This is a genomic window from uncultured Stenotrophomonas sp. (assembly GCF_963519125.1).
Lineage (GTDB): Bacteria > Pseudomonadota > Gammaproteobacteria > Xanthomonadales > Xanthomonadaceae > Stenotrophomonas.
This window is the reverse complement of sequence record NZ_CAUQLJ010000022.1, coordinates 1-57348: the sequence shown is the minus strand read 5'-3', so window position 1 is coordinate 57348 and position 57348 is coordinate 1. Positions and strand designations below refer to the sequence as shown.

Below are 57348 nucleotides of genomic sequence, written 5' to 3'. Positions count from 1 at the left end.
ATGGGGGCTGCTAGAAAACATCCATGTTTTCTAGCGTCTCTCCGGGGGCTACCCGACGGCCGCCCCCGATAAATGGTCCCGATGCGGAAGAAAAAAGCTGCTGTGTGACCTTTGGCCGGTCCGTCGGCTTCGCATCGCACGCTACGCTGCAAGATTGCCCGCTCTGCGGGTAATGCCTTCCCGCAGCTGGAGTGATGAATGACCCTTTCCAAGCTGGCCCCGCTGGGCCTGACCCTTGCCATTGCCGCCTCGCTGGCCGCCTGTGGCAAGACCGACACCGCTCCGGCGGCCACCGCTGATGCCGCCAAGCCGGCCTTCGACCTGTCGCAGATCAAGACCCCGCTGATCTCGCTCAACAGCGCCGACCTCGACCCGGCCATTGCCGCGTGTACCGACCTCAACGGGTTCGTCAACAGCAAGTGGCTCAAAGCCAACCCGGTGCCGAACGACCAGACCACCTGGGGCAGCTTCGAAATCCTGCGCGAGCGCTCGCTGGAAGTGCAGCACGCGCTGGTCCAGCAGGCCGCCGCCAGCCAGGCCAAGGCCGGCTCGGTGGAAGCCAAGATCGGTGACATCTGGAAGACCGGCAACGATGAGGCCAAGATCGAAGCGGCCGGCCTGGCACCGCTGCAGCCCCAGCTGGACAAGATCACCGCGCTGAACGACACCGCCGCCATCACCCAGTACCTGCGCGACAGCCAGGCCGAGGGCAAGGGCGTGCTGTTCTCGCTGTTTGCCAATGCCGACTACAAGGATTCGGCCAACGTCATCGCCTACGTCGGCCAGGGCGGCCTGGGCCTGCCGGAGAAGGGCTATTACTTTGACGACGCGCAGGCCAAGATCCGCGATGCCTACGTGGCCTACATCGCCCAGGTGTTGACGCTGTCCGGTGTGGACGCCGCGCAGGCCGCCGAGCAGGCCAAGGCCGTGATGGCCTTTGAAACCCGTTTGGCCAAGGCCTCGATGTCGCGCATCGAAATGCGTGACCCGGCCAAGCGCTACAACCCGCTCAGCGCCGCCGACGCCGACAAGCTGACCCCGAACTTCAGCTGGACCGCGCTGTTCGACACCCTGAAGGTGCCGGCCGCGCAGAAGTTCTCGCTGGCGCAGCCGGGTTTCTTCGGTGAAATGGACAAGATGCTGGCCGACGTGCCGGCCAGCACCTGGCAGGCCTACCTGCGCTTCCACACCATCGATGACGCCTCGCCGTACCTGAGCAGCCAGTTCGAGAAGGCCAACTTCGATTTCTATGGCACCACCCTGCGTGGCCAGAAGGAAATGCAGCCGCGCTGGAAGCGCGTGCTGGAATCGGTGAACGCCTCCATCGGCGAAGGCCTCGGCCAGCTGTACGTCGACGCCGTGTTCCCAGCCGAATCCAAGGAGCAGATGCAGCACCTGGTGGAAAACCTCTCGGTGGCGCTGAAGGCGCGCCTGGAGAAGCTGGAGTGGATGGGCGAAGACACCCGCAAGAAGGCGCTGGAGAAGTGGGCCAGCTTCACCCCGAAGATCGGTTACCCGGACAAGTGGCGCGACTGGTCGGGCTTTGAAACCAACGCCGACAGCTACCTGGGCAACATGCAGGCCGCGCGCGCCTTCAACTACCGCTACATGCTGGACAAGGTCGGCAAGCCGGTCGACAAGACCGAGTGGGGCATGACCCCGCAGACCGTGAACGCCTACTACAACGCGACCAAGAACGAGATCGTGTTCCCGGCGGCGATCCTGCAGGCGCCGTTCTTCGACGCCAAGGCCGACCCAGCGCTGAACTACGGCGGCATTGGCGCGGTGATCGGCCACGAAATGATGCACGGCTACGACGACTCGGGCAGCCAGTTCGCCGCCAACGGCAACTTCGACAACTGGTGGACCGACAGCGACCGCAAGGCCTTCACCGGCCGTACCGACCAGCTGGTCGCGCAGTTCGACGGCTACGAGTCGCTGCCGGGCGTGAACGTGAAGGGCAAGCTGACCCTCGGCGAGAACATCGGCGACCTGGGTGGCCTGACCGTGGCCTATGACGCGCTGCAGATGGCGTTGAAGGAGAACCCGAAGGCGAATGTCGAGGTCGACGGCCACAGCCAGGACCAGCGCTTCTTCATGAACTGGGCCACCGTGTGGCGTCGCAACTTTACCGACGGTGAGCTGCGCGTGCGCCTGAACACCGACCCGCACGCCCCGGCAAACTTCCGCGCCAACGGCGCGCCGTCGAACATGCCGGCGTTCGCGCAGGCGTTCGAGTGCAAGAGCGGCGATGCGATGGTGCGCGCCGACGACAAGCGCGTGGTGATCTGGTAAAGCAAAAAGAGGCCCGGCAATGCCGGGCCTCTTTTTTTCACCCCGGCGTCAACGTGGTCAACAACGCCTTCGCCGCATTGAACCGGTCTTCCGGCAGTGGCAGCGGCACCTTGATGCGCAGCTTGTCCGGGCCTTCCATGGTGTACAGCTTGGGCTGCTTCTGGATCATCTGGATCACCGCCATCGGGTCGATGCGCGGCTGCGCCTCGAACACGATGCGGCCGCCGTTCTCGCCCAGCTCCAGCTTGCGGATGCCCAGCGCATTGCACTGCAGTTTCAGCTCGGCCACCGCGAACAGATGCTTGGCCGCGTCCGGCAACAGCCCGAAGCGGTCGATCATCTCCACCTGCAGCTCGCGCAGTTCGGCGCTGTCGCGTGCGCTGCTGATCCGCTTGTACAGGGTCAGGCGGGTGTGCACGTCGGGCAGGTAATCGTCCGGAATCAACGCCGGTACATGCAGCTCCACTTCCGCACCGCGCACTTCCTCGCCTGAATCCAGGTCGGGCAGCTTGCCCAGCCGGATGCTGCGTACCGCACGCTCCAGCAACTCGGTGTACAAACTGAAGCCGACCTCGGCCATCTGCCCGCTCTGGTCTTCGCCCAGCAGCTCGCCCGCACCACGGATTTCCAGGTCGTGGGTGGCCAACGTGAAACCGGCGCCCAGCGAATCCATCGAGGCGATGGCTTCCAGCCGCTTCTCTGCATCGGGCGTCATCGAACGCTTGTCCGGCACCACCAGGTACGCATAAGCGCGGTGGTGCGAACGGCCGACACGGCCGCGCAGCTGGTGCAGCTGGGCCAGGCCGAAGCGGTCGGCGCGGTTGATGATGATGGTGTTGGCGTTGGGGATGTCGATGCCCGACTCGATGATCGTGGTCGACAGCAGCACGTTGTAGCGCTGCTTCTGGAAGTCCAGCATCACCCGTTCCAGCTCGCGCTCGGGCATCTGCCCGTGGGCGATGCCGATGCGCGCTTCGGGAACCAGCTCGGCCAGGTCGCGTTGCATGCGGCCGATGCTTTCCACGTCGTTGTGCAGGAAATACAGCTGGCCGCCGCGCGACAACTCGCGCTGGAAGGCTTCGCGCAGCAGCGCGTTGTCCCAGGCGGTGATGATGGTCTGCACCGCCAGCCGGTTCGGCGGCGGGGTGGCGATGATCGAGAGGTCGCGCAGCCCGGCCATGGCCATGTTGAGCGTGCGCGGGATCGGCGTGGCGGTCAGGGTCAGCAGGTGCACGTTGGCGCGCATCGCCTTCAGCGCTTCCTTCTGGCGCACGCCAAAGCGCTGCTCTTCGTCCACCACCACCAGGCCCAGGTCCTTGAACTTCACGTCCGGCTGCAGCAGTCGATGGGTGCCGATGATCACATCGATGGTGCCGGCCGCAACCTTCTCCAGCTCGGCCTTGATTTCCTTGGCGGTCTTGAAGCGCGAAAGCACCTCCACACGCAGCGGCCAGTCGGCGAAGCGGTCGCGGAAGTTGCGGTAATGCTGTTCGGCCAGCAGCGTGGTTGGCACCAGTACCGCCACCTGCTTGCCGGCGCTGGCGGCGGCGAAGGCGGCGCGCACGGCCACTTCGGTCTTGCCGAAGCCGACGTCGCCGCAGACCACGCGGTCCATGGGCTGGCTGCTGGCGAGGTCGCGCAGGGTCGCTTCAATGGCGGCGATCTGGTCCGAGGTTTCCTCGAACGGGAAGCCGGCCGCGAACGGCTCGTACATCGCGCGGTCCACGTGCAGTGCCAGTCCGGCGCGCGCCCGGCGGCGGGCCTGGATCTCCAGCAGCTCGGCGGCGACGTCGCGGACCTTTTCGGCTGCGCGGCGCTTGGCCTTGCTCCATTGTTCGCCACCCAGCGAATGCAGCGGCGCGGTTTCCGGCGAAGCGCCCGAGTAGCGGCTGATCAGGTGCAGCTGGGCCACCGGCACGTACAACCGGTCGCCCTTGGCATATTCGATCTCCAGGAACTCGCCCGGCATGCCGCCGGCGTCGAGCACGATCAGCCCGCGGTAACGACCGACACCATGGTCTTCATGGACGATGGGTGCGCCTTCGGTCAGCTCACCGAGGTCGCGGATGATCGCTTCGGGCTCGCGCCCGGCGCGACGGCTGCGCCGGGTCTGGCCAGCACGCTCGGGGAACAGCTGGCGCTCGGTCAGCACCGCCAGCGGTGGCGTGTCGAGCGCAAAGCCGTCTTCCAGCGGCGCCACGGTGATCGCGAAGCGCTGGCTGTCGTCGGCCAGGAAAGTGGGCAGGTCGGCCACCACCGGCGGCTTCAGCTCGGCTGCCTGCAGGACCTCGAGCAGCGCTTCGCGACGGCCCGGCGAGTCGGCGGCGATCAGCACCCGGCCCGGGTAGTGGCCGATGAAGGACTTCAATGCCTCGCCGGCCGGCGCGTCGCGCGCGGCCACCGGCAACGGCGGCAGCGGCTGGTCGCCCAGCGCCGAGGCCTCCTCGATGCGCGCATGGTCCGCGCCCCACACTTCGATGCGGGGCAGGGTGTTCAGGTGTGCGTTGAGCGCCTCTGGGCTGAGGTACAGCTCGCTCGGCGCCAGCAGCGGGCGTTCGACGTCGTGCCGGCGCTGTTCGTAGCGGTTCTGGGTCTGTGCCCAGAACGAGGCCGCCGCTTCGCCCACGCCGGGCGCGATCACCGGCAGCGCGTTCGGCTGCAGGTAGTCGAACAGCGTGGCGGTCTGGTCGAAGAACAGCGGCAGGTAGTACTCCACGCCCGCCGGCGCCAGACCCGCCTTGAGATCCTGGTACAGCGCACTGCGCCGTGTATCCACGTCGAAGCGTTCGCGCAGGGTGGCCAGCACCCGAGATACGCTCAACTCGTCCAGCGGCACTTCGCGACCCGGCAGCATGCGCACCGCGTCGACCTTGTCCAGCGAACGCTGGCTTTCCGGGTCGAAGGCGCGGATGGAATCGATGTCCTCGTCGAGCAGCTCGACCCGCAACGGCGCGTCGGCGCCCATGGGGAACACGTCAAGCAGGCCACCGCGCACCGCGAAATCGCCCGGGTCCATCACCTGCGGCACGTTGCGGTAGGCCGCTGCCTCAAGCCGACGCTTCTCTGCGTCCAGGTCGAGGCGCTGCCCGACCTTCAGGTCGAAGCTGCCGCCGATGATGTACTTGAGCGGGGCCAGCTGCTGCAGCAGCGTCTGCACCGGCACCACCACGATGCCACGGCGCAGCGTCGGCAACTGATGCAGCGCGGCGAGGCGCTGGGAAATGATGTCGGGGTGCGGGCTGAAGGCGTCGTACGGCAGCGTCTCCCAGTCCGGGAACGCCACCACCGGCAGGTCCGACGCGCTGCCCAGCAGAGTGCGCAGATCGGACTCGATCTGGTTGGCGCCGTGGTTGTCGCGTGCGATGACCAGCAGCGGCCCGGCATGGGCATCGGCGGCGCGCGCGATGTACCACGCCAGCGCCGTCGGTGATGCAGGAGCGCGCCACCAGGCGCGGAGCTGCCCGGAACGGGGCAGCGGCGGTGCGGGATAGGAAGTGCGTGACATGAGCTGCCGATTTTAGCAGACGCCCACGTGATGACTTCCTATTGACCCGGGTCGAGCTCCAGCACCATCCGCACCAGGCCGGAGCCTTCATTTGGATGCGGCACCTGCTTGAAGCCCAGCGAGGCGGCCAGCTGCTTCATCGGCACGTTCGCTTCCAGAACGTCGCCATACAGGCGGTCCAGGTACTTGCCACGCGCCCATTTGACCAGCTTGCGCATCAGCTGCCGGCCCAGGCCCTGGCCGATCAGGAAGCGGCTGATCAGGATGGCGTACTCGGCCTCGCGGGTGCCGGGCACGATGGAAGCGCGCGCCAATGCACCGACCACGGCATCGCCGGGCGTTTCGTTCTCGGCAGCCACCAGGGTGATCTCACCCTTGGGGTTGGGATGGGTCAGGCGCTGCATCGACTCGTCGGACAGCTCGGTGACCGACTGCAGCAGTCGGTCGCGGATTTCCTCCGGCCCGAACAGGCTGAAGGCGGCCTTCAACGGTGCGCCGTCTTCTGGACGGATCGGGCGGATCAGCAGTTCGTGGCCGCTGGGAGCCTTGAAGATTTCGTGCCAGGGCGGCATGCGGTTACGGGTAGCCATACCGGTGATTCCTTGGTGGTCTTCGGATTCTCGCATCCCCGGGGGCGCGTTCCGTGAACGGAACGCTCACGCCGGTCATTCGGCCTGCTTGAGCCACTGCAGCCGGGTACTCGCACCGGCTTCGCCCAGATGCTGCTTGAGCGCGGGCATGGCCGGAGCCAATACCTGGTCGAACTGCCAGGGCGGGTTGAGCAGCAGCATGCCACTGCCGTTTAGCCTGAGGGGAGAGTCGTCGGGCCGCACCAGTAGTTCTACTGTAAGCACCGACTTCACCGGCAGGGCGCAGGCCTTGCGCAGAAAATGCAGGATGGTGCGGCGCTGCTTGATCGGGAACCAGATCGCGAAGCTGGCCTGCGGCCACCGGCCCAGGATCTCGCTCACCGAGGCGAGGATGCGCTGGTACTCGGCGTCCTGGCCCTCGTAGGGCGGGTCGATCAGGACCAGGCCGCGGCCGATCTTGGCCCCGTTGGCCTTGGGCGGCAGCAGCGCCTTGTTCTGTGCGTAGCCGTCGGCGTGCAGCACCGCGACCCGGCTGTCGTGCGCGAACAGGGCCTTCAGCGAAGCCGCTTCGGCGTCCTGCAGTTCGCACACCGCCATGCGGTCCTGCTCGCGCATGGCCTGCGCGCTGAGCAGCGGCGAGCCCGGGTAGCTGACCATCGCGCCGACCGGGTTGTCGGCCTGCACCGCCTTGAGATAGCGCTCCACCACGGCCGGCAGGGTGGGCTGCGCCATCAGCCGCATCACGCCGTCTTCGGCCTCCAGGGTCTTGCGGCTCTCCTCGCTGGCCAGCAGGTAGCGGCCGGCGCCGCCATGGGTGTCCAGCACGAAGAACGGGCTGTCCTTGCGCTTGAAGCTGTCGAGCAGGGCAAGCTGCACGATGTGCTTGAGCACATCGGCGTGGTTGCCGGCATGGAAGGCGTGGTGGTAATTCATCGGCGCAGTGTACGGGGCGGCGGCCCCAGCGGCTATGCTGCGCGCATGAACCGCCCCCTGCATACCGTTCTGGTCGTCGAAGACGAGGCCGCCATCGCCGATACCGTGCTCTACGCGCTGCGCAGCGAGGGCTACGCGGCCGAACACTGCCTGCTTGGCGCGCAGGCCCTGCAGCGCCTGCGCCAGGGGCCGGTGGACGTGGTGGTGCTGGACGTGGGCCTGCCGGACATGAGCGGATTCGAGGTGTGCCGCGCGCTGCGTACCTTCAGCCAGGTACCGGTGATCTTCCTGACGGCCCGCAACGACGAGTTCGACCGGGTGCTGGGCCTGGAACTGGGCGCCGACGACTACATGGCCAAGCCGTTTTCGCCGCGCGAGCTGGTGGCGCGGGTGCGCGCCCGGCTGCGCCGCAGCGCGCCGGTGGTGGAGGCCGAGGGGTCGGGCTGGCAGCCGCACGGCCGCTTCGCGATCGACCGCGAGGGCCGCCGTATCCGCTTCGACGGCCAGGCACTGGAGCTGACCCGCTACGAGTACGCGCTGCTGGCCGCGCTGCTTCAACGCCCCGGTGCCATCCTCAGCCGCGCCCAGCTGATGGACCGGGGCTGGGACAGCGACGCCGACAGCGCCGACCGCACCGTGGACACCCACGTGAAGACCCTGCGCATCAAGCTGCGCGCGGCCGGGGCGGACCCGGACCCGATCCGCACCCACCGCGGCGTGGGTTACGCCCTGGAGGTGTAGCGTGCGGCTGGGCCTGAAACTGTTCCTCGGCTTTTTCCTGATCGTGGGCATCGCCGCGTTCTTCGTGATGCGCGTGTTCGTCAACGAAGTGAAGCCCGGGGTGCGCCAGGCGATGGAGGCGACCCTGGTGGACGCGGCCAACGTGCTGGCGGAGATGGCGGCTGCGGACCTCAAGTCCGGGAACATCAACAACGGCGCGTTCGTCGCCAACCTGGCGCGCGCGCAACGCCGCGATCCCAAGGCGATGGTGTGGCGTTTCCCCAAGCGCAGTCTCGACTACCGTGTGACCATCACCGACGCGCGTGGCATCGTGGTCTACGACTCCACCGGGCAGGATATCGGCCGCGACAACTCGCGCTGGAACGATGTCTACCGCACCCTGCGCGGCGAGTACGGCGCGCGCTCCAGCCCGGAAACCCCGGGCGACGAAGTGCATTCGGTGATGCACGTGGCTGCGCCGATCCACGACCCTGCAGATGCCACCCGGCTCATCGGCGTGCTCAGCCTGGCCCAGCCCAACCGCAGCATCGACCCGTTCATTGCCGCCAGCCAGCGCGCCATCCTGCAGCGTGGTGCCTGGCTGATCGGGATTTCCGCGTTGATCGGCCTGTTGATGACCGCCTGGCTGATGCACGGCGTGAACCGTCTCAACCGCTACGCCAAGGCGGTCAGCGCCGGCGAACCGGTGCCGCCCCCGCAGGCCCGCCGCGACGAGATCGGCGACCTGGGCCGGGCGCTGGAAACCATGCGTCGCAAGCTGGAGGGCAAGGCGTACGTGGAGCAGTACGTGCAGTCGCTGACCCACGAGATGAAAAGCCCGCTGGCGGCGATCCGCGGTGCGGCCGAGCTGCTGCAGGAGCCGCTGCCGGAGGCGGACCGCATGCATTTCGCACGCAGCATCCAGGGCCAGGAACAGCGGCTGACCGAAACCATCGACAAGCTGCTGGCGCTGGCCGAAGTTGAGCAGCATGGCTGGCTGCAGACGCGCGAGCGGATTGCCGTGGCGCCGCTGCTGCAGGCGGCCGCCGATGCGGTGGCGGTGCGTGCGCAGGCGGCCGGGGTAGGCGTGGAGGTTGAGGCCGCTGCGGAACTGGAAGTGCAGGGCGACGCTTACCTGCTGCGGCAGGCGCTGAACAACCTGCTGGAGAACGCGCTCGCGTTTTCGGCCGCTGGAAGCCGTATCGCGTTGAGCGCAACCCGAGACGGCGATGCAGTGGTGCTGCGCGTGGCCGACCGCGGCAGTGGAGTGCCGGACTTTGCGCTGGAGCGCGTGTTCGAACGGTTCTATTCGTTGGCGCGGCCGACGACGGGTCTGCGTAGCTCAGGATTGGGGTTGTCGTTCGTGCAGGAGGTGGCGCGACTGCACGGCGGGCGGGTGGCGCTGGTGAATCGCGAGGGTGGCGGAGCGGTCGCGTCAGTCTGGCTGCGGTGAGTCTGCAGCCACGCAGGACGTGGCTCTACCAGAGACTTCACATTCGCTTCTTATTCGCTGCAAACCTGACACACCGTCGGTTGAGACGCTGGCACCCTTCCCAACCGAGGACGGGTGATGAAATCCCTGAAAATGCTGTTGCGGTTCGCCATCGTGGGCGGGCTGATCCTGTTGCTGCTTATTCCGTTGATGATGATCCGCGGGGTGATCAGCGAGCGCGAGGCGTATCGCGACGAGGCCTACCTGCGGGTGTCGCAGAGTCGGGCCGGGGCGCAGACCCTGACCGGCCCGATCCGGGTGGTGCCGTGGACCGACACCCGCCAGGTCGAAGTGGTGGATGCCACCGGCACCAAAAAGATTGAAACCCAGGTCGAACAGAGCTACTGGCTGCAGATGCCGTCGAAGCTGGTGGTCGATGGCGGCATGGTGCCGGACGAACGCCGGATCGGCCTGTTCCGTGTGCCGGTGTACACCTGGAAGGCGAAGGTCAGCGCGGTCTTCAGCGATGACGACTATCCGATCAAGGCCGGGCGTGTATACGGCACGCCGTACCTGGCGGTCGGCATAGCAGACGTGCGTGGCCTGGTCGGCTCGCCCGATCTGAAGGTCGACGGCGAGGCGCTGACCCTGCAACCGGGCATCGGCGATGTCAGTGGCATCGGCAAGGGCCTGCACGTGCCGCTGCAGGGCTTCACCGACACGGCCGGTGGCCTGCTCAAGGCCAGCAAGGTGGAGCTGTCGGTGGTGCTCGACGGCACCCGTTCGCTGGCGGTGGTGCCTGTGGGCGACGACAGCCGCATCGCGATCCGCTCGCCGTGGCCGCATCCGTCGTTCGGCGGCAGTTTCCTGCCCAATGAGCGGCAGGTAGGCGAGAAGGGCTTTGAGGCGCAGTGGGCGGTGTCGTCGCTGGCTTCCGAAGCACAACGCCAGCTGCGCAGCGCCCGTGATGTGGAGCCGGAAACGGTGAGCGTGGAGCTGGTCAACCCGGTCGACATCTACACCCAGGCCGACCGCGCCAGCAAGTACGGCATCCTCTTCATCGTGCTGACTTTTGTGGGCTTCATCCTGTTCGAGCTGATCAAGCGCCTGCGCATCCACCCGCTGCAATACCTGATGGTCGGGCTGGCGCTGGCGATCTTCTTCCTGCTGCTGTTGAGCCTCTCCGAACACATTCCGTTCTGGGTGGCCTACGTGGTCTCGGCGGTGGCCTGCATCGGGCTGCAGGCGGTGTACTTGTCCGGGGTGCTGGGCAGCTGGCTGCGTGGACTGGGGTTTGCCGGCATGCTCACTGTGTTGTACGGCGCGCTGTATGGACTGCTGGTGTCGGAGAACAATGCGCTGCTGATGGGCTCGCTGCTGCTGTTCGGCGTGCTGGCTACCGCGATGTGGATCACCCGCCGGATCGACTGGTACGAACTTGGCGCGAGCCTGAAGTAAGGCGATGGCGATGAACGTGCAGCATCGTCTGCAGGCGCGTGCCAGCCGGGCCTTGCCGGCCCGGCTGGGGCGTTGCGCGCTGGTGACGGATGCGGAGGCGACACGCCTGTGGCCGTCGCCGCTGCAGGCTCTGCCGGGGGCGCGCGTTGCGCCCGGCGTGTTGCGGTTTGCACTCGCCGCCGAAACCCGTGCTGCCGTACTTGCACAGGGACTGGCCTTCCTGCGCGACGCCCGGAACGCACGCGGACCGTGTCACGCGGGGCAGGACGGTGATCGTTATGGACCCTGGTGCGAAGGCCCTGGCGCCAGGGTCATTGTTGCCATGTGCGGCCTGCCGCGGACATGGCCGGCGGACGTGCCGATCTACGCCAGCGCATCCAGCGACGCAGCGCGGTGGTTGGTGTTGTTGCCGACACAGGGTGAACTCTGGTTCGGCTGGCGGCGTTGACGCTTCCGGCTCCGGGGAACGTGGCGCGACGCTGCTGGCTCAAGGATGGGCTGGAAATATTATGGGATCGCGCTAGGTTCCAGCCCCTCGTCACCTCACTTCGCACCCATGGCGAACCTGACCCTGTCCCCAGCGGGACGCGCTTACGGTCCAGCGACCCCGCTGGCGCCCGCGCCGATGTCGCAACGTCCGACGTCCGCTGTCTCGGTATCGAATCGCAGCGTGCATCCCATGCCCCCCGCACGCCGCCTATGGTTGGACGGAGTACCGCAGAACGCGTTGGACGCGCTCGCCGCCGCCCTGCGCATGGGGCCGCTGGATGCCCATTTCTTCCTGACCCTGGAGTCGGGTTTCCATCGCACTGCGCTGTCCGCTCTAATGGCGCAGGGGCTGGTGGACGACGCACTTCCCGCGATGCTTCCTGCGGTGTTGCCCAAGGACCAGCGAGCTGCATGGCGGATCTGCCTGACCGCGTTGCTTACGCTGCCCCGGGTGGACTGGGAGGTGCACTGCGTGGCGCTGCGTTCACTGCTGACCGAAGACGTGGCGAGCCGGAATTCATTGTTCGGCGCAATGCGTGATGCGCTGTACCGGCCGTTGGACCAATCGCGCGATACGTGGAATGGCATCCTCGACGCGCAGCGGGCACAGGGCGTGGACGATGCGCGCGCGGTAGCCTTGGGCCTGCAGGTGCATCCACCGGCGTGGCAACGCGGGATCGCACGACAGCAGTTGCATCAGTGGCTGCCGGCACTGCCCGCTGCCCAGATCGAACGGGCGGTGGCACAGGTGGCCGCAAGCGCGGCGGCTACCGGTGACATCATGGATAGCCGCGCGGCGCTGCCAGCCCTGTTCGACCTGTTGGATCTCGACCAATGCCCGCTGATCAACGACGAACAACGCGTCGTAGTGCTCGCTACGCTGGACCAGCTGGCCGGTGGTAGTGCCGCGCCGCTGCTGCTCACGCGGGGAGGTCGCGGTGACCAGCTGGGCCAGTGGTTGCTGGCGGTGGCGCAGCGTGCAGACCCAGCGCCGCATCCATCCACCGGCCTGCGCCGCGCCATGGTGGATGCGCTGCTGTACGTTGCGTCGCTGGCGCCGGTGCGGCCGTCAGTGGTACCGGGCGGTGCGGCTGCGTCGCAGGTGTCTTCCAACGCGCCTGCGGTCATTCCCGGCGCCGTGCCGTCGTTGATTCGCGCACCGGGCGCAGCGTGTGCGAGCGGTGCCGCCCGGCATGGCGGACGCAGCATGCTGGCGACCGCCGCAGGGCTGGTCGGCAGCGGGCTCGGCCTGGCTGCACTGGGGTGGCGCTGGGCATTCCGGGATACGCCGACGACCGCATCCGCACCGGAGCAGGTGGCGCACGTCGTGGCACTGCTGGACGAGGTCATCGACCACGACGGCGCGGGCTCGATCTGGCAGGCACTGTGGCACCGGGTGCACGACGCACCGAACCCGGACAGGGCGGCGCTCAGCGTGGAGGTCGCCGAACTGCTTCAAGCCAATCACGTGGCGCGCGAAGTGATCGCCGCGCTGGCATCGCCTGCCCCAGTGCCTGCTGCAGGCGAAGCCCACCGCGTGCGCCGGTCGATTGCCACCCCGTCCCTGGTGGGCCACGGCGAAACGGTATTGGGTGCCGGCGAACGCAGCCAGCTTGATGACGTCAGCCGGATCCTGGTCGACGCGGCATGGCAGGCGCCGCCTCCGGATGTCGAGCAGGCGCCGCAGCCCCCCGTTTCACCGCCCGGACTGGACCTGGCGCTGGTCCGCTCGCGGATGCTGACCTGGGTGCAGTCGATGGGGCGCAATGCCAGCGAGCAGCATCAGCGTTTGAACACCGCCTGGCGCCAGGTGGTGGCCTCCGAACACAGCCTGGTCCTGGCCTTTGCCGAGTTGCCCCATCTGGACCGGGATCTGACCCAACTGGTGACAGCGGACCTGCGCAGGGTCACCGGCAAGGAGGTCGATCCCACCCAGATCTACCTCAACACCTTCCAGACCAGCGAGACCTGGCCGCAATGGGAAGCCCGCCAGTTGCGCCCGCCGGGAGCGACGTTCCGCAACCAGCATCGCCTGGTGCCGCCCGACCGCCGTGTGCGCAGCGGGCTGGTCAGCGCCCACACCCTGGTGGGCGCGGCGCTGCTGCCGGTCGAGACCGACAGCCTGTACGCCGGGTTGTACTACCGGGGGGTGCCGGAAACCTACTTCCCGGTGCAGGAATGCCGGGAACTGACCTATCGGCAGTTCGCCGTTGCGGTGCAGGGCCGCGATTACCTCGGCGCCTTCCGCCGCCGCCATGACGCATGCCTGGAAGAGGCCTGGCACGGTCGGCCTGTTGCCGGTTCGTCGCGCTTCGTCACCGCCATCGGCCGGCGCCTGGCAGGCACGGCGGTACTGCTGAATGCCGCAGGGCAGCTCAGCGACCCGGCGGCCGCAGTGGTCAAGGCGCTGGTCGATTTTCCCACCCGGTTCAATCCTGCCGAGGCTGGCGACGGCCGCGCGTTGGCACAGCCGGGCTGGCAGGTCGATGTGCACGCCGTGTCCGCCGATGCCGATGGCCAAGTCGTGCCCTTGCACGGCGTGCTGCTGGTCACCGCCGTGGCCGGCCCGCACCCGTCGGCGCCGATCACGCTGTTGGTGAGTACCACGCGCACGCCGTTGATCCAGGCCTTCGACTCAACTGAAGCCGCCATGCAGCAGCTCGCCGACGAAGTGCCGCACCAGCTGTCCCTGCGGGTCGCAGTGAACCACCACGCGCGTTGGCAGAACGGGGTTCTGCCGGTCAGGCCGGCGTATGTGATCGAAGGCGACTTCCGCTGGGCATTGTTCCTGCAGATGCTTGAGCTGCGGCATGCGCAGCTGCGCGCTACGGGCTTGCGGTCGTCCGCACAGCTGCGCCAGGCGTTCAATTCCCTGGATGCCGGGCTGGCCTCGCCGTACCTGCCGATCCCGGTGCCGGTTCTGGCCGCCGCCGGTGAGCTGGCCGCACTGGACAGCGCCGGTCTGTCCGCGCGCAGCACGGCGCATTGGCTGGCGCGGTTCCCGCCCGACACGCCCGGCGCGCTGCAGAACGCCGGCATCGACGGCGCACGCTGGCTGCATGCGTTGAGCGTGGGGCGCAGCCTGGTCGAGCATGCCTACCCCTTGCTGGTGCCCTTCGTGCAGCGGCGCCTGGACGATGAAATCATGCGCCGCTACCGGACCGCGTTCGACAGCAGCTGCTGCTACATCGTGTCGTTCAAGGACGGGCGTGCCAGCGACCAGACCCAGAGCGGATGGGTGCACAACCGGGCGCAGAAAGTGTCGGTGGCCAGCTTCGCCGACTGCGTGATGACCCGCGCGGCGGGGTTCGACGAATCGCCGGGGCGTCTGCTGGGCCTGTACACCAGCGGCGACAGCGCGCTGTTCGACGAGAACAACGAAGTGGTGGGCCTGGAGGCGTCCCAGCTGCTCGCGATCGCACGCGAACTGGACGTGCAGGGCGACTATATGCGGGCCCTGGAGCAGTTCTGGCAGGCGCATGCAACCGATGTCCTGACGACCCTGCGCGGTGGCTTCCTGTATGGCTGCGCGCAGCAGCATGCCGACGGTTCGCTGTCCTCACGCGGCGCGCAGCTGGCGCTGGGGCCATTCGGCACCATGACGGCGGCCCAGTCGCAGGACCCGGGCTACACGCCGGTGCCACGCAGTGGCATGCGCAGCGGCTGGCTGCAGATCCACGGCATCGCCTCGACCGTGCTGCATATCGGCGACGCGCAGGGGCCGGAGGCGCTGCTGTATTTCCCCAACGACCGCCACCGCTTCCACGAATTCGCCAGCGATGCGGACATGATGGGCTGGGTCGAGCGTGCCGCAGCCACCGACATCGGACGGAAATGGCTGGAGACCGCGTTCGACCTTGCCGACCTGCAGGACGGCTGGATCTCCAATGGCGTGCATACCGCGCTGGGCGACGGCGCCCAGGCGATGTTCGCGCATGGCGGCGCGGTGCTGCCGATCGTTGGCGAAACCTCGCGCGCGCTGGTGGCGCGACTGCAGCAGCGGGCACGCCGCGACGCGCAGACGGTGATGACCTCGCCTTGGGAGGCCTTCCGCCGGACCTGGATGCCGCGCATGGCGCGGTGCCAGGAAGCGATGGGCCTGATTTCGCTGGTGCTGCCCGAGATCCTGCCGGTGGTGGCGCTGGTGTCGGCCGCAGAGCTGGCCGTGGGCGTGCAGCAGGCCGTTGGCGGGGATACCCCCGGCCAGCGCCGTGACGGGGCGGGTACTGCGCTGTCCGGGGCGTTCGGCCTGGCGTTGTCGGCGCCGCTGGGCACCGCGCGGTTGGCTGGGTTGGCCGCGCGCAACGGGGCGCGACTGCAACCGGCGATACAGGCGCCGTCGTGGGAGCGGGTGGTCGACCCGCTCGACCACCTGGCGGAGCGCTACGCGCGGCCGGTGACGCTGTCCGGCTCGCGCGCGGCCGACAACGGCGTGCACGACTACCTGGGGCGGCAGTACATCGAGCAGGGCGGGCACGCCTACGAAGTGGCCTTCGACCGTGCGCACGGCACCTGGCGCCTGCAGAACCCGGCGCCGGGCAACTTCTACCATCAGCCGGTGCGCCTCAACGCGGACGGCGCGTGGGAACCGCACAGCGACGTCGGCCTCCGCGGCGGCGCGCCGAACAGCGGCTCGCGCAGGCGCCAACAGTGGCTGGAGCGCAGCTACCGCGGGTCGTTGAACTCGCTGGTCGAACGCTCGGTGACGCGCTCGGTGGACAGCAGCTCGCAGGATTTCGCCTGGGGGCAGGAGAACTGGGGGCGGGTGAAGACGCCGGACGAGGCCGACACCATCTCCCTGCAGCGCATGAAGGAGCTGTTCGTGTCTGGCAACCTCGACCCGGTGCAGCAGGGCGCCCTGTCGGTGATCATCGAGCGGCTGGACAACACGCTGCGCGCCGAGCGTTACATCGTGGTCAACGAAGTGGTCCACGACTCGGTGTACATTGCCGGCGGCCAGTTCATTCCAGCGTCGCAGACCCTCCTGGGCGAGGGCATGGGCATGGCGTCATCCGGCATGTGCACCGGGTTGTCGCGGATCATGGCCACGGCCATGGGGCAGGGTGAAGAGGTCCACGTGCTGGATCAGCTGCGCCGGGCGATCCGCGAACCCGGCAGCGCGCACGCCGGGGTGGTGCGCGCGCTGGTCCGCGACGCGCAGGGCGTTGCATTGCTGCCGGGTTCGACCTCGGCGTCTTCGCTGATCGCCATCGACGACCTGGCCGACTTCCTGTCCAAGGTGACCCGCAGCAGCCAGTTCATCCTCAGCGGTTCCACCCACAGCATGGCCTGCGCGATCAACGTGCTGGCCAACGGGCAGCGCGAGTACCTGCTGTACGACCCCAATTTCGGCCTGATGGTGTTCAAGAAGCTGTCCAAGTTCAACCAGTGGACGAACAACCTGTTCGGCTCGCGCTACTTCAGCAGGCTCTCGGCCCGGACCGGGCGCGACAAGGCCGATGAGACCCTGGCCGAAATGTACGGGGCGGTGCCTGCGGCCGGCGGCGGGCGCATGCAGTTCCACCTGCGCCAGGTCGACACCGCGAGGATGAAGGACCAGGCTGCCGCGCGCGGCTGGACCGCCCTGTTCGAGCATGTCCGCTAGCCCCGGCCCCCATTGCCGCCCGGGGCAGGTAAAATTGCCCGGAATCCTGTACCCCCGAGCCGTCCATGACCTGCCGCACCCGCTTTGCCCCCAGTCCCACCGGTTACCTGCACATCGGCGGCGCCCGCACCGCCCTGTACTGCTGGCTGGAAGCGCGCCACCGCGGCGGCGAGTTCGTGCTGCGCATCGAAGACACCGACCGCGAGCGCAGCACCCAGGGCGCGATCGACGCGATCCTGGAGGCGATGGACTGGCTGGGCCTGGGCTATGACGAAGGTCCGATCTACCAGACCCAGCGCGTGGCCCGTTACAAGGAAGTTGCCGAACAGCTGGTGGCCGACGGCAAGGCCTACTACGCCTACGAAACCCGCGAAGAGCTCGACGCGATGCGCGAGGCCGCGATGGCGCGCCAGGAAAAGCCGCGTTACAACGGCGCCGCGCGCGACCTGGGCCTGCCGTACCGCGATGACCCGAACCGGGTGATCCGCTTCAAGAACCCGCAGGAAGGCACGGTCGTGTTCGACGACCTGATCAAGGGCCGCATCGAGATCGCCAACAGCGAGCTCGACGACATGGTGATCTTCCGCCCGGACGGCTTCCCCACCTACAACTTCGCGGTGGTGGTGGACGACTGGGACATGCGCATTTCCGAAGTGATCCGCGGCGATGACCACATCAACAACACCCCGCGCCAGATCAACCTGTACGAAGGCATCGGCGCGCCGGTGCCGAAGTTCGGCCACATGCCGATGATCCTGGACGAGCAGGGCGCCAAGCTGTCCAAGCGCACCGGCGCGGCCGACGTGATGCAGTACAAGGACGCAGGCTACCTGCCCGACGCGCTGCTCAGCTACCTGGCCCGCCTGGGCTGGTCGCATGGCGACCAGGAGCTGTTCAGCCGCCAGGAGCTGATCGACCTGTTCGACGTGACCAACTGCAACTCCAAGGCCTCGCGCCTGGACATGGCCAAGCTGGGCTGGGTCAACCAGCACTTCCTGAAGACCGAAGACCCGGCCGGCATTGCCCCGCACCTGGTCTACCAGCTGAACAAGCTGGGCCTGGACCTGGCCGCCGGCCCGGCCCCGGCCGACGTGGTAGTGGCGCTGCGCGACCGCGTGCAGACCCTGAAGGAAATGGCCGAAAAGGCCGTGGTCTGGTACCAGCCGCTGGTCGAATACGACGAAGCGGCAGTGGCCAAGCACTTCAAGCCGGGCGCCGAACTGGCCTTGGGCAAGACCCGCGAGCTGCTGGCGGGCCTGGGCGAGTGGACCCTGGACGGCGTGGCTGCAGCCCTGCATGACGTCGCAACGGCGCTGGAGATCGGCATGGGCAAGGTGGCGCAGCCGCTGCGCGTGGCCATCACCGGCACCCAGGTCAGCCCGGACATCTCGCAGACCGTGTTCCTGGCCGGGCGTGAAGAAGCCTTGAAACGCATCGACGTCGCACTTACTAAAGTACCGACGGCCTGACCACTGGAGACCGCGCATGTCCGCCAAGACCGCTTGTACCGCCCCGCACCATCACGTTCACGACGCCTCGGACTTCGTGAAGGTAGTGGAGCGCGTGTGCACGGAGCGCGGACTGCGGCTGACGCCGATCCGCGCCAACGTACTGCGCCTGATCGCCGAAGCCGGCAAGCCGGTCAAGGCCTATGAGCTGCTGGAGTGGGTGCGCAGTGGCAAGGGCGTGGGCGCCGACGCCCCGCCCACCGTGTATCGCGCGCTGGATTTCCTGATGGCCAATGGGTTCGTGCACAAACTCGAGTCGGTGAACGCCTTCGTGGCCTGCCACCACCCGAGCAGCGCCCAGCATTCGGTGCCGTTCCTGATCTGCAACAGCTGCCATAGCGCGGTCGAGCTGGAAGACCGCGACATCGTCAGCCAGCTGGAAGAGCGTGCGAAGGAGCTGGGATTCCAGCCGCAGGCGCAGACCCTGGAAGTGCATGGTCTGTGCGCCCGCTGCGCGGGATGAGGCAGCCACGCAATAAATCACGTCCCGTGCGGGTGCGGCATATCCGTTGGCGCGTGGCGACGCGTTCATGAAAATGGCGCACGTCGGTCAAGGGGCGCGGCGTGGCTCTACCGACTTTCTGCCGTGTTTACTCGTACAACTACTGACATGCCCGGCCGCAGCCGCCCCGCCAGTTCCTGATCCGGATCGATCGCAATCCGGATCGGCAAGCGCTGCACCACCTTGGTGAAATTGCCGCTGGCATTGTCCGGCCGTAATACGCTGAACTCCGAACCTGTCGCCGGCGCGATCTGCTCCACATGCCCGGTCATGCGCTCACCGTCGAACGCATCCACCGAGAACGACGCCGGCTGCCCGATCCGCATCCGCCAGGTCTGGCCTTCCTTGAAATTGGCCACCACCCACAGCGTGTCCGGCACCAGGAACAACAGCTGCGAACCGGCGGTGACGTACTGTCCCAGCCGCACCGACGCCTCGCTGACCTGACCATCGCGCGGCGCATGGATCACCGTGTTGGCCAGGTCGATACGCGCCAGTTCCAGCTGTGCCTTCGCGGTTTCCACGCCCGCTTCCAGCCCCTTGCGCGCCACCTGGGTAGAGGTCAGGGTCTCTTCGGCAATCCGGATCTGCGCCTGTGACTGCTGCACCGACGACTGCGCCGCCTGGGCACTGGTGCGGAACTTGTCGCGGTCATTCAATGCCACCAACTGCTGGTCGGCCAGTTGTTCGTAACGTTTGAGTTCACTACGCGAACGCGAAAGCTCGGATTGACCGGCGGAGAGGTTGGCCTTGGCCGCCCCGATCTGCGCCCGGTTCTGCGCCTGGGCCTGGTCGGAGTTGGCCAGCGCCGCCTGCGCGCTGTCGAGATTGGCCTGCGCCTGCGCCACCTTTTCCTTGTAGATGCGGTCGTCGATGCGGACCAGTGCCTCGCCTTGTTTCACATGCTGGAAGTCCCTGACCAGCACGTCGGTCACATAGCCGTTGACCTGTGGCGCCAACACCGTGATCTGTCCACGCACGTAGGCATTGTCGGTGCTCACCCAGCTGCTGTTGAACGGCCACAGCGACCACGCGCGCAGGATCAGGGCGATGCCGATCAGCGCGACCACGATCATCACCACCACGGCGCGCCGACCCGGTTTGAGGTACTTCGGCGCGCCGCTGGGCGCGGGCGCAGCGGCCGGCGCTGCGTCCGTGGGCGGTGGTGGGTTGACGTCGTCGGGTGCGTCGTCGCGCGGAGGCGTGCTGGACATGGGGAAACTCAGGGCGAAGGGGAGAGGGCAGGACGCGGGTGGCGCTTGCGCCACTGCTTGAGCACGGCGGTGCGCACCGACAGCAGCAGCAACCAGCCAAGGAAGCCGAGCGCAATGCGCCCGCTGAGCGAGAACACGTCATTGAACGCGCGCACGTTGGCTTCGCGGCGGGTCACCTGGGCCAGCTGCGCGGTGCCCTGCGCGCTGCGCTGGACCGGGTCGGTGATCTGCGCGGTGTACACCTGCTGCTGCAGTTTCAGCCGCTGCGCGACGACCCCGTCGGACGGGTCGAGCTGGCTGACCAGCGCACTGGAATAGACCTGCTCGCGGTGGACCTGGTAAGTGCCCAGCAGTGCCGAACCGGCCAGCCCGCCCAACGTCTGGGTGATCGAGACCGTGACCAGGAAGGTGATCATGTGGTCGGTGCCCTGTTTCAGGGCCTGGGTGATGCCGAGCATGATCAGCGGGCCCATGAACATGCCCGAGCCCATGGCCGCCAGGAACTGGCTCAGGAAGAAATCATGCGGCCGGTCCTGGCTGGTGCGGCTCTGGTCGAGCAGGGCCGCACTGCCCAGCAGCAGGATCGCCATCAGCAGCTGGGCGATGATGCGCTTGGGGCCGAAGGTCAGTGAACTGGTAGCGATGCCGGTGATCACCCCGGCCAGGATCACGGCGAACAGCGGCCGCATCTGATCCGGCCCCATGCCCAGCTGGCGCATCAACCCGATCACCCCGAACGACTGTTCGGTGGTGAGGAAACGCAGCAGGAACGCGCCGGCGATGAAGTGCAGCATTGGCAGGGTGGCCAGCCAGCGGATCTGCAGCAGCGGATTGCGCCGGTAGTGTTCGACCACGAGCCCGGCGGTGCCCAGCGTGATCGAAGCGATCAGCGCCCAGCCCAGCCACGGGGTGTCCAGCCACCAGCGCAGGGTGCCTTGGGCCAGCACCACCACCAGCAGCGCCACCGCCGGGGCGAGCAGGGCGAAGCTGACGAAGTCCATCGGCTCGAACACCCTGATCTGCGCGCCGGGCGGCAGCTTGAGCATCACCACTGCGGCGAACGCGCACAGCGCCAGCCCCGCTTCGAAGAGGTAGAGGTTGTGCCACTGGCCAGTGTCGATCAGGCCGGGCGAGACCAGCCAGGCGATCGGCACCGCCATCTGCGAGATGCCCACGCCGATCACCAGCAGGTTGCCGGTGAAGCGCCGCGGCAGCGACTGCAGCATGTACAGCGTGCCGAGCGTGCTGCAGGCCGCGCCGGCAAAGCCGCTGGCCGCCCGCATCATCATGGTGGTCTCGAAGCTGCCCACGAACAGGTGCAGCACTGCCAGCGCGGCGTACAGGCCGAGGCCGATCTCGGCAAACAGGCGGATGCCGTACTGCTGGCGGAACTTGAAGGCGAGCAGATTGGCGGTGACGTTGACCATCGCATAGGCCGAGACCAACCAGCTGCCCTGGGTCGGGGTCAGCCCCAGCTGGCCCTGCAGGAACGGCAGGTTGGCGGTGACCAGCGCGCTGCCGAGTCCGCCGGTGATGCCGACCAGCAGTGCGACCAGCGCATAGGCCAGGCGGCGATGCGGCGGGTGCCAGGGCATCGAGGCCGAGCCGGGCAGGGTCGGCTTTTCGTGTTCCTCCCAGTCGGGGATGGGCTTGAGGTACTCGGGCATCAGCCGCTCCCGTCGACCTGCCCGCCCAGCCCTCCACGCAGCAGCTGCAGGGCGCGCGTTGCCAGCCGTGCACGCTCGTCCTTGGTTTTGCCACGCAGCGCGGCGCCGAGCATGCTGGAGATCAGCGAGATGTCGGCCGCCTGCAGGTCCGGACGGCACAGCCCGGCATCGATCGCGCGCTGGATCGGCACCTTGAGCAGCGCGTGCACGGTCTGCCGCGCAGCCTTGATGCTGGGTTCGTCAGGGTCCACCGCGCGCCAGTAATCTGCCAGCGCGGGCGAATGCACCAGGCGCGAGGCCATGCCCTGCAGTACTTCGAACAGCACGTCGTCGCGGTCGCCGAGGGTTTCGACCTGTCGCGCGATCCTGGCCACGGTGCGATCCAGCAGCGCTTCGATCAGCGCCGTGCGGTCGGGGAAGTTGCGGTACAGCGTGGCGCGCCCGACCTGCGCCTTTTCAACCACCAGGTCGAGTGGGGCGGTAACCCCGTGCTGCCCGAACACCGCATCGGCGGCATCCAGGATCAGGGCGCGGCGGGCAGCCGCATCGGCACGTTGACTTTGCATGGGCTATTTTCGGACAGGAATGTCCGTAATGGAAGCCGGGCAGGCGTTAGCGGTATAAGGCGGCTCGGCATGGTCAACGACGCGTGAATTCAGCGCGCAAAAAAACGGGGGCCTTGCGGCCCCCGAAGCTCAGACATTACCCCAGTGGGGATCAGAAATACGCGCGGATGCCAAAGGCGACACCACGGCCCGGCAGGGGCGAGTAGTCGCGCAGCAGCGAGGTGTGCGCACGGGCCTCGCGGTTGGTCAGGTTGTTGCCGTCCAGGAACACCTCGTAGCTGTTGCTGTCGCTGCGGTCCCAGCGGTAGGCGAAGTGCGCGTCGACCAGGGTGTAGCCGGCGCTCGGATCCTCATTCTGCGCGGTGTCCTTCTGGCTGCTGTAACGCACCGCGCCCACCGAAGCACGCCAGCCGTCGCGCGACCAGCGCAGGTCGGCGCCGACGCGGGCCGGGGAGATGCGCGGCAGGTAACCGCTGTTGGCCAGGTCCACGGTGTAGTTGTGGTTGTGGTCGCCATGCGGCACGGCGATGTCGACCGTGCGGCTGCCGCTGCCATCCAGTTCGGCCTTCACGTAGTCGCCGAACACGCGCAGGTCCCAGTCGCCACTGTTGCCTTCGAACAGGTGCACCAAGGCTTCGGCTTCCGCGCCCTTGAAGGTGGCATCCTGCTGCGTCCACAGGCGCACCGGCAGGCTTTCGACCACACCGGTGTCGGCCAGGTAGATGAAGTCCTTGAACTTCGTCTGGTAGATCGAGGCGGAGAAGTCGAGGCGGTCGCTGTGGGTGTGGATGCCCAGCTCGACGCGCTGGCCGCGTTCGGTCTTCAGGTTGGCGTCGCCGATTTCCAGCGACCGGGTGGCGATGTGCGCGCCGGCGGCGTAGAGCTCTTCGTTGGTAGGTGCACGCTCGGAGCCGTCCACGCCAAAGCGCAGATCGACGGCGTCATTGAGCTTCCAGATGCCCGCGGCGGACAGGTTGGTGGCGTCGAAGGTGCGCGCGCGGTAGTCGCCGGTCGGGTCCAGCTTGACCTGGTCGTGGCGGCCGCCGAGTTCCAGCTTGAACGGACCGAACTGCTTTTCCTGCAGGACGAACACACCGAGGTTACGGGTGCCGGTGTCCGGCACGAACGCTTCTTCGCCCTTGGCACCGAAGTCGCTGTTGCCGAACTGCAGGCCGAAGGCGCCGTCCCAGCCGCCGATCTGCTGCTGCACCGCTTCCAGGCGGCCTTCGACGCCGCGATTGGTGAAGCGGGTGGACGGCGTGCCGGCTTCGAGTTCGACGTGTTCGTAATCGGTGTAGGCGGTGCGCAGGTTGATGTTCTTCAGGAACGAGACCGGGTTGTAGATACCGCCCTTGGCTTCGAAGCGGTTCTGAACCATGTCGATGCGCACGTCGTGCTCGTCGCCTTCTTCCTCTTCGTCGCCATGGTCGTGATCGTGGTCATGGTCGTCGTCGGCATGCACGTGGGCGCCGTTGGGGATGCCGTAGTTCGTGCGGTACGTGCTGGCCGAGGCGCCGAAGTAACCGCCTTCGCCGAGCCAGGTCGCGCCGACGCCGCCGGCGCGGGTGCGGATGGAGCTGTTGTCCAGCGTGCCGCGACGCGGTTCATCGGTGTCGCCTTCTTCGTGGTCGTGGCCGCTGTGGTCTTCGAGGCCGTCCACTACGGCATAGCCGGGAATGCGGTAGTCGTCGCCGTTGCGGACCAAGCCGTCGACATGCAGCACCCAGTTGCCGTTGACGCCGTCGAGCCGGAACATGCCGCTGCGCTCGTCATTGACCGAGTTGCCGCGCAGTTCGGCGCGGCCGCTGAGCGGGCGGTCGGGCAGGTCGCGGGCGATGCGGCCATCCACCACGTTCACGGCACCGCCGATGGCGCCGCTGCCGAACAGGAGGGTGGCCGGGCCCTTGAGCACTTCGATCTGGTCGGCCAGGAACGGTTCGATGCTGGTGGCGTGGTCGGCGCTGACGGTGGAGGCGTCCATGTTGCCCATGCCGTTGGAGAGCACGGCAACGCGCGGGCCTTCCTGGCCGCGGATGATCGGGCGGCCGACGCCGGGACCGAAGAAAGTGCTCTGCACGCCGGGCAGCTTGGCCACGGTGTCACCGAGGGTGCCGGCCTTCTGTTCGTCCAGGCGTTCGCCGGCGAGCACGTCGACCGGACGCGCGAGCGATTCGGCGTCGCCCTGCAGCGGGGTGGCGGTGACCTTGACCGCAGACAGTTCGGTCAGGTGGTGGTCACGTTCGCCGGCATCGTCGGCGGCGGTGGCCAGGGAGGGAACCAGGGCCACGGCCAAGGCCAGGGACAAGGCGTGCGGCGTGAGGGAGCGGGAAGAACGCATGGTCGAAGGGTCCGTCAGTCAAATGTTATAACGTATCAAGCATGGGGCGCGCCGATCCCCGGGCAGGTGGGGGTGGAGGCAGGAAGCGACAGGGGAGGGAGTGCGCGTCGGGATTGATGTTATATTATTCCATATCGTTTCGCCGACCCTGCTGGAAGTCATGCCCCTGCTCCCGCGTCTTCGTCATCTGCTTGATCGCTTCGGTTCCACTGCGTCGCTGCTGTGTGCAGTGCACTGCGCGGTGCTGCCCGTCCTGCTCGCGGCCGCGCCGTCGTTGGGGCTGTCGGTGTGGCTGGGCGACGGGGTGGAGCTGGCGCTGGTCAGCTTCGTGACCCTGCTGGGTCTGTTCAGCCTGGTCTGGGGCTACCGCCGGCACGGCGCGCTGCGTGCGCTGGGCTTCCTGGTACCTGGCCTCACCGCGCTGTGGGCGGGCCTGCTGTACGGGCCGCTGCACCACGCGCCGGTGCCGCACGCGGTGGTGATGACGCTGGGTGGGGTGCTGGTGGGCGTTGCCCACCTGGTCAACCTGCGTTTGAACCACGGCCATGTACATGACGCGAGCTGTGCGCACTGAGGGGCTGTGGTAGGCTTCCTGATCGTGCGCGGGCGCGTCCGCTGGACGGGCTCGCCGAACCCGTGTCAGCACGGGGTAATCAGAATTCAGAACTTGAGGAGTTGACGACATGGGTAAGGGTGACCGCAAGACCGCCAAGGGCAAGCGCTACAACGCCAGCTACGGCAATTCGCGCTCGCATGTGGTGAGCAAGGTGGCCGTGGGCGCAGCTGCGCCGGTCGCCAAGAAGACCGTGGCCAAGGCCCCGGCGAAGAAGGCCGTGGCCAAGAAGGCTGTTGCCAAGGCTGGCTGAGTTTCGCCAACAGCCTGAAGAAAAAACGCGGCGCATTGCGCCGCGTTTTTTTTTGGAGCTTTGTGCGTAGAGCCGGGCTCTGCCCGGCTGCTGATGGATTGAGGCGAACAGCCTTGGGGTGCGCGATGTCCCTGGCTTGGGCCGCCCCTGAACGTATGAATTGAGGCGCTGCTGTTTGCGCGGGCCCCGGTATCACCAGAGTCAGCGCAGCGCAGGCAGCAACGTTTCCGCGTTTCCGTCGTTCGGTGCCGCAGGAATGCCCAGCAGGCGCGTCGTCAGCGGGTAAACGTCGACGTTGTCGAACGCGGGCAGCGTGACGCCCTGCTTGAACGAAGGGCCGTGCGCGATGAACACCGCGCGCATCGAGGGCAGGGCGTTGTCGTAACCGTGCGAACCGCGATCACCCGGTTCGCGCTTGGCCAGGCGCTCGCGCTTCAGCGCGTTCCAGCCTTCGTGCATCTGGCAGATGATCGGCGGGATGCGCGGGTTGGAGCCGTATTCCCAACGCGCCGGCAGCGTCTGCCGGGTCCAGCATTCGTAGGTGGCGTGCTTGCCCAGCAGGATCTTTTCAGCAGCGGCCTGCTTGCCCGGCATTGGCGCAAACCCTATCGACTGGCCGGTGGAAATGTTCGTGGCGATCTTCGGATCCACCATGTCTTCCACCGCGATGGTCTGGCCATCGGGCACCTGCGCCATGCCGTGGTCGGACAGCACGATCACGTTGGTGTCCGCGTCCAGGCCACGCGTGTCCAATCCGTCCAGCAGGCGGCCGATGGCCGCGTCCACCGCCACGATGGCGGCCGCATACTCCGGCGAGTCCGGACCGTAGTGATGACCGGCCTTGTCCACCTGTTCCATGTACAGCGTGACCAGGCGCGGTGCGTCCGTGTCGGTCTGCGACAGCCAGCCCAGTACCTGGTCGACGCGGTCGGCCAGCGGCACGTCCGCGTCGTACACCCGCCACTGGCTCGGACGCACGCCCTGGATCGCGGCTTCACTGCCCGGCCACGACCACGTTGCGCTGCGCACCCCGGCCTTCTCCGCGCCCACCCAGATCGGTTCGCCGCCCCACCAGCGCGAATCGGTCACGGCTGCGGGCATGTTGACCTGGAACCGGCCCAGGCCTTCTTCCTGCATGCTGTTGTGGATGATGCCGTGGTGGTTCGGGCGCAGCCCGGTCACCAGGGTGTAGTGGTTCGGAAAAGTCAGCGACGGGTAGGACGGGGTCATCCACTGCGCGCGCACCCCGTCCTTCGCGATGCGTGCAAGATTCGGCGTGATACCGCGGTCCAGCATGTCCGCGCGCATGCCGTCGATCGACACCAGCAGCAGTTTCGGCGCATGCGCGGCGACCGGGGTGCCTGCACCGGCAACGGCGGCCGGCGGGGTGGGCGGGGCGCTGGCACAGCTGGTCAACGCGAGGGCGGCGGCAAGCGCCAGCGAAAGGCGGACGGAAATCATCCGCCCATCATAGTGGCCCGCAGTGACGCAGCGAAGACAACCAATGGCACGGTCAGGCGAACAGCGGCTGCGTGCGCGACTCCAGTTCCAGCAGCGCCGCCTTGGTTTCCAGCCCGCCGCCGAACCCGGTGAGCGCGCCACTGCTGCCGATCACCCGATGACAAGGCAGCACGATCGGCAAAGGATTGCGCCCGTTGGCCGCGCCCACCGCGCGGCTGGCGGTGGGGTGGCCGATATGGCGCGCCAGCTGCACGTAGCTCCAGGTCTCGCCGAAGGGGATGTCGGCCAGCGCCTTCCATACCCGCAGCTGGAACGCGGTGCCGTGCGGCGCCAGCGGCAACGCGAAGCCGTTGCGCTCGCCGCGCAGGTACTGCAGCAGCTGCGTACGCGCTTCGCGCATCGCGTGCGCGTCGCGTTGCCACTGCGCGCGACCCTTCGCGTCGTAGCGGTTGTTCTCGAACAGGATGTGGTGGATGCCCTGGCTGTCGCCGGCCACGGTGAGCGCGCCGATCGGGCTGTCGAAGGTGTCGTAGAGCAGGTTCATGCGGTTACTCCGAAGCGGACGTGGCCAGATGCCACAGGTGCAGCACGGCGTAGGCACGCCAGGGTCGCCAGGCCTGCGAACGGGCCTCGGTGGCGCGTTCGCTCAGGCGCGTGTCGCCGCCGAGTACCTGTTGCAGCACCAGGTCGCCGGCGGGGAAGGCATCGGGCAGCGCAAGTGCGCGCAGCGCGATGTAGTGCGCGGTCCACGGCCCGATCCCGGGCAGCGCCACGCAGCGGTCGATGAAACTGTCCAGGCGCTGGCCGGCGTGGAAATCCAGGCGGCCTTCGGCGACTGCGGTGGCCACCGCGCGCACCGTGGCCGCGCGCGTGCGCGGCAGGCCGATGCCTTCCAGCGGGGCCTCGGCCAGCTGCGCCGGGCTCGGGAACTGACGGTCCAGGCCTTCGGGCATGCCCTCCAGCGGGGTGCCGAAGCGCTCGACCACGCGGCGCGCCAGGGTGATCGCAGCGGCAACGCTGACCTGCTGGCCGAGCACCGCGCGCACCGCCACTTCGAAGCCGTCCCAGCCACCCGGCACGCGCAGCCCCGGGCGCTGCGCGATGCCGCGCGCCAGCAGCGGGTCCTGTGCCAGCGTGGCGTGCACGATGCGCAGGTCCGCGTCCAGATCGAAGATGCGCCGCACCTTGCGCACGATGCCCGGGATCGCGCGCGGGTCGACCTGGCCCAGCTGCAGCAGCAGCTCTGGCCGGCGCGGGTCGGCGCTCACCCGGATCACCGAGGGGCGTTCGGCCGGGCCGATCACGCGCTGGTAGCTGGTGTCATCGATCTGTTCGATGCCCGGAATGCAGCGCCGGCGCAGGAAGCCCAGCATCGCGGTGAAATCCAGCGGCGGCCGATAGCCCAGCCGCAGGGTGAGCGCGCCGTCGGCCAGGGTGCCGCGCTGGCGGCGGATCGCGGTGGGCGGCATGCCGCAGCCTTCCACGAAGGCCGCGTTGAAACGGCGCAGGCTGTTGTAGCCGGCGGCCATCGCCACATCAGTCACCGGCAGCGCGGTTTCGGTCAGCAGCTGCTTGGCCAGCAGCAGACGGCGGGTGGCATGGATCTGCGCCGGCGCCGCGCCCAGACGGGCCACGAACAGGCGCTGCAGCTGGCGCGCGCTCAGGTGCAGCCGCGCGGCCAGATCACCGACTGCGGCGTCCTGCAGGTAGCCGTCGTGGATCAATGCCAGGGCGCGCTGCAGGGTTTCGTTGCTCAGTGCGTCCTGCGCTTCCGGGGCCAGCTCCGGGCGGCAGCGCAGGCAGGGGCGGAAGCCGGCGGCTGCTGCGGCGGCGGCGGTGGGGTAATAGTCCACGTTGGCCGGTTTCGGCGCCGGCGCGGGGCAGACCGGCCGGCAGTAGATTCCGGTGCTGCGCACCGCGGTGAAGAACACCCCGTCGAAGCGCGCATCGCGGGCCAGGCGGGCGCTTTCGCAGGCGGCGTAGTCCAGGGGCAGGGCGGCGTTCATGGGGCCAGTCTAGGCCTTGGCGGTCGGTCGCGCTCGCCACTTTCGGACATGGATGCCGGGACTGGCCCCGCCGTGTTCAGGACACGTTCCCGCGCGGCGCGCGGGCGGAACTAGACTGTGGGTCTACGTGCCGCCTTCGGCACGCCAGTGATCGGGATCCGGGGATTCATGGTGTTCAAGTCGTGCGCGGTGCCACTGCTCTTGTGCCTGGGGCTGGCTGGCTGCAGCCAGCTGGAAAACCCGGGCAACGTCACTGCGGCCGACAAGGCCGTGCGTGCGCAGACCGCCGATGGCGACCACATGGTGTCTTTCAACGCCGCCGACGCACCGCCTGCGCCGGCGCCGCCACCGAAGCGCGGCGAACAGGGCTGGCCGGACGTGGCGCTGGACAATGGCAAGGCGTGGATCAGCTGCGACACCGAATATGCCGACGCGGCCGGCGATGGCACGCCACTGGAAGCGCTGGATCGCGCCAGCCTGGAGACCGCCATCGGCCCCTGCGTCGAACGCGGCCTGGTGCGCCTGCGCTACGCCGGCAAGATCAATCCCGGCTTCACCGAACTGGTGGCGCGGGTGGCGCTGGTGGCCGATGCGCAGCATGTGTCGCGGCGCATCCTCGACCTGGATTCCAGCGGCGGGCAGGTGGAAGCGGCGATCGTGGCCGGCGACCGCATCGGCGAGTCGAACTGGACCATCTGGGTTCGCGAGGGCTCGGTCTGCCACAGCGCCTGCGTCTTCGTGCTGGCGGCGGGCGACAACCGGCTGGTCTCGGGCAAGGTCGGCATCCACCGCATGATGCGGATCAGTTCCAAGGCCACCTCGCGCGCGGAGCTCAACCTCGAGCTCCACGAGGTCTACGACAACGTCAAGGATTACCTGCAGCGCAATGGCGTGGCGGTGGGCGTGGCCGACCTGATGATGACCGTCCCCAACCGCAGCCTGCGCCTGCTCAGCAGCGACGAGCTGCGCCAGTTCGGGCTGGACGGCACCAACGCAGTGCAGGACGACCTGGAACGGATCAAGCAGATGCGCAAGTGCGGCGACGACTTCGTGCGCCGCAAGGACGCCTTCCTGGTGGCGTTCGACCAGGACTGCAAGCACGAGGGCAGCGAACTGGAGGCGATCACCCGCTGTGGCCAGACCCTCAAGCAGCGCTATGGCTTCCCGGATGCGACCTGCCCGGATGAAAGCCCGTTGTCGGAGATCGATGTATCGATCCTGCTGCCGCCGAGCGACAAACCGCGTGACCCGCTCGCCGAGCGCACCGCCAGCGATGCCGAACAGCCGGCTGCGGAGGCGGCCGAACGCAACTGACGGACCGCTCACGGGATTCCCTTACACTGGCCCGTAGTCCACTGCCACTGACGGTGTCCCGATGCGCGTTCCGCTGCTGCTGTCGCTGTTGCTTCCGGCCGTTGCCCTGGCCCAGACCCCGCCGCCGGCCACCCCGGCTCCGGCGCCCGCACGGCCTGCACCGACCGCGCCGGCTGCACCTGCCACGCCGGCGCGTCCTGCGTTGACGCCGCAGCAGCAGGCCCAGGTGCAGAAGCAGGACGCTGAAATGGCGGCCGCCGGCCTGAAGGTCGCCCAGCTGGTCGACACCAACCGCGCTGCGGAAGCCTGGAAGAGCGCCTCGGCCATTGCCCGCAAGTCGGTCACCGAGCAGGCCTTCGTGAGCCAGCTCGCGGCCGACCGCACCCGCCTCGGCGCGCTGCAGTCGCGCGGTACGCCGGTCGTCACCCGGGTCAAGTACGCGCCCGGCGCCACCGTGCCCGAGGGCCTCTACATCAACGTCAGCTTCCCGACCCGTTTCGCCAACAACGCGCAGCCGGTACGTGAGCTGGTTTCGTTCCGCCTGGACGAAGACAAGGTCTGGCGCCTGGCCGGTTACAGCGTGCGCGCCGCCGCCCCCTGACAACACGAGGAAGACCCCATGGGTATCGAAATCCAGATGTTGGGCTGGGCCATCGTGCTGGGCCTGGTACAGGTGATGCTGGCCGCTGCGGCGGTCACCCGCGAACGCGGCACGGCATGGAACGCGTCGGCACGCGATGGCACCCCGCCGCCGCCGGGGCTGCTGACCGGGCGCCTGCAGCGCGCCCAGTCCAATTTCCTGGAAACCTTTCCGTTCTTCGCCGCAGCGGTGCTCGCCGTGGTGCTGACCCAGCGCCAGGACGCCACCACCGCGCTGGCGGTGCAGCTGTATTTCTGGGCGCGGCTGGTCTACGTGCCGCTGTATGCCGCCGGCATTCCGTACGTACGCAGTCTGGTCTGGCTGGTCTCGATGGCGGGGATCGTGCTGTTGCTGTGGCGTCTGCTGCACGGACTGGCGTGAACCGTTGCCGACGCGGCTGATCCAGATCAAGGGTGGCCGCGCCGTGCAGCGGTAAGCTTGATCGCGGACCCACATCGGAAACGGATCACGGCGGACACGCCCGGAAAGGATGCGCAGTCAGTGGATGTGCTGGTGGTCGGCGCCGGACCGGCCGGGCTGTGTTTCGCCCGTGCGCTGGCTGGCAGTGGCCTGAAGGTGACGGTGGTCGAACAGCAGCCGCGAGCGGCGTTGGCCGAGGCCGCGTTCGATGGGCGCGAGATCGCGTTGACCCATGCCTCGCGGCAGATCCTGGAGCAACTGGGCCTGTGGGCGCGACTCGATCCGGATGACATTTCACCGTTGCGCGATGCGCGGGTGATGGATGGCGGCTCGCCGTTCGCGTTGACCTTCGCTGCCGGGGAAAAGCACGGCGGTGACCTCGGGTGGCTGGTGCCCAATCACCTGATCCGGCGCGCGGCGTGGGACAGCGTGCAGGGCCAGGCGGATCTGGAGATCCTGGACCAGTGCAGCGTGCGCGGCATCCTGCCTGGCGCCAGCCACAGCACAGTGGCCCTGGCCGACGGCCGCGAACTGCACGCGAAGCTCGTGGTCGCGGCCGACAGCCGGTTCTCCTCGACCCGGCGCATGCTGGGGATCGGCGCGCGCATGCGCGACTTCGGCAAGTCGATGCTGGTCTGCCGCATGCAGATCGAAGTGCCGCACCAGCACACCGCGTGGGAGTGGTTCGGCTACGGCCGTACCATGGCGCTGCTGCCGCTCAATGGCGACCAGGCGTCGGCGGTGATCACGCTGCCACCGCGCGAGATCGAGGCGCTGCTGGCGCAGGACGACACCTGCTTCGGGCAGCGCGTCAGCGAATGTTTCGAGCACCGCCTGGGCGCGATGACGCCGGTGGCCAAACCAATCGCCTATCCGCTGGTGGGGGTGTATGCCAACGCGTTCGTGGGCGAGCGCTGCGCACTGATCGGCGACGCGGCGGTGGGCATGCATCCGGTCACCGCGCACGGCTTCAACCTGGGCCTGCAGAGCCAGCAGCGGCTCGCCGACGTACTGCGGCGAGCGGCGCAGCGGGGTACCGACATCGCCGCGCCGGCCGGTCTGGCCCGCTACGAGCGCGGCCACCGGCTGGCGTCACGGCCGCTGTACGAGGCGACCAATGCGATCGCCACGCTGTACACCGACGACCGCCTGCCGGCGCGCCTGCTGCGCCGGGCCGGACTGCGGCTGGCGCAGGGGGTCACCCCGTTCCGGCAGCTGATCGCCGCGCACCTGACCCAGCGTTAGGGGGCGTCCGAGTCGGCGATGACGTTGATCACGGTGTCGCCGAACTGGACCTGCTGGCCCGCGCGGATCTTGCAGGCCTTGCGCAGCTCCACCTCGCCGTCGACGGTGACCTGGCCGTCGCCGATCACGGTCTTGGCTTCGCCGCCGCTGGTGACCAGGTCGGCCAGTTTGAGCAGCTGCTTCAGTTCCACGTAGTCGCGGTCGAGTTCGAATTCCAGGGTCTGCATCGAAGGAGTATCCTGAGGGGCCGGGGAGGGCGCGTATTGTGCGCCAGGACGGCATCCCTGCGGGTATCTGTACACGTTGTTCAGGAACCATGCGGTATCATTCCGCCCTGAGCGAGTGAATTCTCCTCCAGACCGAGCAGCGCCAGGGCACGCGATAAGAAAGGGCGCCCAAAGCGCGGACCATCCTTTTTTTTATCGCACTGCCATGTAAATGGTAGTGCCCTCGGAGTTCCCCATGTCCCAAGAATCCCCCGCGCCGCTGCTGTTCGCAGACCTCGGCCTGTCCGACGCTGTGATGCAGGCCGTGGCCGCCGTCGGCTATGAAACCCCCTCGCCGATCCAGGCCGCCACCATTCCAGCCATGCTGGAAGGGCGCGACGTGCTCGGCCAGGCCCAGACCGGTACCGGCAAGACCGCCGCGTTCGCGCTGCCGGTGCTGTCCAACCTCGATTTCAACCAGAGCAAGCCGCAGGTGCTGGTGCTGGCGCCGACCCGTGAACTGGCCATCCAGGTCGCCGAGGCGTTCCAGACCTATTCCTCGAAGATCCCCGGCTTCCGCGTGCTGCCGGTTTACGGCGGCCAGCCCTACGGCCAGCAGCTGCAGGCCCTGCGCCGTGGCGTGCACGTCATCGTGGGCACCCCGGGCCGGGTCATCGACCACCTGGACCGCGGCACCCTGGACCTGTCCGAGCTGAAGACGCTGGTGCTGGACGAAGCCGATGAAATGCTGCGCATGGGCTTCATCGACGACGTCGAAGCCGTGCTCAAGAAGCTGCCGGAAAGCCGCCAGGTTGCGCTGTTCTCGGCGACCATGCCGCCGCAGATCCGCCGCATCGCGCAGACCTACCTGCAGAACCCGGCCGAAGTCACCATCGCGGCCAAGACCACCACCTCGGCCAACATCCGCCAGCGTTACTGGTGGGTGAGCGGCATGCACAAGCTGGACGCGCTGACCCGCATCCTGGAAGTGGAGCCGTTCGACGCGATGATCATCTTCGCGCGCACCAAGGCCGGCACCGAGGAACTGGCCAGCAAGCTGCAGGCCCGTGGCCTGGCCGCTGCCGCCATCAACGGTGACATGCAACAGGCCCAGCGTGAGCGCACCATCGCCATGCTGAAGGAAGGCAAGCTGGACATCCTGGTGGCCACCGACGTGGCCGCGCGCGGCCTGGACGTGGAGCGCATCAGCCACGTGCTGAACTACGACATCCCGTACGACACCGAAAGCTACGTGCACCGCATCGGCCGTACCGGTCGTGCCGGCCGCACCGGTGACGCGATCCTGTTCGCCACCCCGCGCGAGAAGGGCATGCTGCGTGCGATCGAGCGCGCCACCCGCCAGCCGATCGAAGAAATGCAGCTGCCGAGCGTGGACGCGGTCAACGACACCCGCATCACCAAGTTCATGAGCCGCATCAGCGACGTGCTCGATGCCGGCGGCACCGAGTTCTACCGCGACCTGCTGCAGCGCCTGGAAGGCGAGAAGAACGTGCCGGCGATTGAAATCGCCGCCGCGCTGGCCAAGCTGCTGCAGGGCGATGCCCCGTTCCTGCTGACCCCGCCGGTGCGTGGCGCGCGTGAAGAGCGTGCCCCGCGCAGCAACGACCGCAACGACCGTGGCGAGCGCCCGGCCCGTTTCGAACCGCGCTTCGAGCGTGGCCCGCGCCGTGAAGACGACCGCGGCCCGCGCCCGCCGCGTCCGGAAGGTGATTTCGGCAACAACGATGGTGGCTTCGAACGCGCTCCGCGCCGCGACATCGCACCGCGTGGTCCGGCCGAGCAGGGCATGGAAACCTTCCGCATCGAAGTGGGCCACGTGCACGGCGTCAAGCCGGGCAACATCGTCGGCGCGATCGCCAACGAAGCCGGTCTGGAAAGCCGTTTCATCGGCCGCATCGACATCCATGACGATTTCTCGATCCTGGACCTGCCGGCCGAAATGCCGGGCGACCTGCTCACCCACCTGAAGAAGGTGTGGGTGTCGGGCCAGCAGCTCCAGATGCGCAAGGTCGAGCCGGGTGAAGACCTGACCCCGTCGGCACGTCCGCCGTTCAAGCCGAAGTTCGGCCGTGGCGGCAAGCCGGGCGGCCCGGGTGGCCACCGTGGCGGTCCGGGCGGCAACGACCGCCCGCCGCGCCGCGACGGCTTCAAGCCGCGCGGTCCGCGCAACGGCTGATCGCTCACGCGATCACCCCCACAACGCCAGCCTTCGGGCTGGCGTTGTCGTTTGCGCCAGCCTCACGGTGCGGGGTTATGCTCTGATCACCATGGCGCCGGAGGGATCTGATGCTGGGACGCAGCAGTGACATGGGCAGTACCCCCGTACCGCATGTCACGCGGGGCTTGACCCTGCGCTTCGTGCTGCTTACCGGGATGGCGATCGGGCTGGTGGGATTGTCGGCGCTGGTCCAGGAACTGCAGGCCGCATCCACCGCGTGGATCGTCGGCCAGAGCCACTGGTCGCGCAGCCAGCAGCACGCCACCTTCGCGCTGGAGCGTTACATCACCTCCGGCAACCCCTCGGCACTGGCCGAAGCGCGCGCCGCCTTGCAGGTGCCGTTGGGCGATCTCGATGCGCGTCGCGCGCTGGAACAGAATCCACCCGATCTTGCGCGGGCCCACCAGGGATTCCTGCAGGGTGGCAACGCCTCCAGCGACATCAACCGCCTGATCCTCTCGTTCCAGTATCTCGGCCGGCTGGGGTACTTCCAGGACGCCGTGGACGTGTGGCGCCAGACCGACCTCGGCCTGTCCCAGATGGAGGAGATTGCGCGGACTGCCGAAGCCAACAAGGCCGACGGCAGTCCCGAGCCCGCCGTGCGCGACGCGCTGCTGGTGCAGCTGCAGGCGCTGGACCGCAGCCTGCAGGCGCAGGCGCGTGCATTCTCGCTGGCGCTGCTCAATACCGCGTCGATCGTGCGCATTGCGACGCTGGTCGTGGCCGGCCTGTCGGTGCTGTTGATCACACTGGTGGCCGTGCTGCTTGCGCGCCGCGTCCGCCATGACCTGATCGAGCAGGAAAGCCGCTTCCGTGCCGCGTTCTACCAGGCCACGGTGGGGATGCTGAAGCTGGATCATGCCGGTGGCATCGTCGAGGCCAACCAGGCCGTGGCCGACATCCTCGGCTACCGGCGCGACGAGCTGCTCGGGATGGAGCTGCCGGAACTGCTGGTGGACGGTGAGCTGGTACTCGACGATGCCGAGGGCATCGACTGGGTCCGCCAGCTGAGGCCGGGTGAGCTGCGCTTCCTGCGAGCCGACGGTGGCCTGCTCTGGGGGCGCTGGAGCGGCACCCTGGTCCGCAGCCCCGGCCGCGAGCCCACCGTGTTTGCGATCATCGAGGACGTGTCGCAGAACCACGCACTCGCGCGTGAAGTGGAACACCACGCGAGCCACGACCCACTCACTGGCCTGATCAATCGCCGCGAAATCGAGCGAAGGCTGGAGCAGGCCCTGCTTGACGTGCGCAGCCAAGGCGGCACCCACAGCCTGTGCTACCTGGACCTGGATTACTTCAAGCTGGTCAATGATGGCCTGGGCCATGCCGCGGGCGATCAGCTGCTGCGCGGGTTTGCCGATTACCTGGAAGGTGCGGTGCGCGAAGGCGATTGGGTCGGCCGCATGGGCGGCGACGAATTCGCCCTGTTCCTGCGCGGTGCCCGCCAGGAAGAGGCCAAGCAGGTGCTGCAGCGGATCGCGCGCAACCTGGGCCAGGCCGGCTTCCAGCGCGACGATGGAACGCCCAAGGTCAGCTGCAGCATCGGCGTGGTCGAAATCGACGCCGAGGCCGCTGATGTCAACTGGCTGATGAGCGCGGCCGACAGTGCCTGTTACGCAGCCAAGCAGGCCGGCCGCAACCGTGTGCACTGTTTCAACGAGAACCGGATGGCGCTGGAGGAACGGCTGGCCGAGGCCGACCGGCTGGCCCACGTGTCCAACGCGATCGCGGAGAACCGCATGCTGCTGTACGCGCAGCGGATCGAGCAGGTGGGCGACCCCGGCTTCCTGCACTACGAAGTGCTGGTGCGGATGCGCGGCAGCGACGGCCAGCTGCACGGGCCGGGCGACTTCATGCCGGCGGTGGAACGGTACGGCATGGGCATGGCGCTGGACCGGCACGTCCTGGGCCTGCTGTTCCGGCACCTGCAGCTGTGCCCGGCGCATGTGCAGCGGCTGGGGCTGTGCAACGTGAACGTGTCTGCGCAGTCCATTGCCGAACAGAGCTTCCTGGCTTTCGTCTGCGACCTGCTGGAACGCAACCGCGGCCTGGCCCGCAGGCTGTGCTTCGAGATCACCGAAACCGCCGCGATCAGCAACCTGGAGCAGGCGCGCAGCTTCGTCGAAGGGGTCAAGGCGCGCGGTTGCCGGGTGGCGCTGGACGATTTCGGCTCCGGGCTGTCCTCGTTCGGCTATCTGCGCCAGCTGCCCGCGGACATGCTCAAGATCGACGGTGTGTTCGTGCGCGACATGGACATCGACCCGGTCAGCCGCGCCACCGTGCGTGCCATCACCGAGATCGGTCGCGAACTGCACATGAGCGTGGTCGCGGAATGGGTGGAGTCCGAAGAAGTGGCGCGGCAGCTGCAGGCGCTGGGCGTGGAAGGCCTGCAGGGGTATGCGATCGAGCGGCCGATGCCGCTGGAGAAGCTGACCCAGCCGTCGCTGTGGCGCGAGGCGTCGAGCGCGTCCGGGCCGTTGTCCTGAACGGTCACGCGCGCGGCCGGGCTTCTTGCGATAATGCCGCCGGGGACGCGACGCGATGTGCGTAGCGGTGCAAGGCAACAGGGTGGTGGAGTGAGGCATAGCTTCGGCAGGTCGCGGGGAACCGGAACAGGGATCGGCTGGCTGGTCGGGCTGCTGTGCCTGCTGCTGTCGGCAACCGCGCTGGCCAGTACCGCCCAGGTCGGTCGCGACGTGCTGTTGCTGGGCGCGGCCACCGCCGACCAGACCCCGCAGCGTGCCTGCCCGCCGGAGGTGCTGGCCCGGCACCAGGACATCCTGTCGATCCCGGCCCCGGCCGAAGGCTGGTCCGGCGCACCGCAGGCGGTGGACGTGTTCGGCGTGCTGACTGGCGAGGTCCGCATCAGCCACGGCGACCGCGTCATCTGCGGCAACATGCACGACGCGCGCACCCGCGACTCGCGCTTCCGCGCTGGCGTGGGCATGGTGGTGGTGCCCAAGGCCGGCGAACGCGAACCGATCGTGGTGTCGTGGGCGACCCCGCTCAAACCGCGCTGGATTCCCACGGTCCGGCTGGGCGCGCCCAGCCCGGTGCAGCAGAACGACACCGCGCGCCTGCTGGTGCGCGCGGCCTGCATCGCAGTGGCGATCGCCCTGGCGCTGTCGGCGTTGATGGGCTTTGCCACCGCGCGCGACCGCACCTTCCTGTACTACGTGGCGATCTGCCTGGTGTTCGTGCTGTGGCAGGCGGTGCTGGGCGGATTGAGCGGCTATCCCGAGCCGTGGTTGCCGGTGCATGACCGCGCGTCGTGGTGGTTGGTCGGCCTGACCGCGATGGTGCTGGCCCTGATGCTGCCGGTGCTTTGGCGGCTCAATGGCGGGGCCCGGTTGTGGCCGGGCTCGCGCAGCGGCCAGCACGTGGTGCTGTGGGGCCTGATCTGCGCCGGGCTGGGCGTGCCCCTGTTGGGCGTGACCGGGTTGGCCCGGATGGCGGTCGCGCTGGAGCTGGTGTTCATACTGGGCTGCATCGCCTGCCTGGGCGTGGGGCTCTGGGCCCTGTTCAAGCGCGACGGCTATGCCCTGGCTGGACTCCTCGCACTGGCCCCGTGGTGGATCCTGATCCTCGCCGACGCGGTGCAGGCGCACTGGTTGACCTCCTACCGGATCGAAGCGCTGCAGCTCTCGGCCACCTGGTTCCTGATGATGGCGGCCTACGCGCTCAACTTGCGCCTGGGTCGGCTGCGGCAGCAGCGCGACGAAATGCGCCAGCTGGCCGACACCGACGCGCTCACCGGGCTGCCCAACCGGCGCCACGGGCTGCACCTGCTGGCGCGGCATCTGGAGCGCGCCGGCGCCGAGCAGCAGCCACTGGCGATCGGTTTCCTCGACATCGACCTGTTCAAGGACATCAACGACCGCTTCGGCCACGACGTGGGCGACCAGGTGCTGGTGGCGGTGGCGCGCGGCCTGCGCGGCGCGGTGCGGGTGCAGGACGATGTGATCCGCATGGGTGGCGAGGAATTCCTGGTCCTGCTGCCCGGCGCGTCGCACGGCGCGGCGCTGGCGCGCCTGGAAAACGTGCGCCTGCAGATGGCGGCCGCCGCCGCGCCGCTGGGCATTGCCGGGCTGGACGTGACCGTGAGCATCGGGCTGGCGGTGCTGCGGCCCGGTCGAGACGATCTGGCCGGGCTGCTGCGGCGTGCCGACCATGCCATGTACCGCGCCAAGCGCGCCGGCCGCGACCAGGTCTGCGACGGCGAACAGCCGCTGACCGCAGACGACCCGTTGATCGCCTGAGCCCGCGCCCGGCCGGCTTTTGCCGGATAATGGCGCGATGACAACCCGACTCAACAAACATATCGCCGAAACCGGCTTCTGCTCCCGGCGTGAAGCCGACCGCCTGATCGGCGAGCGCCGCGTCACCGTCAACGGCCGCCCGGCCGGGACCGGGGCAGTGGTCGGCGAGGGCGACATGGTGCTGGTCGACGGCCAGCCGCTGCGCGCCCGCGAAGCGAAGAAGGCCGGCGGCCGCCGCCACGTGTACATCGCGCTGAACAAGCCGGTGGGCATCACCTGCACCACCGAAAGCGCGGTCAAGGGCAACATCGTCGACTTCGTCGGCCATGAGCAGCGGATCTTCCCGGTCGGCCGCCTGGACAAGGACTCCGAAGGCCTGATCCTGATGACCAGCAACGGCGACATCGTCAACCAGATCCTGCGCGCCGAGAACAACCACCAGAAGGAATACATGGTGGCGGTGAACAAGCCGGTGACCGACGAGTTCCTGCGTGGCATGGCCCGCGGCGTGCGCATCCGCGACGAAACCACGCTGCCGTGCCGGACCTCGCGCATCGCCAAGTTCGGTTTCCGGATCGTGCTGCAGCAGGGCCTGAACCGGCAGATCCGCTTGATGGCGGCCGCGTTCGACTACCGCGTGACCCAGCTGCGCCGCGTGCGGATCGACAACGTCAAGCTGGGCGCGCTCAAGCCCGGGCAGTGGCGCAACCTGACCGACGCCGAGCTGAAGGGCCTGCTGCCCAAGCAGCTGGACTGGTAAGCCTGCACTTGCGGGTAACCCGGAACTGGCTAAGCTGTGCCCAGCTCCCGGATGCGACCACTGCATGATCAAGCCCGAGAAGCCCGCCAACGAGGCGATCCGCCTGGCGGCGCTGTACCGATACAACATCCTCGATTCGCAGAAGGAAAAGTCCTTCGACGACCTGGTCACCATCGCCAAGGCGGTGTGTGGCGCCTCGATGGCGGCGGTCACGCTGATCGACGCCGAGCGGCAATGGTTCAAATCCATCGAGGGGGTCGACGCGCAGGAACTGCCGCGATCCGAATCAATGTGCGGGCACGCGATCCTGCAGCCATCCGAGGTGATGGTGGTGGAAGACGCGTGCCAGGACGCGCGCTTCCATGACAATCCCAACGTGACCGGTGACCCGAAGGTGCGCTTCTACGCGGGCGCGCCACTGATCAACACCGACGGGTTGGCACTGGGCACGCTGTGCGTGTTCGACCCGCAACCGCACCGGCTGGACCATCAGCAGACCGAGGCGCTGGCCGCGCTGTCGCGGCAGGTGATGCTGGTGATGGAACTGCGCCGTTTCGCGCTGGACATCCAGTCGCACATGCTCGAGCGCGACGACTACGAGAAGCTGCTGGCCGAATACCACGACGTGCTGCTGGCGCAGAACGCCGACCTGGCCGAGCAGAGCCGCACCGATGTGCTCACCGGCCTGCCCAATCGCCGTGCGATGTCGGTGGCGCTGGAGGCGTCGGTGCAGGACGCCGATGGCCAGCCGCGGCAGACGGCGGTGGCGCTGGTGGACATCGACCACTTCAAGCACATCAACGACTTCAACGGGCACGCCACCGGCGACCGCGTACTGGCCGAACTGGGCGTGCTGCTGCGCGCGCAGTTCGCCGGACGCGGGCTGGCCGCGCGCTACGGTGGGGAAGAGTTCGTGGTGCTGATGCCCGACACCGAACTGCGCACCGCCGAACTGCAGTGCGACTTCCTGCGCATGGCCGTCGCCGACCTGCCATTGGGGTTCCCGGTGACGGTCAGCATCGGGGTGGCCGCGCACCGTCCCGGCGATACGGTCGACCAGACGGTGGCGCGGGCCCATGCGGCGCTGTACAAGGCAAAAGGCAACGGCCGCAACCGGGTGGAAACCGCCCCGTAACGCCGGGTCCTACCCGACGTTGTGACGTGTTCGACCCATTCGCACCCACTGCGACCCGAAAGCGGCATCCTGCGTGTTCGTAGTTCCCGTTCGGACCCCGCGCATGCTCCAGACCCTGGCCATTTCCCGCTACCGCTCCCTGCACGACCTGGTCGTGCCGATGGGGCGGCTGAACCTGGTGACCGGCGACAACGGCAGCGGCAAGTCCAGCCTGTACCGCGCGCTGCGCCTGCTGGCCGACACCGCCCAGGGCGGCGTCGCCGCGGCGCTGGCCCGCGAAGGCGGCCTGGGCTCCGCGCTGTGGGCGGGCCCGGCGCAGACCAGCCGGGCCATGCAGCAGGGCGACGTGCCGGTGCAGGGCGCCGCCCGCAGCGAACCGGTGGCGCTGCGCCTGGGATTCGCGGCCGACGACTTCGGCTACGCAATCGATCTGGGCTTTCCGGTCCCCAGCAATTCGGCGTTCGCGCTCGACCCGCAGATCAAATGCGAAAGCATCTGGGCCGGACCGTTCCTGCGCGGCAGTGCGGTGCTGGTGGAACGGCGCGGACCGCTGGTGCGGCGACGCAATGGCAGGCACTGGGAAACGGTGGACGACCGGTTGTCGGTGTTCGACAGCGTGTTTTCGCAGCTGGCCGACCCGCAGCGCATGCCCGAAGTGCTGACCCTGCGCGAGATGATCCGCGCGTGGCGCTTTTACGACCACTTCCGCACCGACACCGACGCACCGGCGCGGCAGTCGCCGCTGGCCACGCGCACGCCGGTGCTGGCCGCCGACGGCCGTGACCTGGCAGCGGCCTGGCAGACCATTGTCGAGGTCGGCGACGCGCAGGGCCTGGCCGAGGCGGTGGACGACGCCTTCCCGGGGGCACAGGTCCACATCGAAGGCAGCGAGGGGCGACTGCACCTGAAGTTCCACCAGCATGGGTTGCTGCGCCCGTTGTCGGCTGCCGAGTTGTCCGACGGCACCCTGCGTTACCTGTTGCTGATCGCGGCGCTGCATACGCCGCGGCCGCCGCCGCTGATGGTGCTCAACGAACCGGAAACCAGCCTGCACCCGGACCTGCTGCCGGCGCTGGGCCGGCTGATCATCGCAGCCACCGCGCGCAGCCAGCTGTGGGTGGTATCGCACGCCACGCGGCTGGTGGCGGCGCTGCGCGAGTCGCCGCTGTGCAATCCGATCGCGCTGGAAAAACAGATGAGCCGCACCACCCTGGTCGGGCAGGGGCTGCTCGACGCGCCGGCCTGGTACTGGCCCGAGCGCTGATCAATCGGCGATGTTGCGTGCCTCGGAGGTCCCCAGGATTTCCGGGTGCTGCACCGGCTTGCGGCGATTCAACAGCGGGTGCAGGAACACCGCACCGACGATGATCGCAACGCCGGCGTAGAACAGCGGGGTGAGTTCGCGCTGTTCGCTCAGCAGCACCATGGCCAGCAGGATCGCGTACACCGGCTCCAGGTTGGTCACCAGCTGCACGGTGTAGGCACTGAGGTGGCGCAGCGCGACCAAGGCCAGTGCGAACGGCAGCAGCGTGCAGACCCCGGCCAGGACCAGCAGCAGCATGCTGTCGTGCAGGTCCGGCACCACCCACAGCGGGCTGGCCAGCGCCGGCAGCAGGAACGGCAGCACGGGGGCGAGCAGGGTCAGGGTCACGGTGCCGGCACCCAGCTCCACCGCGGTGACGGTGAGCGGGTCGGCGTGGCTGACCAGGCGCTTGTTGAGCGAACCGAAGATCGCCACCAGCAGCGCCGACATCGCACCCACCAGTACGCCCAGGCGCATGCCGTCGGGCACGCCGCCGACCACCATGCCGACACCGGGCAGCACGGCGATGCCGAAGGCCAGTTCGCGCAGCTGGAACGGGCGCTTGGCCACCCACGGTTCGATCACCGCGGTGAACACCGGGGCCAGCGCGATGCAGGTGGCGGCCACCGACGCGTTGGCCAGTTTCACCGCGCCGTAGAAGGTCAGCCAGTGCAGCGCCACCAGCGCGCCCACCCCGCAGTAGCCGGCGAACAGGGCAGGGGAGAGCTGACGCAGCCCGCGCCAGACCCGCGGCAGCAGGGCGAGCATGGCCACCACCAGCAGCATGCGCCACCACACCAGTGGCAGCGCGGGCAGGGAGATCAGCTTGCCGAGGATGGCGGTGATGCCCCACAACAGCACGCAGAAGTGGATCTGAAGGAGCGCTCTGCGCGTGTCGGTAATAGCCATCCCGCCATTTTGCGCGAATACCCCCCGGTAGTGCCACGCCCTGCGTGGCAACCAGGCAAACCCATCACCAATCAGCCCCCCACGCCCTCCAACTGCGCGCGCAACGCCACCGCCGCCCCCGGGTTGCGCTGCTTGGCCGCGCCAATGAACAGCACATACACCTCGCGGGGCGCACCCGCTTTCGCGGCGGGCAGCACGTGCGGCAGATCAGGATTGTCGCCACCCCGTGCCCAGCGCATCGCGCGCAGGCACCATTGTTCCAGCGTGCGTTGCGGATACCCCGCGCGCAGGTTGGCGCGCGACTGCATCAGCCGCGCGTAGATGAAGTCGGCGGTGGGGTCGGCAAAGCTCGGGTGCTCCTTCGACCCACTGAACACCAGCGCGGCGTTGTGCGCACGCGCCACCGCGACCAGCTCCGGGGTCCACGCGTCCGGATTGCGCACCTCCAGCGCATGCTGCAGGGCGCGGCCATCCGTCTTCTTCGGCAGTGCGTCGAGGAAACGGTCGAATTCCTGCGCCCCGGCCGGGTGGCGGTCGGCGAACTGCCAGACCAGCGGACCCAACCGGTCCTGCAGTGCGCTGATGCCCTCGATGAAGCTTTCCGCACGCGCGGCGGCCTCGGCAAGGTCGTGGCGCTGGGTGATCGTGCGCGGCGCCTTGGCCGAAAAGCGGAACCCCGGTGGGGTCTGCTCGCGCCATTGCGCGTACACCGCCGGCTTCTGCGCGCGGTAGAAGGTGCTGTTGATCTCGATGCAACCCAGCTGGCGGCTGGCATGCGCCAGCTCTTCGCGCTGCGGCATACCGGCAGGGTAAAAAGTGCCGCCGCGCCAGGCCGGGAACACCCAGCCGCCGATGCCGGTGCGGATCGGCCCGGGCGCCGCCTTCTTCAAACGCTGGGCTCCTTCCACGGGTCGTAGCTGCCGAACCACCACAGGTGGCCTTCCAGGTCGCGGCAGGCATAGCCGCGGCCGCCGTAGTCCTGGCTGGCGATGGGAATGACGACCTCGGCCCCGGCGGCGACCGCGCGTTCGTGGTGGGCATCGGCATCGGTCACGATCACGCAGGCGCTCTGGGTTTCGCGTTGGCCGATCTCGTCGGGCTGGACCACCCACTTGCCCCATTCGCCGCCGTTGTCGACCGAGCCGAGCATGATCATGCCGCGGCCGTACACCAGCTGGGCGTGGTAGACAATGTCGCCTTCGGCATACACGGCTTGTGCGGTAAAGCCGAATGCCTTCTCCAGCCACGCAATGGCCGCATGGGCATCGCGGTAGCGCAGACAGGGAATGATGGTGGAACCGGCATCGGGGGGCGTGGTCATGGGGGACTCCGGGTGGGCGGCTTCTGGCACAGGCGAGCCTGCGACCGCCCGCGTTACCATCGTGCGAAACCTCGACGCCACTGCAACACGCAACCGGAGACACTGTTTGAACACATCCTGGATGGGAGGCCTCGTGCTGCTGGCATGCGCACCCCTGGCGTCGGCAGCCGTGCCGGCCGAACTGCAGCAGCTGGACGCGACCGTGGAGCGCGTGCGCAGCCAGTTCGACGTACCCGGCATCGCGGTGGCGGTGGTCAAGGACGGCAAGGTGGTGATGGAACGGGGCTATGGCGTGCGCACGCTGGGCGAGCCGGATCCGGTCGACGCCGACACGCTGTTCGCGATCGCCTCCAACACCAAGGCGTTCACGGCGACCTCGCTGAACCTGCTGGCCGAGCAGGGCAAGCTGAAGATGGACGACCGGGTGATCGACCACCTGCCGTCGTTCCGCATGTCCGACCCGTACGTGACCGGCGAGATGCGCATCCGCGACCTGTTGGCGCACCGCAGCGGGCTCAGCCTGGGCGCGGGCGACCTGCTGTTCTGGCCGACCACCACCTACAGCAATGCCGAGGTGGTGGAGCGCTTGGGCAAGGTGCCGCTGAAAGCGGGCTTCCGCGACCGCTATGCCTACGACAACATCCTGTACGCGGTGGCCCAGCAGGTGATCGAGAAGGTGTCGGGCCAGTCCTACGCCGACTTCCTGCAGCAGCACATCTTCACCCCGGTTGGCATGACGGGTACCCGCTTCAATGCGGACCACCTGCAGAAGGGCAACAAGCCCGCCACCGGGCACGCCAAATTCGATTTCACCGAGCTGCGCACGGTGGCGCCGCTGACCTGGTCCAACAACGCCGGCGCCGGCGGGATCTACTCCAGCGTGCACGACATGGCGCGCTGGATGCAGGTGCAGCTGGCACATGGCAGGCTGGAGAGCGGGACGCCGCTGTTCAGCCCGAAGACCCAGCAGGCGATGTGGCAGATGATCACCCCGCAGGTAGTGCCGGAGCCCAGCGTGCCGCAGCTGGCGGCGGCGCGACCGAACTTCGCCGGGTACGGTGAAGGCTGGAGCCTGAGCGACTACCGGGGGCAGAAGCTGGTCTGGCACACCGGTGGCTGGCCGGGCATGGTGTCGCGGGTGACCCTGGTGCCGGAGAAGAACCTGGGCGTGGTGGTGCTGACCAACCAGGAAGTGGGCGCGGCGTTCAATGCAGTCACCATGGAGGTGCTGGACGCCTACCTGGGCGGGCCGGACACCGACTGGGTGGCGGCGTACGCGGCAGCGGTGGCCAAGGCGCAGGACAAGGCCGACGAGGGCTGGGCGGCACACAAGGCTGCACGCGACCCGAAGTCGACCCCGTCACTGGCGCTGGGCGGCTACGCGGGCACCTACCGTGACCCGTGGTATGGCGAGGTGTTCGTGGAGCCGCGTGGCAAGGCGCTGCGCCTGCGCTTCGGCAAGACCGCGCAGCTGGTGGGGACGATGGAGCACTGGCAGCACGACACGTTCATCGTGCGCTGGGACGACCGCTCGCTCAACGCGGATGCGTTCGTGAACTTCAGCCTGGATCCGGATGGCAAGGTGCGCGAGGTGCGCATGCAGCCGGTGTCGTCGCTGACCGACTTCAGTTTCGATTTCCAGGATCTGGTGTTGACGCCGGTGCGCACCGACGCTGCCAGATGAACCGCGTGTTGCGCGGGTGAAAACAAACGGCAGGCCGCGGTGGGATAATCGCGGCCTGTCTGTTTTCCGGGAAAGGGAATGTTCCGCTGGTTCGAGTCGCTGATTCCGGTGTTTCCACCGATCGACGCGCGCATGCCGCCGCGCCGGGTGCTGCCGTTCTACATCCACTACCTGCGCCCGGTCTGGCCGGTGCTGCTGGCCACGCTGATCGCCGGATTGCTGCTGGCGCTGGTGGAAGTGGCGATGTTCGACTTCCTTGGCCGCATCGTGGACATGGTGAGCGAGCAGCCGGACGCGAGCTTCTTCGCGCGGCATGCCGATTCGCTGCTGTGGATGGCAGCGATCACGCTGATCGCACGGCCGGTGCTGGTTGGCCTGCACAACCTGCTGGTCAACCAGGCGATCGTGCCGGGGCTGAGCAACCGCTCGCGCTGGCTGATGCACAACTACGTGGTGCGCCAGAGCCTGTCGTTCTTCCAGAACGACTTTGCCGGCAGCATGGCCAACCGGGTGATGCAGACGGGGACGTCGCTGCGCGAGTCGGCGGTGCAGATGGTGGATTCGCTGTGGTACATCGTGGTCTACACGGGCACGGCGTTGTACCTGTTCGCGCAGGCGGACTGGCGGTTGATGATTCCGCTGGTGCTGTGGCTGGGCGCGTACGTGGCGATCATGCTGTACTTCGTGCCGCGCGCGAAGGAGCGGGCCTGGATCGCGTCGGAAGCGCGCTCGAAGGCGATGGGCCGGATCGTGGATGGTTACACCAACATTCCGACGCTGAAGCTGTTCGCGCACGGCGGGCGTGAGCAGGCGTACGTGGCGGAGGCGATCGAGGAGCTGGCGGTGAAGCATCGTCGGCAGACGCGGATCACGACGAGCCTGGACCTGACCATTTCGATCGTGAACGGGTTCCTGATCACGGGTACCTGCGGGCTGGCATTGTGGCTGTGGAGCCACGGCAACATCACGGTGGGGGCGATCACGCTGGCGACAGGGCTGGTGATCCGCATCCACAACATGTCCGGCTGGATCATGTGGACGATCAACGGGATCTTCGAGGACATCGGCACGGTGCAGGACGGGATCACGACGATCGCGCAGCCGTTGAGCGTGCAGGACCGGGCGGACGCGGTGCCGTTGGTGGTGCGCGAGGGTGGGGTGCAGTTCGATGCGATCCACTTCCATTACGGCAAGAAGGGTGGGGTGATCGCGGGGCTGGACCTGGTGGTGAAGCCGGGCGAGAAGATCGGGCTGGTGGGGCCGTCGGGTGCGGGCAAGTCGACGCTGGTGAACGTGCTGCTGCGGTTGTACGACCTGGAGAGCGGGCATATCCGCATCGACGGGCAGGACATCGCGGCGGTGACGCAGGAAAGCCTGCGTCGTCAGATCGGGGTGGTGACGCAGGACACGTCGCTGCTGCACCGTTCGATCCGTGACAACCTGCTGTACGGCCGGCCCGATGCGACTGAAGAACAGCTGCGAGCAGCGGTGGCGAAGGCGCGGGCGGCAAGCTTCATCGAGACGCTGCGTGACGGCGAAGGCCGGCAGGGCTACGACGCGCACGTGGGCGAGCGCGGGGTGAAGCTGTCCGGCGGCCAGCGCCAGCGCATTGCGATCGCGCGGGTGCTGCTGAAGGATGCACCGATCCTGGTGCTGGACGAAGCGACGTCGGCGCTGGATTCGGAAGTGGAAGCGGCGATCCAGGAGAACCTGGACGAGTTGATGTCGGGCAAGACCGTGATTGCGATTGCGCACCGGTTGAGCACGATCGCGCGCATGGATCGTCTGGTGGTGATGGACCAGGGCCGGATCGTGGAGACCGGCACGCACGCCGAACTGGTGGCTGCCGGTGGGCTGTACGCGCGCCTGTGGGCGCGGCAGACGGGTGGGTTTGTTGCGGCGGACGAGGCCTGACGCCGGGGCTGCAGAAAAATCGCACTAAAACAAAAAACGGCCCGGTTCTCACCGGGCCGTTCTGCATTTCAACACTACCGATCAATTACTCGATCGGCTGGTCCAGCATCAGCTGGCGTGCGAAGCGCACCGGCGGGGCGCCGTAGGACAGCATCTGGTCGTGGTAGGCCTTCAGGTTGAACTTGTCGCCCTGCTTTTCCTGCACGGCCTTGCGGGTGTCGAAGTGTTCCTGCGCGCCGACGAAGTAGGTCGGCAGCTGCGCCGAGGTCAGCTGTGCACGCACCCACTTGCCCGAGGCTTCGCTTTCCTGCTGGAACGCGTCGTGGGTCATCAGCTGCATCGCCTGTTCGCGGGTCCAGTTGTCCACGTGCACGCCCTGGTCCAGGATCGCGTTGGAAATGGTGCGCAGGTAGAACTTCAGCTGCACCAGGTGGAACAGCGGATCGTTATCCAGGTAGCCCTGCTCCTGCATCATCCGCTCGGTGTACACCGCCCAGCCTTCGGCGAACAGGCCCGAACGTAGTACGGCACGCAGGGTCGAGGGGAACTTGCCGGAATGCCAGCCTTCCAGGTAATGGCCCGGCGTGCCTTCGTGGATGCTCAGCAGGTGGATCATGCGGCTGTTGTACTCGCGCAGGAACGAGTCGACCTGCTTGTCGCTCCAGTCGTCCGGAATCGGCGACACCGCGTAGAAGGTCTTCAGGTTCTTGTCGAGCGGGCCCGGCGAATCGCAGTAGGCCACGGCCACGCCACGCTGGAATTCCGGCATCAGGATGATGTCCACCGGCGCGTCCGGCAGCGTCATCAGGTCGTGCGTGCGCACGAACTCGGTGGACTGGGCCAGCGCGGCCTTGGCGTCTTCGACCACCTTGTCGCGTGCCGGCTTGTCGGCGTAGGCCAGTTCCAGCGCGGCTTCGATCGCCGCCTGCTGCTGGGCATCGGTCGGGTTGGCCGGCAGCTCGGGCGCGCCCGGCTTGTCTTTCAGCACCGTCTGCGCGATGCCGTACATGTCCTGGCGGACGCGCTTGAGTTCGGCACGCGCGCGCTCGCCGATCTCGGCGCGCGACAGCGACGAATTCAGCGCGAACTTCAGCTTCTGGTCGTACAGCTCGGCGCCGATGCGGAAGTCGCCCTTGGCGTTCGGCACCAGGGTCTTGTCCAGCCAGGTCTGCTGCTCGTCCACCGCTTTCTTCAGCCCGTCGATGGCGGCCTGCAGGCGCTTGCCGTCTTCGGCGGGCAGTTCGCCGATGTGCGGGGTGATGAAGGTGTCGACGATGCTGAGGATGCCGCGGTTCTGCTTGGCCACGGTTTCGGCGTGGATCTTCGGCACGCGGGCCGGGTCCAGGTTCTCGCGGGCCTGGGCGAAGATCTGCGGCAGCTTCTCCATGCGCGCGGTGGCCGACTTCAAACGCTCGGGCAGCGGTGCGAATTCACGCGCCATCAGGCCATACAGCGCGCTGCCGGCGACGCTGTTGTACATCTGCGGGTCCCACTTGGAGGACTGCAGCACTTCGGCGGTCCAGATCTCCTGTTGCAGCTGGTTGCGCAGGATCGCGGCATCGACCTGGTTCTCGCGACCGAGCTTGCTGACGTCGATCTTGTCCAGTTCGCCCAGCAGGCCCTTGTAGGCGGTAAGCATCTTCTGCTGGCCGGCCGCGCTCAGGTCGTCGATCTCGCTGTCGTAGCGGTGGTCGCCGATCTGGGTGGCGCTGATCGGGGACAGCTGCATCCAGGTGTCCAAGGCGCGCTTGGACAGGTCGGCGAACGCGGCGTCAACGGCGGCGTCGGCGGCCGGAGCGCTGGCGGCGGTACCGGCGGCCGGTGCGGTAGGGGCGTCGGCCTGCTGGCAGCCACCCAGGGCGGCGATCAGGGCGAGGGCAAGAAGATGCTGGCGCATCGGCGATCCTGTGCTGTGGTCAATCGGCCAGCATAGGCGGCCCGGCGGGGTGCCGCCCGTGCCATTGGATTACCATGGCGCTTTCCAGACCGGCGGGGTGGTGCCATGCAGTACCAGGGAGGCTGTCACTGTGGAAACATCGCATTCACGTTGGAGGCGGCGGAGCCGATCGCCGAGGCGATGGACTGCAACTGCTCGCTGTGCCGCAAACGTGGCGGGCTGCTCTGGTTCGGTCCGCGCACCGCGTTGACCCTGACCACGGACCCGGCGGCAGTCAGTACCTACCAGTTCAACCAACGCCATCTGGAGCACCACTTCTGCGCGACCTGCGGCGTTGCACCCTTCAGCGAGGGCATCGACCCGCGCAGCAACCAGGCCATGGCGGCGGTGAATGTGCGCTGCCTGCCGGAGGTGGACCTGGACGCCTTGAAGATCAGCCATTACGACGGAGCGAAAGTTTGAAGACAGGGATGCGTTGGCGCGGATGCGCCGTGGCAGGGATGGTGGTGCTGGCGCTGGCGGGATGCAGCAACAAGGAGCATTACCCGTCGGTTGCCGCCAAAATGGAATCGGGCGCCGTAGCCTCGCCGGAGGGCGCGTCGCTGGCCTACGAGCACGAGGTGGAGGTGAAGCTGGATGCCGCGCAGATCGGTCCGCGCGTGAAGCAGATCAGCGAGGCGTGCCAGGCCAACCGTTTCGGCGACTGCGCGGTCCTGCAGGTGGGCCAGCAGGGCGGGGAGTATCCGTCCGGATCGATCCGGGTGCGGATCGCGCCGAAGGGCGTGGAACCGCTGATCGGGTTGGCCGGTGCGGGTGGCGACGTCGCGTCGCGCAACACCCAGGCCGAGGACCTGGCCCAGCAGGTGGCGGACACGGCGCTGACCCAGGCACGACTGCGCAAGGAACACGAACGCCTGCTGGCATACCAGGACGACAAGGGCATCAAGGTCGCCGACCTGCTGGTGATCACGCAGCGGCTTTCGGAGATCGAGGCCGGGCTGGAGCAGGCCAACAAGGAGGCGGCCAACCATCGGCGGCGGATCGATACGCAGCTGTTGACGGTGCGCTTCGAGGCGCCGTCGGTCCAGCGCAGCCGCAGCGAGATAGGCCAGGCGCTGAGTGAGTTCGGGGCGACCCTGACCAGCAGCGTGGCGTTCGTGATCCGTGCGGTGGCGGCGCTGCTGCCGATCTCGCTGGTGCTGTGGCTGGTGGGCTGGGTGGCGCTGAAGCTGTGGCGTCGTCGTCGCCGGAACATCACCGCGCAGGCCAGGTAAACCAGCGGGACACCCGCCGGCTCCAGGCAGCGCACCTCCGTGCGGAGGTGCGCTCGGCCAGGTTCAGCCTTCGTCTTCCTCGTACTCCACGAACACGTCCAGCTCGCGGGCGAGCACTTCCACGGCGTCGCGAACGCGCTGCGTGGTGTACTCATTGCCGACTTCCACTTCCAGTTCGTGCGTGCCGGGTCCGATATCGTCAGACAGGCCGGCGGAGCTGGAATCGTCGTCATCCATGTGCGGCATCAGGTCATCGGTTTCTTCGACATGCTCGATGCCGTCGATGCTCTGCAGCAGGTCGGCGATGGCGCGGGCATCGTCTTCGGTGCCGGTGATCCGGATACGCAACATGGCCATGGGGACGTCTCTGGGAAGGGAATTCCAGCCTAGCCAGCAGGTGGACAAGGGCAGGTGAGGAACGACCGGCCGCAGGTGCGTCTGTTCAGTCGCGCGCAATTCCCAACAATTCGTCCGGCAACGCGGGTATCGGCGTGCGGTCGTCCTGCGCTTCACGCTTGAGCCAGTCCATGAACGCGATGGCGGTGGGGCTGAGCGGGCGGTGGTCGGGATGCACGATGTAATAGGCGTAACGCGCCTTCAGCGCAGGGCCCGGGAGGCGTACCAGTTCGTAGCGTTGCAGGTAGGGCTGGGCGATGTGCTTGCGCGCGAGGACAGCGCCGATGCCGTACACCGCAGCGCGCATGGCGTCGGTGCTGTCGCTGAAGGTGTGCTGGGCGGGCAGGTCCAGGCCACGCACGCCGGCGGCGCGGAACCAGTCACGCCAGCCCTGGGGAGACATGTCGCTGACCAGAGGGAGGCTGGCGATCTGCTCAGGCTCACTCAGGCCTGAAACGCCTGCGAGCGCAGGCGAGGCCACGGGGCAGAGTTCGTCGTCCATCAGGTGGTGGGCGGTGAGCCCGGGCCACTGGCCGAGCCCGTAGCGGATACCCAGCTCGGGGCCGTTCTCATCGAAGCGCAGCAGTTCGCTGCTGGTCTGCAGTTCGATGCGCATGCGCGGGTGCTGGCGGGTGAAGCGCGGCAGGCGGGGCACGAGCCAGCAATAGGAAAGCGAGCGGATGGTGGTGACCCGCAGCGGCACGATGTCGGCCTGCGGATGCAGGTTGCCGGCCACGGCGTTGAGGTCGCTGAGCGCGGCGGCGGCGGCATCGGCGAGCTGGCGGCCTTCGGCGGTGAGGCGTACGCCGCGCGCCTGGCGCTGGAACAGGACGGTGCCGAGCAGGGATTCGAGCCGGCGCACGTGGTGGCTGACGGCGCTGGCGGTGAGGTGCAGTTCTTCAGCGGCGTGGGCGAAGTTCTGGTGGCGGGCGGCGACGGCGAACACGCCGAGGGCGGGCAGCAGGGCAGGGCGCAGGATCATCGGCAAGACCCAAATCTGATTTGTGGCTGGCACCGATACTACGCGCTTGCGAGGTCTTGGGCGCAGGCGGATGCTGTAAGTCTTCCCCCGGAGCCTTCGCCATGTTGCTGCCCGATCTGTCCCTGTCTGATTGCCGCACCATTGCAGCCGGGAGCTGGTCATGAGCGCCGACCTGGCGGCCGGCACGGCCACCCGTGACTGGCGCACGCCCCTGGAGCTGACCCTGCTGGGGGCGATCTGGGGTTGCTCGTTCCTGTTCATGCGGGTGGCGGTGCCGTCGTTTGGGCCGTACGCGTTGGTGGAAGTGCGCCTGCTGCTGGGCGCGCTGGTGCTGCTGCCGTTCCTGTGGAAAGCGCGTGCGCAGTTCCCGGCGCGGCGCTGGCGCTGGCTGGTGCCGATCGGGTTGATCAATTCGGCGATTCCGTTCGTGTTGTTCGCGTGGGCGGCGCAGCGTGCGCCGGCGGCGATCGGGGCGATCTGCAATGCGATGACGGTGTTGTTCGCGGCGCTGATCGCGTTCCTGTTCTTCGGTGAAAAGATCGGCATGCGTCGTGCGATCGCACTGCTGGTGGGCTTCACCGGGGTGGTGGTGCTGGCGACGGCCAAGGTGTCGGGATTGAGCATCGGCGCGGCGGTGATCGCCGGTTCGCTGGCGGCGCTGCTGTACGGGCTGGGGGTGAATCTGGTGAAGCGCCACATGACGGGTCTGCCACCGGCGGCATCGGCGGGCGCAACGCTGGGCAGCGCGGCGCTGGTGATGTTGCCGATGGCGCTGACGCACTGGCCCGAAGCGCCGATCCCCGTGCTGTCGTGGGCCTGCGCGATTGCGCTGGGCGTGGTCTGCACCGGCTTCGCCTTCCTGATGTTCTACCGCCTGATCGCCCGCATCGGCCCGGCCCGCGCCTCCACCGTGACCTACCTCGTGCCGATGTTCGGCGCACTGTTCGCCTGGATGTTCCTCGGCGAGCCGGTCACCTTGGCGATGCTGATCGCAGGCGCATTGATCCTCGGCAGCGTCGCGGTCTCCCAGCGCTCGCGGTAGTGCCGTAGAGCCGGGCTCTGCCCGGCTGCTCTTGATTGCATGGCGTCGCTTGGCGCCGGGCTGCGCCCGGCTTCGTGCATTTGGTCGAACAGCCGCCGTTTGCAAGGTTTCCCTGGCTGGGGCCGTCGGGTGTGGGTTTGTGGGGGACGCCGTAAACCCATCCATGGGGGCTAAGTCGCGGCATCCATGCCGCTCATTCCCCCACAAACCCACCCCCGCCGACCCTTCGATAGTGGGTCGCGGGCCAAGGGAAAAGCGGGTGTGTCGATCGAAGGTCGACACGAATGCGTGGGCTGCTGGTCTACGGTGGATACGCATGGCGTGTCACTACGAGGCGGGGCATGCTTCGGTAGGGTTGGTTCCCAAACAACCGCCGTGAACAGTTCGACGTCCGGTAACGACTGACAAACGAACAAAATCACTGCGTCGGCCAGCGGCCGACACCCGCGTTTCCCATGGCCAACAACACACCGTCGAGGGGTCGCCGGGTGGGGGGGTACGGGACCGTGAAGGCACATGGATGTGCCGCCCGAGCCTAACGGGAGATTTAAGGCGTGTCCCGTACCCCCCCGCCCGGCGGCCCCAACCAGGAGAGCTGGCAGACGAGGGCTGTTCGCCTGAATCCAACAGCAGCCGGGCAGAGCCGCGCCGCGGCCGCAATGACGCGTCCAACCGATGAACGCGTCGCCACGCGCCATTGCAACGAATGACCCGTCGCTTTACCGCACCGGCACAGGAATGTTGCACAGATCAATATGCCCAGCGGCACGCTTGTAGAAATCATCCACGCGGTTGCGGCGCGCTTCCACCGTATCGATGAATGTCTTCGAATCGGTGCGCAGCACCTGCAGCGTCGGCCGCTGCGCTTCGGGCAGGTCGCTCACGCGCTGGATCGAGGTGATGGGCGTGCGCTGCGCAGCGTCGGCGTAGAAGCCCATTGGCGCTGGACCTCGCGGCAGCGCACTGAGCAGTTCCATGCCCTTCAGCACGCGCCCCACCACCGTGATGTTGCGGTCCAGCTGGCGTGGCGACTGCCCGGTGACGACGTACAGCTCCGCGCCGATGCTGCTGTCTTCCTCGTTGTTGCGGCCTGCGCCCAGCGCACCGTAGCAATGCGCCAGCCAGGTCTTGCCGTCGGCCTTGTCCTGGCCCACGGCGAACCCATCCACGAAACCGGTCTGGTCCGCCCAGCCGTCACGGTCCGGCAGCACCGTGACCTTCAACCCCTTGCTGTCGCGCTGGAACTCCGCCGGCAGCTTGCGCTTGGCATTGCCCAGCGGCTTCGCCTTTGCCGCATCGTCCGCATCGGCGTCGCCGAACTGCACCACGAAATTGTCCTGCGCCCGGTAGATGCTCTCGCCGTCCCAGAAGTGCTCATGCGCCAGCGTCTGGATGTTCGCCACGTGCTGCGGCGCGAACGCCGGGGCCAGCTCGATCACCACCTGGCCCGCCGCCAGGTTCATCACCAGCAGGTTGGCCGGGTCCGGCGTGCGCCAGTCGCTGTCCGGCGACGCCTCCAGGATCTGCTGGGCACTGCGGTAGGGCGTAGCCGCCGTGGCCAGGGTTGGGAGGAGACAGGCCAGGGCAAGGGCCAGCAGGGCAGGACGGCGAGGCGACATGGTGAACCCTTTCTGGAAGATGTCCCGATTCTGGCGCACAACCGCCCCGCACCGGAACCACCCTCCACCCGGCAGGGTGACTAACGGCACGTTCGCTATAGCTGACTTCGCACTAGTGTTGACTCCACGCTAGCTGGAGATCGCCATGAGCGACCACGAGGTCCATCTCAAGAAGTTCCAGAAAGAGCTCAGCGCCGGCACCGTCTCGCTGGCGTTGCTGGCGGTGCTGGCCCGGACCGGCGAGCCGCTGTACGGCTACCTGATCGCCAAGGAGCTGGAGCGCGTGGGTGAGGGCGTGCTGAGTGGCAAGCAGAGCGCCTTGTACCCGGTGTTGCGCAACCTGGAAGGGGCCGGGCTGCTGGAGAGCCAGATCGAACCGTCGGTGGCCGGACCACCGCGAAGGTATTACCGCATCAACGAACGCGGCCGGCAGGTCCTGGAGCAGTGGACCCAGGCCTGGCGTGCCACCCGAGATTCCGTCGATTCCGTGCTGGAAGGGGTACTGCAATGAACGAACAGAGCATGGCGGGCGTGGGCCTGCCCACCACCATCGGGCAGTACCTGGCGCAGCTGCGCGCCGCCCTGCACGACGCCGACCCGGCGATGGTGCAGGACGCGCTGTATGACGCCGAGGAATACCTGCGCTCGGAGTTGGCCGCCCAACCCGGGCGCAGCGAAGCCGAGGTCATCGCCGACGTCGCCGGCAGCTACGGCGCACCGGAGGAAGTGGCCGAGATCTACCGCGAAACCGAAATCACCGTGAACCGCGCGCTGCGGACTCCCAGTGCCAGCATCCGTCCGATCGCCCGGGTAGTGCCGGCGCAGGTTGCGCCCGGTGCTGCCGCAGCAGCTGCCGCTGCGGGCGAGGTTCCGCCCGTGGACCGCGTGCCGCCGCCGCCGCGTTCGGCGCTGGCCCGGTTCTTCGGCGTCGCGCTGGAACCGCGCACCTATGGCTCGCTGTTCTACATGCTGCTGTCGCTGGCCACCGGCACGTTCTTCTTCACGTGGGTGATCACCGGCCTGTCACTGTCGCTGGGCCTGCTGATCCTGATCATCGGCATTCCGCTGACCGTGCTGTTCTTCGGTTCGGTACGCGGCCTGGCGCTGCTGGAAGGGCGCCTGATCGAAGTCCTGCTCGGCGAACGCATGCCGCGCCGGCCGCGTTATTCCGACCGCAGCCGCACCTGGCTGCAGCGGATCGGCGACATGTTCACCGACGGGCGCACCTGGCTGACCATGCTGTACTTCGTGCTGATGCTGCCGCTGGGCATCGTGTACTTCACCGTGGCAGTAACCCTGCTGTCGGTGTCGCTGGCCTTCATCTGGGCACCGGTGGCGGCGTTGTTCGCGCTGGACGGCGTGCCTGGCCTGTACATCGACGGGACCGTCACCACGCTGCCGCTGTGGACCACGCCGGCGTTCGCGGCACTGGGTGTGGTGATCCTGTTCTGCACCATGCACCTGGCGCGCTTCATCGGCCACGTCCACGGGCAGATGGCGAAGCATCTGCTGGTGCGTCTGTAGGAATCGGCGGGGGGGGGCCAAACAGCGGGACCCCCACCCGGCGACACACCCCAACGATCACCGAGGGGGGGTCGTTGGTGGGGGGGGTTGGCTGATGATCGGGGTTTTCG

General features: G+C 67.9%; 45 protein-coding genes. 27 read left to right on the top strand and 18 right to left on the bottom strand.

Going from position 1 to position 57348, the window contains the following annotated elements:
* The first annotated feature begins 198 nt into the window (after positions 1-198).
* Positions 199-2295: a M13-type metalloendopeptidase gene (locus tag RYM47_RS16410; protein WP_315389245.1), complete on the top strand. Its 2097-nt coding sequence runs from the start codon at positions 199-201 to the stop codon at positions 2293-2295.
* A gap of 37 nt (positions 2296-2332) precedes the next feature.
* Here the strand turns inward: RYM47_RS16410 and mfd are convergent, their stop codons facing one another.
* From mfd to rlmJ, 3 genes are all read right to left on the bottom strand, one after another.
* The gene (gene mfd, locus RYM47_RS16405; RefSeq protein ID WP_315389244.1) at positions 2333-5800 is read right to left on the bottom strand and encodes a transcription-repair coupling factor; all 3468 of its coding nucleotides are present in this window, start codon (positions 5798-5800) and stop codon (positions 2333-2335) included.
* A gap of 38 nt (positions 5801-5838) precedes the next feature.
* Entirely contained in the window at positions 5839-6390 is a 552-nt protein-coding gene (locus RYM47_RS16400) for a GNAT family N-acetyltransferase (protein WP_070208934.1), read from the bottom strand.
* A gap of 75 nt (positions 6391-6465) precedes the next feature.
* A complete protein-coding gene (gene rlmJ, locus RYM47_RS16395; protein WP_315389242.1) occupies positions 6466-7323 on the bottom strand; it encodes a 23S rRNA (adenine(2030)-N(6))-methyltransferase RlmJ in 858 nt (285 codons plus the stop codon).
* A 45-nt stretch (positions 7324-7368) separates the two neighbouring features.
* On the opposite strand from rlmJ, the gene creB reads away from it, so the two are divergent.
* From creB to RYM47_RS16360, 7 genes are all read left to right on the top strand, one after another.
* Positions 7369-8064, top strand: a complete 696-nt coding sequence (creB, locus tag RYM47_RS16390) for a two-component system response regulator CreB (RefSeq protein ID WP_315389240.1) — start codon at positions 7369-7371, stop codon at positions 8062-8064.
* A 1-nt stretch (position 8065) separates the two neighbouring features.
* Entirely contained in the window at positions 8066-9496 is a 1431-nt protein-coding gene (gene creC / locus RYM47_RS16385) for a two-component system sensor histidine kinase CreC (RefSeq protein ID WP_315389238.1), read from the top strand.
* A gap of 117 nt (positions 9497-9613) precedes the next feature.
* The gene (gene creD, locus RYM47_RS16380) at positions 9614-10933 is read left to right on the top strand and encodes a cell envelope integrity protein CreD (protein WP_315389236.1); all 1320 of its coding nucleotides are present in this window, start codon (positions 9614-9616) and stop codon (positions 10931-10933) included.
* Between the two features lie 10 nt (positions 10934-10943).
* Positions 10944-11381 carry a hypothetical protein gene (locus tag RYM47_RS16375; RefSeq protein ID WP_315389234.1) on the top strand — a complete coding sequence of 146 codons (438 nt, stop codon included), beginning with the start codon at positions 10944-10946 and terminating at the stop codon, positions 11379-11381.
* A 231-nt stretch (positions 11382-11612) separates the two neighbouring features.
* Positions 11613-17027 (top strand): DUF6543 domain-containing protein, encoded by a 5415-nt coding sequence (locus RYM47_RS16370; RefSeq protein ID WP_315389232.1) that lies wholly within the window; start codon positions 11613-11615, stop codon positions 17025-17027.
* A 65-nt stretch (positions 17028-17092) separates the two neighbouring features.
* Positions 17093-18496 (top strand): glutamate--tRNA ligase, encoded by a 1404-nt coding sequence (gltX, locus tag RYM47_RS16365; protein ID WP_315389231.1) that lies wholly within the window; start codon positions 17093-17095, stop codon positions 18494-18496.
* 16 nt (positions 18497-18512) lie between these two features.
* On the top strand, positions 18513-18998 hold the full coding sequence (locus RYM47_RS16360; RefSeq protein ID WP_315389230.1) for a Fur family transcriptional regulator: 486 nt from the start codon (positions 18513-18515) through the stop codon (positions 18996-18998).
* 107 nt (positions 18999-19105) lie between these two features.
* Here RYM47_RS16360 and RYM47_RS16355 read toward each other — a convergent pair whose 3' ends face one another.
* The 4 genes from RYM47_RS16355 to RYM47_RS16340 all read right to left on the bottom strand — a co-directional run bounded on the left by RYM47_RS16355 (position 19106) and on the right by RYM47_RS16340 (position 24822).
* Entirely contained in the window at positions 19106-20251 is a 1146-nt protein-coding gene (locus RYM47_RS16355) for an HlyD family secretion protein (protein ID WP_315389228.1), read from the bottom strand.
* Positions 20252-20259: 8 nt separating this feature from the next.
* Positions 20260-21921 carry an MFS transporter gene (locus RYM47_RS16350; RefSeq protein WP_315389254.1) on the bottom strand — a complete coding sequence of 554 codons (1662 nt, stop codon included), beginning with the start codon at positions 21919-21921 and terminating at the stop codon, positions 20260-20262.
* Positions 21918-22484 (bottom strand): TetR/AcrR family transcriptional regulator, encoded by a 567-nt coding sequence (locus RYM47_RS16345; protein ID WP_315389226.1) that lies wholly within the window; start codon positions 22482-22484, stop codon positions 21918-21920. Before RYM47_RS16345 ends, RYM47_RS16350 begins: the two co-directional genes overlap by 4 nt.
* Positions 22485-22635: 151 nt before the next feature.
* Complete coding sequence (locus RYM47_RS16340) at positions 22636-24822, bottom strand: TonB-dependent receptor (protein WP_315389224.1); 2187 nt, start codon at positions 24820-24822, stop codon at positions 22636-22638.
* Positions 24823-24982: 160 nt separating this feature from the next.
* On the opposite strand from RYM47_RS16340, the gene RYM47_RS16335 reads away from it, so the two are divergent.
* Positions 24983-25396 carry a MerC domain-containing protein gene (locus tag RYM47_RS16335; protein ID WP_315389222.1) on the top strand — a complete coding sequence of 138 codons (414 nt, stop codon included), beginning with the start codon at positions 24983-24985 and terminating at the stop codon, positions 25394-25396.
* Between the two features lie 109 nt (positions 25397-25505).
* Positions 25506-25688, top strand: a complete 183-nt coding sequence (locus tag RYM47_RS16330) for a 30S ribosomal protein THX (RefSeq protein ID WP_070208646.1) — start codon at positions 25506-25508, stop codon at positions 25686-25688.
* 201 nt (positions 25689-25889) lie between these two features.
* On the opposite strand, the gene RYM47_RS16325 is transcribed toward RYM47_RS16330, so the two are convergent.
* The 3 genes from RYM47_RS16325 to RYM47_RS16315 are packed head-to-tail and all read right to left on the bottom strand — an operon-like array spanning position 25890 to position 29155.
* Positions 25890-27149 carry an ectonucleotide pyrophosphatase/phosphodiesterase gene (locus RYM47_RS16325; protein WP_315389220.1) on the bottom strand — a complete coding sequence of 420 codons (1260 nt, stop codon included), beginning with the start codon at positions 27147-27149 and terminating at the stop codon, positions 25890-25892.
* Positions 27150-27201: 52 nt separating this feature from the next.
* On the bottom strand, positions 27202-27693 hold the full coding sequence (locus tag RYM47_RS16320; protein ID WP_315389218.1) for a methylated-DNA--[protein]-cysteine S-methyltransferase: 492 nt from the start codon (positions 27691-27693) through the stop codon (positions 27202-27204).
* A 4-nt stretch (positions 27694-27697) separates the two neighbouring features.
* Positions 27698-29155 (bottom strand): AlkA N-terminal domain-containing protein, encoded by a 1458-nt coding sequence (locus tag RYM47_RS16315; protein WP_315389217.1) that lies wholly within the window; start codon positions 29153-29155, stop codon positions 27698-27700.
* Positions 29156-29323: 168 nt separating this feature from the next.
* Between RYM47_RS16315 and RYM47_RS16310 the strand changes: the two genes are divergently transcribed.
* The 4 genes from RYM47_RS16310 to ubiM all read left to right on the top strand — a co-directional run bounded on the left by RYM47_RS16310 (position 29324) and on the right by ubiM (position 32774).
* Entirely contained in the window at positions 29324-30469 is a 1146-nt protein-coding gene (locus RYM47_RS16310) for a hypothetical protein (protein WP_315389252.1), read from the top strand.
* 61 nt (positions 30470-30530) lie between these two features.
* A complete protein-coding gene (locus tag RYM47_RS16305) occupies positions 30531-31070 on the top strand; it encodes a DUF4019 domain-containing protein (protein ID WP_315389215.1) in 540 nt (179 codons plus the stop codon).
* Between the two features lie 18 nt (positions 31071-31088).
* Entirely contained in the window at positions 31089-31490 is a 402-nt protein-coding gene (locus RYM47_RS16300) for an MAPEG family protein (protein WP_315389213.1), read from the top strand.
* Between the two features lie 120 nt (positions 31491-31610).
* Entirely contained in the window at positions 31611-32774 is a 1164-nt protein-coding gene (gene ubiM / locus RYM47_RS16295; RefSeq protein WP_315389211.1) for a 5-demethoxyubiquinol-8 5-hydroxylase UbiM, read from the top strand.
* Here ubiM and RYM47_RS16290 read toward each other — a convergent pair.
* Complete coding sequence (locus tag RYM47_RS16290) at positions 32771-33001, bottom strand: RNA-binding S4 domain-containing protein (RefSeq protein WP_315389209.1); 231 nt, start codon at positions 32999-33001, stop codon at positions 32771-32773. The genes ubiM and RYM47_RS16290 overlap by 4 nt on opposite strands.
* Before the next feature lie 235 nt (positions 33002-33236).
* On the opposite strand from RYM47_RS16290, the gene RYM47_RS16285 reads away from it, so the two are divergent.
* The 6 genes from RYM47_RS16285 to RYM47_RS16260 all read left to right on the top strand — a co-directional run bounded on the left by RYM47_RS16285 (position 33237) and on the right by RYM47_RS16260 (position 42637).
* Positions 33237-35177: a DEAD/DEAH box helicase gene (locus tag RYM47_RS16285; RefSeq protein ID WP_315389207.1), complete on the top strand. Its 1941-nt coding sequence runs from the start codon at positions 33237-33239 to the stop codon at positions 35175-35177.
* A gap of 113 nt (positions 35178-35290) precedes the next feature.
* Entirely contained in the window at positions 35291-37705 is a 2415-nt protein-coding gene (locus RYM47_RS16280; protein ID WP_315389250.1) for an EAL domain-containing protein, read from the top strand.
* Positions 37706-37846: 141 nt separating this feature from the next.
* Positions 37847-39478, top strand: a complete 1632-nt coding sequence (locus RYM47_RS16275; RefSeq protein ID WP_315389248.1) for a diguanylate cyclase — start codon at positions 37847-37849, stop codon at positions 39476-39478.
* A gap of 37 nt (positions 39479-39515) precedes the next feature.
* On the top strand, positions 39516-40238 hold the full coding sequence (locus RYM47_RS16270) for a pseudouridine synthase (protein ID WP_102946714.1): 723 nt from the start codon (positions 39516-39518) through the stop codon (positions 40236-40238).
* A gap of 64 nt (positions 40239-40302) precedes the next feature.
* Positions 40303-41373: a sensor domain-containing diguanylate cyclase gene (locus RYM47_RS16265; RefSeq protein WP_315389205.1), complete on the top strand. Its 1071-nt coding sequence runs from the start codon at positions 40303-40305 to the stop codon at positions 41371-41373.
* A gap of 103 nt (positions 41374-41476) precedes the next feature.
* Positions 41477-42637 carry an AAA family ATPase gene (locus tag RYM47_RS16260; protein ID WP_315389203.1) on the top strand — a complete coding sequence of 387 codons (1161 nt, stop codon included), beginning with the start codon at positions 41477-41479 and terminating at the stop codon, positions 42635-42637.
* On the opposite strand, the gene RYM47_RS16255 is transcribed toward RYM47_RS16260, so the two are convergent.
* The 3 genes from RYM47_RS16255 to RYM47_RS16245 all read right to left on the bottom strand — a co-directional run bounded on the left by RYM47_RS16255 (position 42638) and on the right by RYM47_RS16245 (position 44906).
* Positions 42638-43585: a DMT family transporter gene (locus tag RYM47_RS16255; protein WP_315389201.1), complete on the bottom strand. Its 948-nt coding sequence runs from the start codon at positions 43583-43585 to the stop codon at positions 42638-42640.
* A gap of 71 nt (positions 43586-43656) precedes the next feature.
* On the bottom strand, positions 43657-44475 hold the full coding sequence (locus tag RYM47_RS16250; protein ID WP_315389199.1) for a DUF72 domain-containing protein: 819 nt from the start codon (positions 44473-44475) through the stop codon (positions 43657-43659).
* Positions 44472-44906, bottom strand: coding sequence for a VOC family protein (locus RYM47_RS16245; protein WP_315389197.1), 435 nt, complete (start codon positions 44904-44906; stop codon positions 44472-44474). Before RYM47_RS16245 ends, RYM47_RS16250 begins: the two co-directional genes overlap by 4 nt.
* A 121-nt stretch (positions 44907-45027) precedes the next feature.
* On the opposite strand from RYM47_RS16245, the gene RYM47_RS16240 reads away from it, so the two are divergent.
* Together RYM47_RS16240 and smrA are read left to right on the top strand one after the other, a co-directional pair.
* Positions 45028-46590 (top strand): serine hydrolase, encoded by a 1563-nt coding sequence (locus tag RYM47_RS16240; RefSeq protein WP_315389196.1) that lies wholly within the window; start codon positions 45028-45030, stop codon positions 46588-46590.
* A gap of 78 nt (positions 46591-46668) precedes the next feature.
* Positions 46669-48504, top strand: a complete 1836-nt coding sequence (gene smrA / locus RYM47_RS16235; RefSeq protein WP_315389195.1) for a multidrug efflux ABC transporter SmrA — start codon at positions 46669-46671, stop codon at positions 48502-48504.
* An 85-nt stretch (positions 48505-48589) separates the two neighbouring features.
* Here smrA and RYM47_RS16230 read toward each other — a convergent pair whose 3' ends face one another.
* Entirely contained in the window at positions 48590-50401 is a 1812-nt protein-coding gene (locus tag RYM47_RS16230; RefSeq protein WP_315389193.1) for a DUF885 domain-containing protein, read from the bottom strand.
* A gap of 105 nt (positions 50402-50506) precedes the next feature.
* On the opposite strand from RYM47_RS16230, the gene RYM47_RS16225 reads away from it, so the two are divergent.
* Entirely contained in the window at positions 50507-50863 is a 357-nt protein-coding gene (locus RYM47_RS16225) for a GFA family protein (protein ID WP_315389191.1), read from the top strand.
* A 38-nt stretch (positions 50864-50901) separates the two neighbouring features.
* Positions 50902-51675: a DUF4349 domain-containing protein gene (locus tag RYM47_RS16220; protein WP_315389246.1), complete on the top strand. Its 774-nt coding sequence runs from the start codon at positions 50902-50904 to the stop codon at positions 51673-51675.
* Positions 51676-51738: 63 nt separating this feature from the next.
* On the opposite strand, the gene RYM47_RS16215 is transcribed toward RYM47_RS16220, so the two are convergent.
* Both RYM47_RS16215 and RYM47_RS16210 read right to left on the bottom strand, forming a co-directional pair.
* Positions 51739-52032: a hypothetical protein gene (locus tag RYM47_RS16215; protein WP_070209574.1), complete on the bottom strand. Its 294-nt coding sequence runs from the start codon at positions 52030-52032 to the stop codon at positions 51739-51741.
* An 85-nt stretch (positions 52033-52117) separates the two neighbouring features.
* Entirely contained in the window at positions 52118-53053 is a 936-nt protein-coding gene (locus RYM47_RS16210; RefSeq protein WP_315389187.1) for a LysR substrate-binding domain-containing protein, read from the bottom strand.
* A 160-nt stretch (positions 53054-53213) separates the two neighbouring features.
* Here RYM47_RS16210 and RYM47_RS16205 point away from each other — a divergent pair, with 160 nt between their 5' ends.
* On the top strand, positions 53214-54095 hold the full coding sequence (locus tag RYM47_RS16205; protein ID WP_315389185.1) for a DMT family transporter: 882 nt from the start codon (positions 53214-53216) through the stop codon (positions 54093-54095).
* 719 nt (positions 54096-54814) lie between these two features.
* Here RYM47_RS16205 and RYM47_RS16200 read toward each other — a convergent pair.
* Positions 54815-55714, bottom strand: a complete 900-nt coding sequence (locus RYM47_RS16200) for a peptidylprolyl isomerase (RefSeq protein WP_315389183.1) — start codon at positions 55712-55714, stop codon at positions 54815-54817.
* A 145-nt stretch (positions 55715-55859) separates the two neighbouring features.
* Between RYM47_RS16200 and RYM47_RS16195 the strand changes: the two genes are divergently transcribed.
* Both RYM47_RS16195 and RYM47_RS16190 read left to right on the top strand, forming a co-directional pair.
* Positions 55860-56225, top strand: coding sequence for a PadR family transcriptional regulator (locus RYM47_RS16195; RefSeq protein ID WP_070207550.1), 366 nt, complete (start codon positions 55860-55862; stop codon positions 56223-56225).
* Positions 56222-57238: a sensor domain-containing protein gene (locus RYM47_RS16190; RefSeq protein WP_315389179.1), complete on the top strand. Its 1017-nt coding sequence runs from the start codon at positions 56222-56224 to the stop codon at positions 57236-57238. The genes RYM47_RS16195 and RYM47_RS16190 overlap by 4 nt, the downstream gene beginning before the upstream one ends.
* The last annotated feature ends 110 nt before the right edge of the window (positions 57239-57348 follow it).

Bases quoted from the DNA above. Each gene is read 5' to 3' on its own strand.
- RYM47_RS16410 (WP_315389245.1), top strand. From the start codon at position 199: ATGACCCTTTCCAAGCTGGCCCCGCTGGGCCTGACCCTTGCCATTGCC.
- mfd (WP_315389244.1), bottom strand. From the start codon at position 5,800: ATGTCACGCACTTCCTATCCCGCACCGCCGCTGCCCCGTTCCGGGCAG.
- RYM47_RS16400 (WP_070208934.1), bottom strand. From the start codon at position 6,390: ATGGCTACCCGTAACCGCATGCCGCCCTGGCACGAAATCTTCAAGGCT.
- rlmJ (WP_315389242.1), bottom strand. From the start codon at position 7,323: ATGAATTACCACCACGCCTTCCATGCCGGCAACCACGCCGATGTGCTC.
- creB (WP_315389240.1), top strand. From the start codon at position 7,369: ATGAACCGCCCCCTGCATACCGTTCTGGTCGTCGAAGACGAGGCCGCC.
- creD (WP_315389236.1), top strand. From the start codon at position 9,614: ATGAAATCCCTGAAAATGCTGTTGCGGTTCGCCATCGTGGGCGGGCTG.
- RYM47_RS16375 (WP_315389234.1), top strand. From the start codon at position 10,944: ATGAACGTGCAGCATCGTCTGCAGGCGCGTGCCAGCCGGGCCTTGCCG.
- RYM47_RS16370 (WP_315389232.1), top strand. From the start codon at position 11,613: ATGCCCCCCGCACGCCGCCTATGGTTGGACGGAGTACCGCAGAACGCG.
- gltX (WP_315389231.1), top strand. From the start codon at position 17,093: ATGACCTGCCGCACCCGCTTTGCCCCCAGTCCCACCGGTTACCTGCAC.
- RYM47_RS16360 (WP_315389230.1), top strand. From the start codon at position 18,513: ATGTCCGCCAAGACCGCTTGTACCGCCCCGCACCATCACGTTCACGAC.
- RYM47_RS16355 (WP_315389228.1), bottom strand. From the start codon at position 20,251: ATGTCCAGCACGCCTCCGCGCGACGACGCACCCGACGACGTCAACCCA.
- RYM47_RS16345 (WP_315389226.1), bottom strand. From the start codon at position 22,484: ATGCAAAGTCAACGTGCCGATGCGGCTGCCCGCCGCGCCCTGATCCTG.
- RYM47_RS16340 (WP_315389224.1), bottom strand. From the start codon at position 24,822: ATGCGTTCTTCCCGCTCCCTCACGCCGCACGCCTTGTCCCTGGCCTTG.
- RYM47_RS16335 (WP_315389222.1), top strand. From the start codon at position 24,983: ATGCCCCTGCTCCCGCGTCTTCGTCATCTGCTTGATCGCTTCGGTTCC.
- RYM47_RS16330 (WP_070208646.1), top strand. From the start codon at position 25,506: ATGGGTAAGGGTGACCGCAAGACCGCCAAGGGCAAGCGCTACAACGCC.
- RYM47_RS16325 (WP_315389220.1), bottom strand. From the start codon at position 27,149: ATGATTTCCGTCCGCCTTTCGCTGGCGCTTGCCGCCGCCCTCGCGTTG.
- RYM47_RS16320 (WP_315389218.1), bottom strand. From the start codon at position 27,693: ATGAACCTGCTCTACGACACCTTCGACAGCCCGATCGGCGCGCTCACC.
- RYM47_RS16315 (WP_315389217.1), bottom strand. From the start codon at position 29,155: ATGAACGCCGCCCTGCCCCTGGACTACGCCGCCTGCGAAAGCGCCCGC.
- RYM47_RS16310 (WP_315389252.1), top strand. From the start codon at position 29,324: ATGGTGTTCAAGTCGTGCGCGGTGCCACTGCTCTTGTGCCTGGGGCTG.
- RYM47_RS16305 (WP_315389215.1), top strand. From the start codon at position 30,531: ATGCGCGTTCCGCTGCTGCTGTCGCTGTTGCTTCCGGCCGTTGCCCTG.
- RYM47_RS16300 (WP_315389213.1), top strand. From the start codon at position 31,089: ATGGGTATCGAAATCCAGATGTTGGGCTGGGCCATCGTGCTGGGCCTG.
- RYM47_RS16290 (WP_315389209.1), bottom strand. From the start codon at position 33,001: ATGCAGACCCTGGAATTCGAACTCGACCGCGACTACGTGGAACTGAAG.
- RYM47_RS16285 (WP_315389207.1), top strand. From the start codon at position 33,237: ATGTCCCAAGAATCCCCCGCGCCGCTGCTGTTCGCAGACCTCGGCCTG.
- RYM47_RS16270 (WP_102946714.1), top strand. From the start codon at position 39,516: ATGACAACCCGACTCAACAAACATATCGCCGAAACCGGCTTCTGCTCC.
- RYM47_RS16265 (WP_315389205.1), top strand. From the start codon at position 40,303: ATGATCAAGCCCGAGAAGCCCGCCAACGAGGCGATCCGCCTGGCGGCG.
- RYM47_RS16260 (WP_315389203.1), top strand. From the start codon at position 41,477: ATGCTCCAGACCCTGGCCATTTCCCGCTACCGCTCCCTGCACGACCTG.
- RYM47_RS16255 (WP_315389201.1), bottom strand. From the start codon at position 43,585: ATGGCTATTACCGACACGCGCAGAGCGCTCCTTCAGATCCACTTCTGC.
- RYM47_RS16245 (WP_315389197.1), bottom strand. From the start codon at position 44,906: ATGACCACGCCCCCCGATGCCGGTTCCACCATCATTCCCTGTCTGCGC.
- RYM47_RS16240 (WP_315389196.1), top strand. From the start codon at position 45,028: ATGGGAGGCCTCGTGCTGCTGGCATGCGCACCCCTGGCGTCGGCAGCC.
- smrA (WP_315389195.1), top strand. From the start codon at position 46,669: ATGTTCCGCTGGTTCGAGTCGCTGATTCCGGTGTTTCCACCGATCGAC.
- RYM47_RS16230 (WP_315389193.1), bottom strand. From the start codon at position 50,401: ATGCGCCAGCATCTTCTTGCCCTCGCCCTGATCGCCGCCCTGGGTGGC.
- RYM47_RS16225 (WP_315389191.1), top strand. From the start codon at position 50,507: ATGCAGTACCAGGGAGGCTGTCACTGTGGAAACATCGCATTCACGTTG.
- RYM47_RS16220 (WP_315389246.1), top strand. From the start codon at position 50,902: ATGGTGGTGCTGGCGCTGGCGGGATGCAGCAACAAGGAGCATTACCCG.
- RYM47_RS16215 (WP_070209574.1), bottom strand. From the start codon at position 52,032: ATGGCCATGTTGCGTATCCGGATCACCGGCACCGAAGACGATGCCCGC.
- RYM47_RS16210 (WP_315389187.1), bottom strand. From the start codon at position 53,053: ATGATCCTGCGCCCTGCCCTGCTGCCCGCCCTCGGCGTGTTCGCCGTC.
- RYM47_RS16205 (WP_315389185.1), top strand. From the start codon at position 53,214: ATGAGCGCCGACCTGGCGGCCGGCACGGCCACCCGTGACTGGCGCACG.
- RYM47_RS16200 (WP_315389183.1), bottom strand. From the start codon at position 55,714: ATGTCGCCTCGCCGTCCTGCCCTGCTGGCCCTTGCCCTGGCCTGTCTC.
- RYM47_RS16195 (WP_070207550.1), top strand. From the start codon at position 55,860: ATGAGCGACCACGAGGTCCATCTCAAGAAGTTCCAGAAAGAGCTCAGC.
- RYM47_RS16190 (WP_315389179.1), top strand. From the start codon at position 56,222: ATGAACGAACAGAGCATGGCGGGCGTGGGCCTGCCCACCACCATCGGG.